Raw genomic sequence first — 42,906 nt, forward strand, 5'->3', positions numbered from 1 at the left:
GCCGGAGAGGAATTGTGCTTTTGCCGCGGAGCGGTAAAGCTCTTCGTTGCGCTTATCAAATTCCTCCGTCATAGCTTCTGTGCGGCCGAAGACGATGGCAAGGTCATGGCCGGAGAAGGATTCTTCTACCTGGCCATTGAGCTGGCCGGTAGAGCGCCATTGCGTTTTGAATTGGCGCTGTGAGCGGCCGCCGATGACCCCGATGACTAGGGCGGTAAGCGGCAGAGCTAGGAGAGCAACCAGCGCGAGCTGCCAAGAAACGCTAAACATCATGATGGTGATGCCGATGACCAACAGAGCGTCATAAAACAGCTGCGAGAGTGCTTGCTGCAGTGCCTGCTGCACGTTGTCGATGTCATTGGTGGTGCGTGAGAGGATATCGCCGCGCTGCTGGGAATCAAAGTAATTCAACGGCAGCGCATTAATCTTGGCCTCTACCCGCTCACGCAGGTCAAATACGGTATCCATGCTCACCTTGTTGAGAATGGCGCCCTGCCACCATTGGAAGCCGGAAGAGACGATGTACATCGCGATTACGGTGATGATGAGCGTGCCCAAGCGGTTAAAGTTAATGCCTTCGCCAGGGATGAAATCCATGGCGGAAGCCATGTCCGCGAAGCGGTCCTGTCCTTGAGCGCGCATGCCATCGATGGCTTGTTGGGCGGTTATATCGGTGGGAAGGTTACGGGAAATAACTCCGGCGAAGATGACGTCCATGGCCTTGCCCATGATTTTTGGAGCCACAACGGCTAAGAAAATGCAGACAACATTCATAGCTGCCACGGCCCATAGGCTGCGCTTAAATGGAGCAAGCAAGGAAAAGAGGCGTTTGATGGAGGGCCAAAAATTCTTGGCTTGGCGGGGTGCAGATTCCCCCATGACGTCAGGAGCGTTATCCGTGGGCTCGGCGGTGGAGGCGGTATTTTCAGCCATTAGTTCTCGCCTCCTGCAGCAGCGGCGGTTTCTTGGGAATCAACAATTTCTTGGTACACCGCGCAGCGATCGAGAAGTTCTTCGTGCGTGCCACGGTCAACAATGCGTCCGGCATCGAGTACCAGGATTTGGTCGGCATAGCGGATAGAGGCCACGCGCTGGGCGACGATTATGCTGGTCACCGGTTGCTCACGCTGTGCGAAGGAAGCCTGCATTGCGGCGCGCACCTTGGCATCGGTAGCCACATCAAGGGCAGAGAAGGAATCGTCGAAGAGATAGACCAGCGGGCGGGCGACCAGCATGCGCGCGATGGATAGGCGTTGGCGTTGGCCGCCGGAGACATTGGTGCCACCTTGAGCGATAGGCATGTCTAGGTCCTCCACGAAATCAGCCTGGGCTACGCGCAGCGCCTCCCAGAGCTCCTCATCGGTAGCTTCTGGGCGACCAAGACGCAGGTTGGAGGCCACCGTGCCGCTAAATAGGTAGGCCTTTTGTGGAACGATGGACACGCGCTGGACGATGTCCTGGCGGGCCAGGGAGGTGGTAGGGGTGGCGTCGATAAGCACTTGGCCCTCGGTTGGGACATAAAGGCGCGGGATAAGGGAAATGAGGGTGGTCTTGCCCGCGCCGGTCGAACCGATGATGGCCGTCGTGGTGCCGGGCTGGGCGGTAAAGGAAATATCCTCTAGCACCGGTGCCTCTGCGCCGCTATAAGAAAAGCTGACATTGCGGAATTCCACTGTGCCGGCGGACGTCGCCGGTGTTGTGGTGGACTCCGGTGGGGTAATGGACGGCTCATGGTTGAGAACCTCAGTGATGCGGCGGGCGCAAATGATAGCGCGCGGAAGCATCATAGCCATGAATGTTCCCATCATTACCGCAGCGAGAATCTGCAGTAAGTACTGCAAGAATGCGGTTAGCGAGCCGACATTGACTAGGCCGTCATCCACGCGGTGACCGCCAAACCACAGCACCGCGCCCGTGGCCACGTTGAGGATCACCGTAATGAGCGGAAACATCACCACGAAAAGCCGGCCGATGTTCAAGGACAGGCGGGTAATGTTCTTATTTTCCTCGGTGAAGCGCTCGGTTTCATAAGCCTCACGCACGAAGGCGCGCACCACGCGAATGCCGGTAATTTGCTCGCGCAGCGTGCCATTGATGGCGTCCAGCTTGTCTTGCATGGAGCGAAAGAGTGGCATGAGGCGGGCAATGATGACGGAAATCGTGCCGAGCAATACCGCCACGGACACCCACACCAGCCAGGACAGCCCGGCGTCTTCGCGCACGGCCATGATGATGCCGCCGATGGACATGATGGGTGCGGTCACCATGAAGTTCAGCATCATCATGTAGACCATTTGCACCTGTTGGACGTCATTGGTGCCGCGGGTAATAAGCGTAGGTGTGCCAAAACGGCTCATGTCCTCAGTGGACAGGGAATTAACGTGGCGAAAGACTTGGCTGCGCACATCCCGGCCCACCCCCATAGCGGTGCGACTGCCGCACCAAACTGCGCCGATGGCGGTGATGACTTGGGCAAAGGCTACGGCCAGCATGATGCCGCCGGTGCGCCAGATGAAGTCCACATCGCCCTGAGACACACCTTCATCAATGATCTTGGCATTTAGCGATGGGAGGTACAGCGTGGCGGCCGTGGATAGAGCCTGAAACACTAGAACCGCTATGACATATGGTGCATACGGCGCGGACCGTGTCCAAAGGATGCGAAGCAAATCCATAAACTTGCGACTCTTTCATACTGAAGCTATCTAGCTGTGCAAGTTTATATCTGCTTTGCGCGGCGGCGCTAGGGCTGGGCGGGGCTTAAATTCCCACATGCGCCAGCTGCGCGCGGGTGATGACGCTGTGCCAATCCTCGAAGTTTTCGAGGGGAGCGCACAGCCCTTCCCAAGTGGTAACGGCGATGCCCCGGGCCTTGAGCTCTAGCAGGAGCAGTTCGCGGTCGCCAGAAGAGGCCAGGCGGTGGATCTCGTTATGGGTGATATCGCCGTCGGCGCCTACATGCACGTTTCCTATCAGGCGGAGCCGGGGAGTGGTGCCGGGGCCGCAGTGGGATCCTGAGACGGCGTCGGCAAGCACGCCTGCGAGGCCGGCAAAGCGTCGAAGTAGACCGAATGGTGCGGTACGTTGAGTAATGAGGTCCACACACATGCCAGCGCTGATAAGCTTTTCGGCGGTGGATAGGGCGGCCGGTCCTTCCCCGATGATGGCTATACGCTGCATGGAAGTGCCTCCTTGTGTGGGGCGTGGACACCCCGCAATAGACTGTCTTGTCTGTAAATCTAGTCCGCTTGGTACGGATTGGAAACTTTTTATTCGCAGCTCCCGCCAAGCTCAGCGGCTTTTCGCGCATAATCTCCTGCACCGCCTTGGGGTTTTGCCTAATGTGTGACGGCATGAACCCAACAACGAACCTGCTGGACGGTGGCAAGAACTACCGTGACCCCAGCATCTCCCCGGAAGGCACGCGGGATACCGCGCCGCTGGACGCCGAGGTAGCCGCGCGCAACCAGCAATTGGTAGACCAGTGGGCGGATAAGCTGCACGATGCCTCTGCCGAAACCATCACCGAATGGGCCGCCGAGCACGCTCCCGGCCGCCTTGCGGTGACCATGTCCATGGAAAATACGGTCTTGGCCGAGCTCGCCCACCGCGCCGGGCTCGATGCGGATCTGCTTTTCATCGATACTGGCTGGCACTTCCCGGAAACCCTCCAGGTGGCCGATGAGGTAGAAAAGCGCTACCGGGACCTGCCCCTAGTGCGGGTGCTGCCGCTATTGAGCCCAGAAGAACAAGACGAGGTCTACGGCCCGCGCCTGTATGCCCGCGATACCGCGGCCTATAACCGCATGCGCAAGGTGGAACCGCTAAATATGGCGATGGACCCGTATGCCGGCTGGGTTACCGGCCTGCGCCGCGCCGATTCCGAGCACCGCGCCACCGCCCCGGCGCTGAGCTTGGATCGCACCGGACGATTGAAGATATCGCCCATCATCACCTGGGATTTAGACGATACGGACCGCTATATCGAGGACAACGACCTCATCATCCACCCACTCACCCTGCAGGGATACCGCTCCATCGGCTGCGCCCCGCTGACCTTCCCAGTTGGCGAAGGCGAAGATGCCCGATCCGGGCGCGTATTTGCAGACGGCAAGACAGAATGCGGGTTACACGAATAATGAGCACACTTTCCCCACACCTCAAAGACCTTGAAAACGAGTCCATTCACATCCTGCGTGAGGTGGCCGGCCAATTCGACAAGGTAGGCATCCTTTTTTCGGGAGGCAAGGACTCCGTCGTTGTCTTCGAGCTGGCCCGCCGCGCCTTCGCTCCGGCCACGGTTCCGTTCGAGCTCCTCCACGTCGATACCGGGCATAACTTCCCCGAGGTCATCGACTTCCGCGACCGCCTCGTGGAAGAATCCGGTGCCCGCCTGCACGTCGCCCGCGTCCAGGATTGGATCGACCGCGGTGACCTGCAGGAGCGCCCCGATGGCACCCGCAACCCGCTGCAGTCGGTGCCGTTGGTAGAGACCATCGCCGAGCGCGAGTATGACGCCGTATGCGGTGGCGCCCGCCGCGATGAGGAGCGCGCCCGCGCCAAGGAGCGCATCTTCTCCATCCGTGATTCCTTCGGCGGCTGGGACCCCCGCCGCCAGCGCCCCGAGCTCTGGGACCTGTACAACGGCGGCAAGATGGCCGGCGAAAACGTCCGCGTCTTCCCCATTTCCAACTGGACCGAGTCCGATATTTGGGAATACATCGGCGCCCGCGAACTGGAGCTGCCCTCCATCTACTACTCCCACGAGCGCGAGGTATTCAAGCGCAATGGCATGTGGCTAGCCCCTGGTGAATGGGGTGGCCCGGCCGAGGGCGAGGAGCTAGAAACCCGCACCGTGCGCTACCGCACCGTGGGCGATATGTCCTGCACCGGTGCCGTGGAATCCACGGCATCGACGCCGGATGAGGTGCTCGCGGAGATTTCCATTTCCACCCTCTCCGAGCGCGGTGCCACCCGCGCCGATGACAAACTCTCCGAGTCCGCTATGGAGGACCGCAAGAAGGAAGGCTACTTCTGATGACCACCACCCTCGCGCCGAATGTCGGCGCCCTCAAGCAGCGCGATACCCTGCGCCTGTGCACCGCCGGCTCCGTTGATGACGGCAAGTCCACCTTCGTCGGCCGCCTGCTCTATGACACCAAGTCCGTGCTTGCAGACCAGGTGGAGTCCATGGAGCGCACCTCCACCGACCGCGGCTTCGACGGCATGGACCTCTCTTTGCTTGTCGACGGCCTGCGTGCCGAGCGCGAGCAGGGCATTACCATCGACGTGGCTTATCGCTACTTCGCCACGGATAAGCGCACCTTCATCCTCGCCGATACCCCGGGGCACGTGCAGTACACCCGCAATACGGTCACCGGCATGTCTACCTCCCAGGTAGTGGTGCTTCTTATCGACGCCCGCCATGGCGTCGTCGAACAAACCCGCCGCCACCTCAACGTCGCCGCCCTCCTTGGTGTGCGCCACGTGGTCCTCGCGGTGAACAAGATTGACCTCGTGGACTATGACGAGCAGGTCTTTCGCGATATTGAGTCCGAGTTCAACCAGATCGCCGCGCGCTTAGACATCACCGATACCACCGTGGTGCCGATTTCCGCGCTCAAGGGCGATAACGTGGTCGAGCGTTCCTCTAATATGCCCTGGTACACCGGACCGACTGTCCTCGAGGTGCTCGAGACCGTCCCCGTGGCCACTGGCCGCGCCGATGAGCTGGACTTCCGTTTCCCCATTCAGTACGTCATCCGCGAGCACGCCTCCGATTACCGCGGCTACGCCGGCCGCGTGAAGGCAGGCTCCATCTCCGTGGGCGATGAGGTTGGCCTTCCCGAAGGCCGCACCAGCACCGTCACCCAGATTGACACTGCCGACGGCCCCGCCGACTCCGCCACCACCGGCGACTCCGTGACGCTCCTGCTTGCCGACGACATCGATCTCGCCCGCGGCGATCTCATCGCCGGGTCCCAACGCCCCGCGGCCACCCGCGAATTCGATGCCACAGTCGTTGGCCTGACCGAAAAGGACATCAAGCCCGGACAGATGCTCAAGCTGCGCTACGGATCCTCCCTGGTCAAAGCCCGCATCGCCGCCATCACTCGCACCCTGGACCTCGATGGCGTTTCCGATGTTGAGAACCCCGAGTCCGTCGCTATGAACGACATCGCCCACATCACCATCCAGACCCAAGCCGAGCTCCCCGTCGAGGACTACGCCGCCCGCGGCGCGGTGGGCAACTTCCTGCTCATCGACCAATCTTCCGGCAACACCCTCGCCGCCGGATTCGTGGGCCACCGCCTGCGCTAGTTGTTCTTCGTGCCGCTGCTGCTCTCACTTCTGTCACCGCGCATCATAATGATGCCCGTGACTCCGAGCAGTAGCGGCGTGGAGATACCGAACACCGTAGGCCCTACTACGGTTAAGTTCACGCTCAGCAGGACAACCGCCGCCACCAGAGCGAAAGCTCCGAACTTCTGCTGAAACGTCTTCTCGCTCATTACTATCTCTCCTTCGGCTACGCTTTGGCCACGATAACCTGCTCCTAGTTCCCCGCGAAAGCCTAGAACGCGGCCACTTTTGGCTGCCGCGCCCCTCTAGGCTTTTGGTACTTATGGGAAGAATACTTCTCCCACAGCGGGGCCTAGCTCTGAGAAAAATTCTGGAGTGTTGCCGGCGACCTTTCCCTGCCATTGGATTTTGTCATCTTCGTTGTAGTCCAATGCGCTGGCCAGCGTATCTCCGGCTAATCGGTCTAACCAGCCTTCTATAGCGGTTTCTTCTTCCGACATGGCAGAACCAAGTCCCGGAAGAACCGTCATTTCCACTCCCACATACGCAATCCCTCTCGGTTTCGAGACTGTGAAAATGGCGTATGCGAGTCCTGCAGTTCTCCACACCGCCCGAAGCTCTACTGAAGCCGGAGAAAGCCCATTGTCTCCTGCGTAGTATCGCTTTAGTAGGCAGTTCATCTTCTCCGCGAATTCTGTTGAATTCCAGCCATCAGTCACCTTCATTATTCCTCTGGGGATAAGGTCTTGATATTCACGGCGGCGATTAACTGTTTAAAGAGCCCAGATTCTTTTCTAATTTTCTGCATTCCAGAGCTTGCTGTATTCGTCCGCAATCAAGGGCCACATAAAAGAGCATGCTTCGTCGTAGGAGCGTACATCGGTAATGGCATGGCCGCTGATAACTAGGTCGTGGTAAATCAAGCGACCTGATTCATCATGGCGTTCCTCTGGATCTGGAAACCTTAATGCCAAGTGTCCATTGCAGCGCTCAAACACGTGGCGGGAGTTTTCAAAGCCCGAAAATGCCTCAAGATATGGCGGCAATGGGTCCTTATAGCCGCCATCGAGTAAGAACTTATGGCCCCAGTGTTTGCCTCGCGTAGCCCAGATTATTTCCATCGCGGCGACCTTTCGAGAATGTCGTTGTCGATGCTCTCGCGCAATTTCATGACGAAATCTGTAAGCAACAATTCCTTAAATGCATGCTTTTCCACCGCATTCTTTCGAGCCTCGGCAATCACCGGAATGGCTGCAGACATGAGCGGGTCAACCAGACCAGCGATACCTTGAGCCTTGGCCAGGAAATTAAATGGCATCTTGTTTACTTTGCCAAGCATCGCAAAAGCCGATTGTGCTATACCAAGTCCCCTTTTCACCATCTTTTCGTCCGCTAGGCCAGCCGGGAGAAGGCGCAATACATTCCACCGCTGGTAGCGCTGGATAGGCAAAATCGTAGATAACGGAAGCAAGGCGTCGACGCCTTTGTGCTTTTCTAAATCAATTGTGCCGTTCTTGAATTCAGCTGAAGAGATGACGATGTAGTCCTCTCCGACGGATAGAGCCTCGTCGCCGTTGACGAAATCTGCCAGAACTTTGCGCAGCGCGTTCAGTTCATCAGCGGCATGAAGAACGACGAGCTCATGGAGCCTGTGCGCATCCAACTCCGGCATGAGGTCGGCTTTAGAAAGCGCGATAACCCAGATGCGGGGAAACTGCTCCAGCCGTTCATTGTCAGCAATGATGTCGGATTTAATGCCCAGCAATGTGTTCCGGAAGGTGCCGAATAGTGACTTGAGGTAGCGATCTTCGTCGCCTTCGTGGTCGAGCAGCTTTTGTGCGTCAACCAAAACCAGAGCGACATCTGATTGGATCAGCTGGCGGAAAGTATGAGCCCGATCATTTCGTTCGCTTTCAGAGCTGACCTCTGACTCGAACCATTCGCCTGGATAGTCATGCCAAGTAATGCCAATGTGCGAAGTCTTCTTCTTCGCGTCCAAGGGCTGTGACTCTGGTACGAATTTAAAACCGAATGGAGAGGAAACAAACTTATCCTGCATCGGAGCTTGGGCTTGCTCCTTCATTCCCAAGTATTTTTGGAGCAGTTTATTTCCGCGCGCAGAATCGTCCGCTAAGAATCTGTACCCGTTCTTATGGATAGTCGATGGCTCGTGGAAGCGGCCAAAGAGTGAGGAAAGAAGGACTGTCTTTCCGCTTCCAGCCTGACCAAAAACTGCGATGTGCTGGTGAATTTGTTGTTTGCTCATAGTGCGAAAATACATCAGCTGAAAACATCATTCCTGACGCCTGCGAGAAATTCTTCAGAGGCCAAGGGGTGGGTAAAAGCGGTGGATTGATTACGCCTTTAGCTGCCTACAGATGTTGGCGGTACGTCGCCGGACATGATGACCTTTTTCTGGCCTTCATCCCAGCGGAAGCCAGCGTCAGTCGTACCGGAGCGGTTCGCGTTGCCTTCGCCTTCGCGCGGCCAGTGGTAGGTTACCGCGATCTCGGAGTCACTGACGCGCTCAATAGTGGGGGCGAATCCATAGGGCTTTGCCGTTGCGGTGCCTAAATATTCGCCATGGTTAAACAACATAATGTGGAAGGGTGAAGAACTAGTTCCTCCCTCAACCATCAGCGTTTCCCACGATAGAGATGCACAGGGATCGTAGCCTGAGGAATCGAAAAGCTGCCATCCGATGGTGCCCCACGGAGCTACTTGGGATACGCCCTCGGAGAAAGCAGCTTGGGCATCTGCCGCGCCACACGACGAAGTGGTGTCGGCTTCTGGGCTCGGCTGCTCGTCATCCATCATCACGTTCGGTGGCACCGGCCGAGTAGGTTCTTCTTCCGCCGCAGCAGAGTCAGTGGACGATTCTTCCGGCTTGGCATCGCTACTTTCTTCCGTAACGGACATTGACGCCGACTCAACCGAAAACTCCTGTGCGGTTGTATCCGACGTTTCGTCATCGCAGGAAGCCAAGGAGAAACTAATAAGGGCGGCGCTCGCTGCAATGCTTATACGGCTTATTCGGCCTAGGTGGGCAGATGATTTAGGCATAAGATATTGCTTTCAAATTGAGGCGGTAGATGAAAAGTCAAAGGGGTGCACGCTGCGTTGTAGCGGGTGTAGGGAGACAACGCAGCAGAAGGGGAGTGACAGGGAATCGAACGCGGAATCGGGGTTAGCAGGGGTCAGAGAAATCCGCGTCATTATTGAGGGATCGGGCATTGCCGCCGTATTTAGCCTTGAGCTCGCAAACCTTTTCCACGCTGTGGCCGGCTTCATAGATGATGGCATAGACAGAGCCGCTCTCAGTACGGCTGCGCAGGGAACTACATGCGCCGCCCCGGATTATCTTGGAACCTGGGTACTTTTTGTGCACTCGGTAGGGCTCGGAAATCGGATCAGTTGCCGGCGGGATGATGACCGATTCCGCGATGAGTACGTAGCTGCCATCGCATTCGCCGTACCAATAATCTTCTGGCGGAAACTCCTCCTCGGCGGTAATGGGCCTGTCGCGAACCTTTGGAGTTTGCGTTTGCTGTGCATCGCAGAGTTGGAGCTGGTTGGTCAGCTGCTTCGGGGCGCCAGCCGTGTCCAACTTGCCCTTGTCGTAGCACTGATTGACGGAGTCTCCAGTCGTATTGTCAGACCGATACAACTTCCACTCATTATCGGTCCAGTAGAACAGTCCATAATTTGAGGATTGCTTTTGGGCCATGTAAAGCCAGGTGCCATCGCAAAACAGCTGAAGCGTGCCAATTGGAACGTCCATTAGGTCATCGGCTAGCGTTCCACACTTCTCCTCTGCGGAAGGTCCAGTGCTAGCGCTCTTAGCTTGTGTAGACGCAGCTTTCTTTTCAAGAGTGGATTCTTCTTCAGAAGCCGCTCCTTCGGTAGTTTCCTCGCTGCTGTTTTCTTGAGAATGAAAATTCGGTTCAGCGCTGCTCGAACCATCAGAATCCTTGTTTCCCGTTAGCGCCCAGGCGCCACCGCCAATAAGCGCAATGATGGCGAGAGCGGCAACGACAATAATGGCGGTGCGCGTGCCTTTGCTTGAAGATTCAGTGCTTGTTCCTGTGCCGGGGTCCTGCATAGAGGAGGCAGGCCCGTTCGAATCTGAAAGTGGGGTTGAGTCTGGTGGACCCCAAGAATTCTTGTCGTTCAAAGGTAAGGCTCCTTTGTGCGCTGTCCAGAAAGAGAAATGCGAAAGAAAGAGAATGATTAAGAATCATTCCGCGTCATACTATAGGCATAAGAGTTGCAAAGATTCTCTCGAATGGGACTATGAAAGGGGTATTTGCAACGTGCCACTTTTCTATTATGTAACTCGTAGGGATTAAGTACGTCATAATCTGTCTGACTGAAAAACCAACAGCGACCAAGCTGAGAAGTCCCAAAACCTCCTAGAAGGGCTTCATCTGATGCCTGCTTTCCGAGACAAGACCCAAATGAAGGAAACCGGGGAGGCCAATGTCCGGCTTAAGTCCAAGCATGACCAAAAATTATTTCCCCAATGAGGGGGAGAAAGGAGCCCTCGTGGGGCTGGACCGCAATCTCAACGCCGCGGAATTGCACGCAACTCGCAACCGGGTGAGTGTGTCCCCGGATCTCATCCGTCGCTTGGGTAGTGCCCTAGGCTATGACGCTATCGAGGCCTTCGGCTCCGAAGCACAGTCGGAATTGAACCAGGTCTTTGATTTGGGAGACATCATCGATCTGATGCTGCTTAGCCAGCTGTCGGACATGGAAGTCGCGCCGGGAATGGAGCAGCAGGTGGAGGGGGACGTCGCCAAGCAGCTGCTGCGGCGCATCAGTGCTGGTGATTACTTGACGCGCCGACAGGTGCATGACCGCCTGCCACGGGCGACGGTGATGCTCTACCGCATGGGGCATCCGCGGCTGTGGGCTTTTGCTGCGCGCCAGCGCCTGCCCCAGGACGCACACAAGGCAATTCCGGGGTCCTTTCACCGCGATATCACCGGGCCGTATACGACGCCGGAAGAGGCATGGCTGGGCATGTACGTGGCAGATGCTACGCGCCTGGGTGAGCTAAATACGCAGGTAGAAGATGCGGGGCTAGACGAGGACAGACAACAGCGCCTGCGGCTGGGTATGAGCCTGGCTGATACCTACCGCCAAGTCTGGAGCTCCGCGCGCGGTCATTGGCGCGTTAGCCCTCAGACGCGTTATATCGTGCCTTCGCGTTTTGGTTATTGCCCCTTTGTTTTCCGTGTGGCCGAGGGCGGGTGGCGCCGCGATTCCTTCGATGGGAGCCACGATCGCTTTATGGCCACTGAAGGCTATTGGATTGACGTGGAGCGCGAGCGGCTCATTCACCTTGGCGCGCCTGATCCGCACGACGCCTGGCTACCCACGGCACAGGTGGCCGCCGAAGCCCCCACGGAGGCCGACCTGGCGGTCGCGCGCGTGCTCAGCGGGAAAATTATCGCACTCGGTGCTGGCCAGAAGAATATTACGATTCGCCTGCGCCAGAAGAACCGCACGTTGAACTTCGATTAGGGAGGGCAGGTATTCTCACAGGCATGGAGAATCTCAACGGACGTACCCTTTTCGTCGCCGCTGTCGATGCGGAGGCCGCGCACATTCCGGAGGGCGAGCCCCTGCTCATTACTGGAATCGGCACGGTTCCAGCGGCCATTGCCTTAACGGAGGCTCTTGCCGACGCCCGCGCTAATGGCGCCCTTCCCGAGCGCGTGGTCAATATCGGCACGGCCGGCGCGCTTGTCGACGGCATGGCTGGCGTCTTCGAAGTAGGCAAGGTCACCAAACACGACTTCAAGCTCGAGGTGCTTACCGATATCAACCGCTACCTGCTGCCAGAGGTCATCGAGCTGGAAACCTCCGGCCGCTTGCCGGTTCGTGGGCTGGCCACGGGCGATATGTTTGTCTCCGATACTGCCCTGCGCACTGAGCTGGCCCAAAAATCCCAGCTCTGCGACATGGAAGGCTATTCCATTGCCGCAGTATGCCAGCGCTTCGACGTGCCCTGCACCCTGCTCAAGCAGGTCTCCGATTCCGCGAATGAGGAGTCCAAGGGCACGTGGGCCAACGTCCTCGACCGAGGCGCGCGCCAGCTCGCCTCGGCCGCTACGGATCTAGGCTTTCTGCGCTAAATACTAAAGCGCGCCGGCGGAGGGCCGGCGCGCTGCTTGTGGTCGCTGAGTCTTAGCTCAGCGGGCTCATGGACTGGTAGAGCTGCTCTACCATATCGCGTGGAGTCTCGTCATGTTCGTAGGTGACGTCGCTGAAGTCTTCAGGATCATCCTTGGAGCCGGTGATGATGTCTATATCTGAAGGCTCGACTTCCCCGGAGCGCAGCGCAGCCATTTCGGCGTGGTAGCGCACGACAACGGCAATGGTTGCGGCCACGGGGACGGCGAGGAACGCGCCAACAATGCCGGCCAGGGTGGAGCCAACGGTCACAGAGAGTAGGACGACCGTGGCGTGCAGGCCCATGGCCTTGGACTGCAGCAATGGTTGGAGGACGTTGCCTTCTACTTGCTGAACGATGATGATAACTGCCAAAGCAAGAAGCGCGTTGGTTAGTCCATTGGATACCAGAGCGATAATAACTGCCAAAGCACCGGCGGTTACGGCACCGATGATGGGGATGAAGCTGGCGAAGAAGGTCACCACGGCGATGACGAGTGCTAACGGAACTTGCAGAGCCCACAGGCCAAGGCCGATAAGTATAGCGTCCACCATGGCCACAGCTGCCTGCGCTTGGATGAAGCCGGACAAGGTCTTCCAGATGCGCGCGCCCAGCTCGGTAACGTGCCAGCCGGTGGAATTGCCGGTGTACTTGCGCAGCCAGGGCAGGAATTTGTCGCCGTCTTTGATGATGAAGAAGGTGACAAAGAGCATGATCAGCGCGGCCACGACGATGGAGCTGGCCATGGAGAAGCCGGAGATAACGCCGGTGGCGATAGTGGAGGCTTGGCCCTTGGCAAACTTGACCACGTCTTGGAGCACGGATTGCAGCTGGTCACTTTGGATATCGATGGGGGATTTTTCCACCATCTCTGTCAGCTGGTTAATGCCATCTTCGGCTTGGTCAATGAGCGTCTGGCTCTGGCTGGTGACAACCGGGGCCATGGCGGCAAAGACGCCGCAGAAGATGATGATGAGGCCGAGCAAGGTGCTCACGGCCGCGAGTGAGCGCGGGAATCCCTTGCCGCGCAGCCAGGCGCTGACTGGGTAAAGCACCGTGGAGACAAGGATGGCGAGCAGGACAGGGAGCAGGCCTACCCAGATGAACTTGAGCAAATAGCCCGCCAGGGCCAGGCCGGCGACGATGAGGATAAAGACCACCGAGACCTTGGTCATGGTGCGGAAGTCCTTGGCCAGGATGGCAGACTTATCATCGCACTCGGCGGGGTGCTCGCTGGCGGCTTCTGCACCGAGATGCGCATCATCATAAGCGACGAGGGTATGCGAATCTTCCTCGCCTGGCTTCTGAATCTGCGTTGCGGTGCCTTTTTCCTGCGCAGACGGGCGCTGGGCCTCGTCGCGGGAAGATGAATTATGTGACGTAGACATTGCTTACCACTATGCCACATAAAACGCGCAGCGCATATATGAAAAAGGAGGTAGCGGCCCACGGGCGGGACGCTACCTCCTGGGAGTGCCTTTAATGCGGCGGGAGATTACTCCTCGCGCAGGTTGCCTACGTTGCGGATGATGCCGAAGCGGTGCATGGTTACAGAGACTGCCTGCTCAAGGAGGTAAGGGATGAGCTCACGGCGGCCGTCGGCAAGCACCGGCTGGTCCAGCACCACGGAGTTGGAACGCACCGCGGCCTCGTAGATGGAATCCGGCACGGTGCCCAAGGCGCGCACGCGGGAGGAGGGGTCGTTGGCCACGTCGGTGGCAAAAGCCTCGTCGGTAATGGCCTTGACATCGAAACCGAGGTCCTGCAGCTGGGTAGCAACCTCCGGGGTGGCGGAGATTTCCGTTGCGGTACCGGTGATGGCGGCGGCCAGCACCTGGCGAGCAACCTCGCGCAGCGCATAGCCCTCGCCCACACGCACGCGCAGTTTGGTCAGCAGCGGACGGTAGCGGAAGATATTGGCCTCAGAGACCAACCCGGTGCGGTCGTGATTGCGGCCGAACTCTTCCTGCCAAGCCAACTGGTCCAGCTCAGCGGCGCGCCACAGCCAGGTGATGTCGTCCTCGGTGAGCTTGCCGGAGAGGTTATCACGCAGGCGGTGAAGAACAGCAAGGCTGGCTGGGGCGATATCTACGTTGCGCGGCTTGAGCTCGCCATCAGCCCACTCACCCATTTGCGCCACGTAGTTCGGGCCGCCGGCCTTAGCACCCGGGCCCATGACGGACTTCTTCCAACCGCCGAAGGACTGGCGCTGCACAATCGCACCGGTAATGCCGCGGTTGACGTAGGCGTTGCCCACCTCAACGTTGTCGATCCAGTACTCAATCTCGGCGTCGTCAAGCGAGTGGATGCCACCGGTCAAGCCGTAGCCGGTGTCGTTTTGCCAGGCAATAGCCTCTTCCAAAGTATCGGCATACATGATGCCGAGGATGGGGCCGAAGCACTCATTCTTGTGGTACCAGGAGCCCGGCTGCACATTATCGCGAATGCCCGGGGACCACAGGGTGCCTTCCTGGTTGAGCTTTTCCGGCTTGAGCAGCCACTTCTCACCCGGCTCGAGCTGGGTTAGGCCGCGTAGGAGCTTCTCGCTCGGCTCCTCGGCCAAGCCGTTCATGGTGGTGGTGATATCAAAGCCCGGGCCCGGCTTAAGGGTCTTGACAGCATCCAAAAGCTGGGTGCGCAGACGCTCGGACTTGCCTGCCGCGCCGACGAAGATAACCAGGGAGGCCGCCGAGCACTTCTGTCCGGAGTGGCCGAAGGCAGAGTTATAGAGGTCATCGATGGCTAAGTCGGGGTCTGCCGCTGGGGTGATGATGAGCGCGTTCTTGCCGGAAGTCTCTGCCATGATGTTCATCTTGGGCTTCCAGGAACGGAAGAGCGCACCGGTATCGGACGCACCGGTGAGGATGACATTGTCTACATCATCGTGGGAAAGCAGCGCCTTGCCGGCCTCGGCTTCATCAGTAAGCACCAGCTGCACCAGATCCGGATCCAGGCCCTGCGCCTCGAGGGCGGTGCGGAAGGCTTCCACCACGAGCTTGCCACAGTGAACCACCTGCGGGGCTGGCTTGACGATGACCGCCGAGCCGGCCGCCAAGGATGCCGCAATGCCGCCGGTGGGAATGGCGATGGGGAAGTTCCATGGCGGAGTTACCACGGTGACGGTGTGCGGGGTGAACTGGGAGTAAGACTCCTCCAGCAGGCGCGCGGACTGGCCGTAGTAGGTGCAGAAATCAATCGCCTCAGAGACCTCAGGGTCGGTCTGAGTAACGGTCTTATTGGCCTCATATGCGGCCACGGAGATGAACTTGCCGCGCTGGGAAGCAATCTCGTCCGCGACTGCCTCGAGGGCCGCGGCGCGCTCGGCGGCAGGACGCTTACCCCACTCGGTGCCGAGCTCCTTGGCGCGGGCGATGTGGCTTTCTACCGCGGCTGGGTCGGTGACCTCTGTGATGCCGTGTTCGCCCGGGTTGCGCTTGAGCGCTTCCTGCGCCCACTGGCGGTTCGGGGCGAGAGCCGGGTCAGTATCAGCCTCGTTGGTAAAGCGGCCGGTGCGCGGTGCCTGGCGGCCATCCTCCTCGAGGCGGTTCTGGGTGCGGCGGGCGCCAGCGAAGGTGTCCCAGCGCTTGGCGACGGCCCGACGGAACGTCTCTTCCTGGTCCGCAAGCGGCTCCTCGCCTGGGGCAAAGAGTGCGTAGAGGAAGTTCTGCGGTGCGGAGTTCTCTTCCAAGCGGCGTACCAGGTAGGACACGGCGACATCGAAGTCTTCTGCGTGGACAACCGGGGTATAGAGGATCTGGCGGCCGTCAAAGACCTTGCGCACCGCTGCCTGCTGCGCTGGGGACATGCCCTGCAGCATCTCCGAATCCATCATGTGCAGCACGCCGCGCTTCTTGCCCAGCTCATAGGCCATTGCTGCGGTGTAGAGGTTGTGGGTTGCTACACCGATGCGGACGCTATCGGCGTACTCTTCGCGCAGGATGAAATCCAATAGGCGGTAGTAGTTGGCGTCTACGTCGAGCTTGTTGGTGTAGGTAGCCAGTGGCCAATCGTGGACCTCGCCCTGCACGGTTTCCATGGATAGGTTCGCGCCCTTTACAATGCGCACCTTGACCTTGCCGCCGCCCTTAGCCACGCGCTCCTTGGCAAAGTCAGCGACATCCTTGAGCGCATCGAAGGTATCTGGCAGGTAAGCCTGCAGCACGATGCCGGCATCTAGGGTGAGGAACTCCGGCTCGCTGAGCAGCTCCTTGAACAGGCGGATGGTCAGGTGGAGATCGTGGTACTCCTCCATGTCCATGTTGATAAAGACCTTGTCGGTACGGTCCGCCGCAGCCTGGTACAGCGGACGCAGGCGCTCCTTGAGGCGCTCTACCGAGCCATCGATATCCCAGTGATTGAGCTGGGCCACCATGGAGGAAGCCTTGACCGAAACGTAGGTTACGCGTGGGTTCTGGATGAGCTTGAGGGTGCGCTGCGCGCGGGACTTAGCCTCTTCCTCACCGAGCACGGCCTCACCCAGCAGGTTGAGGTTGAGCTGTTCGCCGGATTCGGCGGCCTTGTCCAGAATCTTGTTGAGTGCATCAGACTCGGCGTCCAGAACGAGGTGGCCAACCATCTTGCGCATGTATAGGCGGGCCACCGGCATGACCAGGTTGGGCAGGATTGGGCCGAAGAAGCCACCGGCGCCAACGAGCGCACCATTGATGCTGCCTAGGAACGACGGGTCATAGTGGGAGGAAATATCCTTCAGCGCGTGTGCGGCAACCTTGTCATCTTCTGGGCGCATGACGCGGTCGACGAAGTCCATGGTGAACTTCACGCCGTCGTCATCGCGCAGCAGGTCCGCGAGCTGTTCGGTGGCCTTATCTTCTTCGTCCGCAGTGGACTTCAACCAGTCGTGGGCGCGGCTAATCGCTGCGGGCAGGACTGCTTCCACATCATCAGAGATGGGCAAGCGGGTATTTGCAGGAGAAGTCATATGGGTTCTACCTCTATTTCAAACGGGTCACATCCTAGACACCACCCTTCACGCGGGAGTGAAGGTAGATGTATCTGCGCCGGTCTGGGACTGCCGGGCGATACGGCGTCTGGATGGTGAGCGGTGAGCTATGTGGTGCTGCAGGGTGCAGCTGGGTGAGGAGCGAACACGCGGGTGCGCGCGACGCAATGTGAGGGTCGCAGAGATTCGTGGTGAAATGCGATGTTCAGCGGGCCTTTATGCGGGCCGAATGCGGACGGGAGGCCTATCGCTGCTGCGACGAACGCGCGCCAGGTTGGTGTTCAACACTCACCTGCTTTCTATGACGTGACTATAGGGGCAGAGGAAGAAACGTGAGCGGTATAGCGCTCTGACGTGCGGCAACCCTGCAGGTTCAGGTTCTATTGTTGCCTAGGAAATACTATGAAGTTTGGTGTTGCCGTAATTATAGGGAAGCGACAAACGTGATGCTAGTCTCCTTTGGGAAATGACGGACGGGGGTAGAAAAACAAAAAATAAACCCCAGCATGTGGGGTTTAGAAGGGGTATTGACACATCCGGGGGTATTCCACCCCCGGATTGTCCAACAATCGGGGGCTAAGAACCGTAGCCGGCCTTGAGCGCCTTCACCGCCAGTTCGAGGCGGGACTTGGCATGGAATTCACTGAGCAGGGTAGATACATATTTCTTCACCGTGCCCGGTGCGTAGTGTGTGCTCTTGGCAATTTCTTCATTGGACTTGCCTTGGCAGACCAGGTCCAGAACCTGCTCTAAAGCAGGCGAGATATGGTGGTTGTCCTTAATTCTTGCGGTTGCGGCGGCCACATCAGCATCGCTTCCCTCAGTGTTCCAATCGGGAAGTTGCTCAAATAAGCGGGTGAGGGATTGCGGGGTGACAACCGTGCCGCCGCGTACAGCCTCGCGCACGGTATCCAAGATGTAGACCGGCTTGGAGCTTTTCAAAATATAGGCTGCAGCCTTATTGGACATGACCTCTTTGAGGGTCTCATCATTGTCCATCGCGGTCATCGCGACAAAGACCGGCGGGGCTTCCATCTTGTTGACCTCGCGCAAGAGGGTAGTGCCATCCATCTCGGGCATATGGATGTCCGCGACAATGACGTCAAAGTCTTGCTCTTGCAATATATCGAGGGCGACCTTGCCATTTTCTGCGGTGGCGCGCACCTCCATGTCCTCGGCCGAGGCGAAGTAACGCCCCAATGCTTCGAGGACAAGTGGGTCGTCATCGACGACCAAAAGGGAAGTTTTTACTTCGGGCACCACGGCGACGGGCAACCAAAGACCATATCGACCGGCGATTGATATTCAGTGGTGGGTGAAAGATCGCCCGGCGTTAGTCCTCCCAAAAGAGAAGAGGACAGCAAAAATGGAGCGAGAAAACTAGCAAGTGCGGCCTGCATATGCGGAATCCTTTAATAAAGTCTGCTTTAGTCAGAAACAAGCGATAGCTTAGTGTACGCCATCTAGGTTTGCTAGGCGACGTGTCGAAGCTAACCAGCCTTTTGGGTAGAGGGTGGAAGGAAAAGCGAAAGCTCCCATTGATTGTGCTCAAGCTTAGCATCGACACGAGCGTCAATTGTCGCCGCAATACGCGACATTGATGCCATGCCGATACCCGAAGACATGTCAGCGTTAGTGCTTGTGGGCTTAGATACTGGGTTAGTGATTGTTATGACGGTCCAACCGAGGTGAGGTCGCACCGAGATTACGATTTCAGCGCCTGCGGGTGAGTACTTCACGGCATTCAAGCAGGCTTCCGTGGTGATGGCAGCGATGGAGTCCAGTGTTTTCGGAGGAAAATGCGGGGCAAAATCCTCGGCGCTTACCTCCACAAGTGGCTTTCGATTGAGCCTTGAAAGGCGGGTTTCTTCCTGGGAAAGAAGCTGGGCAAAGCTATCAGGTTTGGTGGTGGAACCGAAGCTTATTCCGTCGGAAACGCCTTCGATATTGTTTCGGAGAACCTTAGTTAGTGCGCGCACTTCGGACATTGATGAGCGCATGGAATCGCTAAGCTCATCTAAGCGTTTAGCGAGTTTCGGGTCTTTGGAATATTCGAGGCTTAGGGCTTCTAGCTGCATCGTGTTAACAGTAAGGCTCGAGACCACGGAGTTATGGAGAGTTTCGGCGAGATCTGATTGTCGCCGTTGTACATCGGCGTTCCACTCGACCATGGCTGTTTTGTATCGCTGCGCAGAGTGCGCGAAAGTCGCGCCAATTACTGCACCGACTCCAATAAACATTGCCCAAGCAAAAGCGGCAGCAGGATTAACGCTGATCTTTGCGGTGCCGGGATCGATAAGGCCGACCGCCCAAAAGACAGCACCGACTGCAAAGGTTTGCCAATTTTTGCCGTGATAAGCGATGACGGCAATGAAAATTGGGGTTAAAAAAATATAGCAGAGGTAAGGAGTGCCCACAGCGAATGTCGAGCTCATCCATACGGCAACAAAGACTACTGACATCGTGATTGGGCGGCGGAAAGCTAAGGTGGTAACGACAGTTAGAACCAAGCCAAAGATGGCAGCAGATAACTGGTGCTCGGTGGGAGTAAAGAAAGCGCCGAGTAACGTCAACGTCACACAAATCACTGCAGTTAACGCGGCGGTTCGCTGCAGAGTCATGGCCGCGCGGATGCGCTGGTAGATGGGTGGCTGTGAAGATTTCGGCACGATGCGGTCCACGCTTCCTGGTTGCTAAGGCTCAACGGGGTTTATCTCCCTAGTCTATGTACAGCGGTGCGGGTGCAGCGAACGTAGAGCAGCGATTGAAAACAGCGAAACCCCCGCACCTTCGTGCGCGGTTCCTTGTGGTGGGTTCCGTGCGGAGGTAGAAGGTGAGGGGGTTTAGCTGGTCTTCATGAAGGAGTGCAGAGTGCTAATTACTTAGCTTCTGCAGCAGCCTCTGCGTCATCCTTGGAGGACAGGCCCTCGAATACGGAGGACAGGCCCTCGGAGTCGGTGTTGGACTCGGAGGAAGCCTCGACGAGGCCCTTGATGCCCTTGACGAGTGCCTCGAAGTCGATGGCGGAGCTGAGGTCTACTAGGGAATCGAACATATACATTCCTTTCGGATAGGCGGAGTAAAACTACAATCTCTCTCTGGGGTAGCAGCTCTTAACTGCTGTGATTCCTAGTATGCGGCAGTGGGGGCGCGCCGCCAATCCTCTTTTGGATCCTTTCTGAGGTAACTTTTGGATCCTCTTAGAGATGTTTAAGGATCTCCGTTTGGGTATGAGGCTGTGTGGGGGAGGGGGTTAATGGGCAGGGGTGGGAAAGTGGGCGTCGGAAAGAGCGGCGGTGAGCTGGTAAAAGTGGGATATTTGAGAAAAAGTTGAGTCTTGGGGAATAACTTTTGTAGGCTGCTCGTTGTAGAGATTGAGTGACATAGGCTCAAGGTTGTGTGACTGGGTGTGAAAGTTCTGTTACAGTAGCGCTCGGACACAACGAGAAGTTGAGTCACTGACAATCAACTTTATTAATTACCCCAAGATAAAAGGAGAAGAAATCATGGGACGCGCAGTAGGTATTGACCTTGGTACGACGAACTCCGTCGTTTCCGTACTGGAAGGTGGCGAGTCCACCGTTATCGCTAACTCCGAGGGCTCTCGCACCACGCCTTCCGTCGTTGCCTTTGCAAAGAACGGCGAAATTCTGGTTGGCCAGTCCGCTAAGAACCAGGCGGTAACCAACGTTGACCGCACCATTCGCTCCGTCAAGCGCCACATCGGCACTGACTGGAAGATCAACATTGATGACAAGGACTACACCTCCCAGGAGATTTCTGCTCGCACGCTGATGAAGCTGAAGCGCGATGCAGAGGCTTACCTTGGCGAGGATGTTACTGACGCCGTTATCACCGTTCCTGCATACTTCGAGGACGCACAGCGCCAGGCCACCAAGGAAGCTGGCCAGATTGCAGGCCTGAACGTGCTCCGTATTGTCAACGAGCCAACCGCAGCCGCTTTGGCTTATGGCCTGGAAAAGGGCGAGCAGGAGCAGACCATCCTGGTATTTGACCTGGGCGGCGGCACCTTCGACGTCTCCTTGCTGGAAATCGGCGATGGCGTGGTTGAGGTTATGGCAACCGCCGGCGATAACGAGCTGGGTGGCGATGACTGGGATCAGCGCATCGTTGACTGGCTGGTAGACCGCTTCAAGACCTCCCAGGGCGTTGACCTGACCAAGGATAAGCGCGCCGTGCAGCGTCTGCGCGAGGCTGCAGAGAAGGCAAAGATTGAGCTGTCCTCCTCCCAGCAGGCCAATATCAACCTGCCGTACATCACGGTTGACTCCGATAAGAACCCACTGTTCTTGGACGAGACCCTGACCCGCACCGAGTTCCAGAAGATCACCCAGGATCTGCTGGATCGCACCAAGGCTCCGTTCAACCAGGTCATCAAGGATGCTGACCTTTCCGTCGGCGATATTGACCACGTTGTTCTCGTTGGTGGCTCCACCCGTATGCCGGCCGTATCGGACCTGGTCAAGGAACTCACCGGTAAGGATGCCAACAAGGGCGTTAACCCGGACGAGGTTGTTGCCGTAGGCGCTGCCCTGCAGGCAGGCGTTCTGCGCGGCGAGGTCAAGGACGTGCTGCTTCTTGACGTTACCCCGTTGTCCCTCGGCATTGAGACCAAGGGTGGCGTGATGACCAAGCTCATCGAGCGCAACACCACCATTCCGACCAAGAAGTCCGAGACCTTTACCACCGCAGAAGACAACCAGCCCTCCGTGCAGATTCAGGTCTTCCAGGGTGAGCGCGAGATGGCCACTGCCAATAAACTCCTCGGCTCCTTCGAGCTCGGCGGTATTGCTCCGGCACCGCGCGGTGTTCCGCAGATTGAGGTCACCTTCGATATCGATGCCAACGGCATCGTCCACGTGACTGCAAAGGACAAGGGCACCGGCAAGGAAAACACTATCAAGATTCAGGATGGTTCCGGCCTGTCCCAGGAAGAAATCGACCGCATGGTCAAGGATGCTGAGCAGCACGCCGAAGAGGACAAGAAGCGCCGCGAGGAGCAGGAGCTGCGCAATAACGCAGAGTCCACCTCCTACCAGACCCGCAAGTTCTTGGACGACAATGCTGACAAGGTATCCGAGGATGTTAAGACCAAGGTTACCGAGGCTGCTGACGCCGTTGATGAGGCTCTGAAGGGCGATGACCTCGAGGCCATCAAGTCCGCAGTGGAGAAGCTGTCCACCGAATCTCAGGAGATGGGCAAGCAGATCTACGAAGCACAGGCTGCTGAGGCTGGTGCTGAGGGCGCGGCTGATGCTGGCGCTGCTCAGGGTGACCCGAACGTCGTCGACGCTGAGGTAGTTGACGAGGATGAGAATAAGGATGGCAATAAGTAATGACTCAGGACAGCGGAATGCCGCATAACCCAGGTGACCCGGAAAACACGGATCCGGAGGCTACCTCGGCTGACCGCGCTGAGGCTGCTGCCGAGCAGGCTGAGGAGGCCCAGGCCGCGAAGGAAGCGCAGGCTGATGCCACCGAAGAAGCCGAGCTGGATCCCACTCTCGATGCTGACCTTGAAGAAGCGCTGGCAGACGTCAACGCTGATGAAGTAGAGGCCGAGGCCGCGGGTGAAGAGCCCGCTGGCAACGGCGTCAGCGATGTGGAAGCACAGTTGGCAGAACGCACGGAAGACCTACAGCGTCTGAATGCGGAATACACCAACTACCGCCGCCGCACCGAGCGCGACCGCCAAGCCGTAATCGAGACCGCCAAGGCCAAGGTCATCGCAGATTTTCTGCCTGTCCTTGATGACCTGGAACTGGCCGATGAACACGGTGACTTGGAAGGCCCGCTCAAGGCTTTTGCGGATAAGCTCCACAGCACGCTGGAAAAGCACGAGCTTGCCGCCTTTGGCGAAGAAGGCGACGCCTTCGACCCGGAGGTTCACGAGGCCGTGCAGGACTTGTCTTCAGGCGATGAGCAGGTGCTGGGCACCGTGCTGCGCAAGGGCTACCGTGTGGGCGACAGGCTCGTCCGCAATGCCCTGGTCATCATCGCGGACCCCAGCGATGAGTCCAGCGGCTCGGAAGATTCCGAGTAAATAACATAAAGGGCGCCCTGGGAACTGACGATTGACCTTCCCGCGGCGCCCTTTTACTTAACTTTATCGATTCTCTTTGAAAGGAGGAGATGCCCAGTGAGCGCTAAACCCGAATGGGCAGACAAAGATTATTATGCGGATCTGGGGGTCTCCTCGTCCGCAGAACAGAATGAAATTAAGCGTGCCTACCGCAAGCTAGCACGCGAAAACCACCCCGATACCCACCCCGACGACCCCGCAGCAGCGGAAAGGTTCAAAAAGGTGGCGGAAGCCTACGACGTGCTTTCCGACGCCTCTGAGCGCAAGGAATACGACCAGTTCAAGGCCATGCTCCGTAACGGTGGGGGCTTTGGACGGATGGGAGGCGCCGGATTTCCCGGCGGGTTTCGATCCACGCGCATGGGTGGACAAGGTGCGCAAGAATTCGACCTCTCGGACCTCTTCGGAGGATCCGCTGGAGGAGCGGCTCAAGGCGGCGGTGTTGGGGATATCTTCGGTAGCGTTTTCAACCGCGGCGGTGGTGCTGGCCACTCAGCTAAACCGTCGCGGGGGGCCGACGTCGAAACGGAAATAACCCTCGAGTTCCGCGAGGCCGCCAAGGGAACCACCATCCCCCTAGCGCTGAGCGGAAATGCTCCGTGTACCACGTGCCACGGCTCGGGTTCTGCATCCGGCAAGACCTCTACCTGTGGCACCTGCAGTGGCACCGGTTTTACCTCTGAAAACCGCGGCGCCTTCGGCTTTTCCGCCCCCTGCAAGGATTGCGATGGCACCGGCCGCCGCATCACGGACCCGTGCAAGGACTGCCACGGTACCGGCACGGTTCATCGCACCCGCAATATCACCGTGCGCATCCCTGCCGGCGTCATTGACGGCCAAAAGGTTCGCCTTGCTGGTCAGGGCGAAGCCGGACCGAACGGCACTCCAGCCGGTGACCTCTTCGTGGCGGTAACCGTCAAACCGGACAAGGTCTTCACTCGAGAAGGCGATGACCTGCACGTTACCGTCCCGGTCTCCTTCACGGAGCTGGCCTTGGGCGATACCATCGCGGTTCCTACCTTGGATAACCCGGTACGCGTGAAGATCCCCGCCGGCACGCCGGACGGGCGAACGCTGAGGGTGCGTGGAAGGGGCATCGCCAAGCGCGGGGGCAACTCCGGTGACCTTTTGGTTACCGTTCAGGTCACCGTGCCCACCAAACTCGATGCCGCCGCCTCCAGCGCCCTGCGTACCTATGCTCAAGCGGAAAAGGACTCCGGTTTCAACCCGCGTGCGGGTTGGGCCGACGCCGAGAAGGCTTAGGGTAGGAGGTGTGTTAAGGCATGAGCACTGGAAAGGCAGAAGATTCCGGCACCGCGGTATATGTGATTTCCGTGGCCGCGGAACTATCCGGAATGCACGCCCAGACCTTGCGAACCTATGACCGCATGGGCTTGGTTTCCCCGGCTCGTACCCGTGGCGGTGGCCGCCGCTATTCCGACCGCGACATCGAGCTGTTGCGCAAGATTCAAGCGCTGTCCCAAGATGATGGCGTCAATCTTGCCGGAATCAAGTCCATCATCGAGCTGACCGAGGAACGCGATCGCCTTGAAGCCGAGCGCGACGCCCTAGCTGAAGAGGTTCGGACCCTGCGCGAACAGGCCGCCGGGCGCCGCCCGCAGCGCAGCGGCGAACTTGTCCATGTCCCTCGGTCTACCTCCGTGGTGATGTGGAGTCCGCGTACCGCGAGCGAGCGTAAACGCGCCCGCGGCCGTGGTAACGGTCAGGACTAATTCTTACTCTGCAGACGAGTACATCCCGCCCCGCAACCAGCGTCGCCGCTGGCTGCGGGGTTTTCTTCTGCCTGCACAGTGACGGTGTGATGTTAAGGCTTGCAAAGGGGATAGCTGCAATCAGTGCGCGTTGCAAAGTTTGGGGTTAGTATATTCAACACAAAGGTGACCTATGGCACATAAACAATAACGAGTGTCATGTACCACCGATGATCCTCGTATTCTCCAGGAAAGGACACGCACCATGACCCTGTACGCAGCTCCGGGAACCGAAGGCTCCATCGTCGATTACCGCGAACGCTATGACAACTACATTGGCGGCCAGTGGGTAGCACCCGTCGACGGCGAATATATGGACAACATCAGTCCGGTCAACGGCGAGGTATTCTGCCAGGTAGCTCGCGGCAAAGAAGCCGATATCAACCTGGCTATCGACGCCGCGGAAAAAGCCTTCGAGACCTTCGGCAAAACCACTCCAGCCGAGCGCGCATTGCTCCTGCACCGCATAGCGGACCGCATCGAGGAAAATCTGGAAAAGATCGCGGTCGCTGAAACCTGGGAGAACGGTAAGGCTGTGCGCGAAACCCTTGCCGCCGATATTCCGCTCGCCGTAGATCACTTCCGCTACTTCGCCGGCGCCATCCGCGCCCAAGAAGGCCGCCTATCCCAGCTCAACCAGGACACCGTGGCCTACCACTACCATGAGCCGCTCGGAGTAGTGGGCCAGATTATCCCGTGGAACTTCCCGCTGCTCATGGCCGCTTGGAAGATCGCGCCCGCACTGGCTGCAGGTAACTGCATTGTTATGAAGCCAGCGGAGCAAACCCCTGCCTCAATCCTGCTTCTCATGGATATTATCGGTGACCTCCTCCCTGCTGGCGTGCTCAATATCGTCAACGGACTAGGTGAGGAGGCAGGCGCGGCACTCTCCGGCTCGGACCGCATTGCCAAGATTGCCTTCACCGGCTCTACTCCAGTGGGCAAGATCATCAACAAAGCCGCCGCAGACAAGGTCATCCCCGTCACCCTGGAACTGGGTGGTAAATCCCCATCTATCTTCTTCAAAGACATCATGGATGAAGATGATTCCTACCTGGAAAGGTGCGTTGAAGGCTTCGTTATGTTCGCCCTCAACCAAGGTGAGGTCTGCACCTGTCCATCCCGCGCCCTGGTACACGAGGACATTGCGGATAAATTCTTGGAGCTGGCCATTGAGCGCGTGAAGAAGATCAAGATTGGCCACCCACTTGATACGGAAACCATGATGGGCGCGCAGGCTTCCGAGGAGCAGATGGACAAGATTAAGCAATACCTGGAGATCGGCCCGCAGGAAGGCGCGGAAACCCTCATCGGTGGCCACGTGAACAAGGTAGAAGGCTTGGAAAAGGGCTACTACATTGAGCCCACCGTGTTTAAGGGCAATAATGACATGCGCATCTTCCAGGAGGAGATCTTCGGCCCAGTACTCTCTGTAGCTACGTTCAAAGATTATGACGAGGCGATTGCCATCGCTAACGCTACTAACTTTGGCCTCGGTGCAGGCGTATGGTCGCGTAGCCAAAACATTTGCTACCGCGCCGGCCGCGATATTCAGGCAGGCCGCGTATGGGTAAACCACTACCATGACTACCCGGCGCACAGCGCCTTTGGCGGCTACAAGGAATCCGGCCTTGGCCGTGAGAACCACTTGATGATGCTGGGCCACTATCAGGAGACTAAGAATATGTTGGTCTCCTACTCGGCTCAGCCGGCCGGCCTGTTCTAAAACACCTCCCGCGGGTAAAACTGTGCAGGCGGTTCCACAATGTCGTGCGGCCTAGCGCGCCCGTGCCACTTGGCCTAGGCCGCGCAGGAACCGTGGGTCCTCCCAATAGGTGCCGTGGTCACCAGGGAGGCCATCTGCGCCGGGAAGGGGAGTGGCACCAAAGGCATCCGTGGTGGGATCGGGGCCATGGATGCCGCCGTGCGGCCCCGTCGCAATGGCGATGGGGTCGTGCGCGTTGGTAGCTGCCCAGATGCGGCCATGGAGTTCTGAGGAGTGGCTAGCGCCGGTTCCGGGGCTGCCGACGAGCACTACGTCATCAGCAATCTTGTCCTCCTTAGCGGCGTGCCCGGTGACTACTGAACCATAGGAATATCCCACTACGGTGCGCTTGGCCTGCGGATAACGCGCACCAAGCGCGCGCTGAAACCGGACGAGCTCCGAGCCGGCGGTGCGCGCGGGATCAGCATGAATCGCCCGAGGCAGGGAAGATGGCGCCTGGTAGCCTAACCACACCACGGCCGGCCCACCGCTGGCTTTAGCTAAGTTGCGGCCCCGGTCCACCGCGCGCTGCCAGGTTTCTGGATCGGAGGAGTGAACTCCTTCGACAAATGTGGTGAGCGATGCCGGCGTGGTCCGGAATTCGCCTGGATCCACCATGGCAACCAGCCGTCCGTCACTTGCTTCTAATACCTTCATATCTGGGTTTTTCGTGGCCAGCTGAGCCACGTGCTCGTTGGCTTGGGCTAGGTTAATCTCGTGAATGGTGTCCACAGGTAGATCGGAAAATTCTTCAAACCGCACGGGAGGAGAAACACCAGCAGGCGTACACAGGGCATCAATTTCTTGGGAACAGAGCCAATCGAGGGAATCGCCCAATGCTCGTACCTGATTTAATAGGAGCCCAGCGGCGCGGGCCGCCGCGACATTGCGCTCGTCTATCTGGCCTAGGAATGCGATGATGCGGTCTTCTAGTTCCTCACGGCGGGCCTGCAGGTTGGCGTGGCGGTCAAGGGTGGCGGCAACATGCTCCATCTGATGCAACGACGGTGCCAGCCAGTCGGTATAGCCTGCCAAGCTGGTCCGAGCGGCGTCGCCAGCAGGCCCTCCCGGCGATAGATCAAGCCAATCAGGGTGTGAATCTATAAAACGAAGATTCAGTTCAGAGCGTTCTGTGCGCAGTTGGCTAGCGCTATTTCTTAAAGCCGCAGAAAGGGTCATCGAGCAGCTCCTAGGGTTTGGCCTAGCCGGGAATCCACCCCGGCGGCGGTGCTGAGGAAGTCCGCGACAGAGCGCAATTGCTCGGCCGTGGCATCCTCAGTTGCGGACACGGCGCTGGACCAAGCAGACCGGGCTCGCCCCAGCGCGTCCGCGGTTCTGCAGGCGGTATCGAGCGCGGCCGTCGGCGATGGCAGCGGAGGCCGTGAGAGCAGGGAACGGACATAATCGGGTAAGTGCGTGGGAATTTCTACATAGTTCATGCCCTTTAGCCTGATGGACATCGCAGTTCGGCGCTATGGGCACAGAGGCAGCCTGTGGATAACTCGGTTCCGCTTCATTACTTTGGGAGGCATGAAGGTAGCAGCAGTGCAGTTAACATCCACCGGAAATATCACCGAAAACCAAGAGATAGCCCTAACTAAGATCCGTGAAGCCGCTGGAAATGGGGCGCGACTTATCGTGCTGCCAGAGGCCACGTCACAGAATTTCCGCTCCGGGCGTCTTGATGAGCAGGCGCAATCACTCGAAGGTCCGTTTGCCACGGCAATCCAAGCTCTGGCGGAAGAACTCGAGGTTACCGTCGTAGCCGGCATGTTTTGCCCCGCCGATACCGTTGAGCGCGATGGCAAGACCATCAATCGAGTTAGCAATACAGCGCTTATTGCAGGGCCTGGCGTGTTAGGTGGGTACGACAAGATTCATACCTATGACGCCTTCGATTACCGCGAATCGGATACTGTCTTGGCCGGCGAATCGCTGGTTGCCTTTGATGTTGATGACCTTGTAGTGGGCGCGGCCACCTGCTATGACATTCGCTTCCCGGAGCAGTTCAAGGAGCTAGCTAGCCAGGGCGCACAACTTATTGTGGTGCCTACCAGCTGGGCAGACGGCCCTGGCAAGCTGGAGCAGTGGCGCCTGCTTACGGCCGCGCGTGCCTTGGATTCCACCAGCTACATTGTGGCGGCCGGCCAATCGCGCCCAGGCGGTGACGCAGAAGCGGGCAATCCCTCCGGCCCGACGGGCATTGGTCATTCCACCATCGTTGATCCGAACGGGGTGCGCGTGGCCGAGGCTGGCTACGAAGATGACATCCACTATGCCGAGATCGATCCGAATGAGGTAGCGAAAACCCGTCGCACCTTGCCGGTCGTGACCCCTGCGGACTAGGCGAGTGCTGCGTAATCTTCCGGCTGCCAGCGCCCGTCGCGGCCCCAGCTAAGGACATCGATCTGCTGCTTGTTCAAGCCCTTCTTAACCAACTCTTGTTTACCTTCCGCAACCTCTTCGGCGGGGCCGACGAGCAGGAAGCGCGGGGGAGTGCCTGTGGATAACTCCACCTCGTTGACTACTACATCGGTCGGCTCTCCGGAGACCACATAATCGGCACCGGGGGCCAATTCGCGGGCGTTGAGCAACCACGGGTCCCTTTCTTCCCGCACGATGCGGCGCACTCGGACTCCTAGCGCTGCCAGATTTTGCTGGAAGTAGGTGTCATAGTGGGCACCGGGGCTGCCCGCTACGGCAAAGATGCGCGGTACGTGATTGTGGTCGCCGTCGTCCAGCGCGGCGAGCGCCGCGCAGCGGGCCGTGGCCCATCCGGTGCCGTAGGCAATGATGATTAGCTCTTCTGCGCCCGCGTTGTGGAGGCTTATTCCACCAGCGGGCTGGCCAAGGGTCCACCAATCACCGGGCTGCGCGTGCGCGAGGGACCGAGAGGCCTCACCCGCGGTGGAGACGTGGAAGACTAACTGGCCGGTTCCGTCGCTAGGCTGTGCGGGAGTAAGCATGCGCCATTGACCGGGCAAGTACTGCGTGGTCACGGGAAAGTGCTGTCCCGGTTGATAGGGCACGGCTAAGCCGGCTTCCACGCGAATAATAGAAGTATCACGGGTGGGATGGTCCACAGCCACCACTTGCGCCGAGTGCGCCGGTGCTTCGCCGGCGGCATCAGATTCTCCGGCAACCTGGGCCATCGTCGTGCATATGCGGTGGATGACATCGCGGGCGAAATCGTACTGATACTGCGTCAGTGCCAGGACTCGCAGGCCCGCTATCAGGGCGTGTTCAAAACGAGAATAAATCTCGGCCGGAAACCCATGCCGGCGGTGATCGCGGGCGAGTTGGGTGAGCTTTGCAGAGACTTCGGAAAGCAGGGGCTGTCCCGGCTCCGTACGTTCAATCACCCACGCCAGCGCGGGGACCAGAGAGGTATGGGTATCGCGCATAGACAGGGCGAATATTTGCCGGGATTCGGGCACCGCGTTAAAGAAATGCTCGTGCACCGCATCGCGGTACTCGTTTGCGTAATTTCGAAAATGCTCGCCCAATTCCCACATGTCTCATCATCCTAATAGTCGGTGCCGCACCGGAGGTCGAGCTACATACTGAAAGCTGTAGTGGGGGTGAAAACGGGAGCCTATGTTGTGGATCACTTAGTGGAAGGTATTGTATTCCCTATCCGTCTGCCCTCTAACGGGGCAAGCCGCCATAATTGCACAGCTAGAAAGGGTCTCCATGGAAGATTTTTCCGCTTATACGCTCATGCTGGATGTGGGCTGGATTTCTTTGCTCATGGTCATCGGCAATGTCCTGCGTCACCAAGTGAAGTTCATCTTCCAGGACCTGTTGCTACCTGCCCCGATTACCGCCGGCCTCATCGGCTTGCTGGTTGGTCCAAACGTGCTGGGTTGGATTAACTTCTCCGATAACTTGGGTGACTACACCTCCATCCTCATCGCGGTGGTCTTTGCGTCTATGGCCTACTCCATGGAAGTAGGCGGAAATATGGGCAAGGGTGCGCGCAATATGTGGGGCTACTCCACCATGATGTTTACCGGCCAGTGGGGCCTGTTCATCGTGCTGGGTCTTTTCCTCTTTGCGCCGCTATTTGATACCCCAAATTGGTTCGGCATGATGCTGCCCGTTGGCTTTACCGGCGGCTTTGGTACCGCCGCGGCCGTGGGTGGCGCGCTCGAAGGTGTAGGCGCTGATGCGGCATCCTCGCTGGGCTTTACCTCGGCGACCGTCGGCACGCTGGCCGCAATCATTGGCGGCGTTATCGCCGGCAACTGGGGCATCCGCAAGGGCAAGGTTTCCCACGTGCCCAAGGAGCTGCCGGAAGAGCTGCGCCGCGGCTACATCAAAAACATTGATGATCGTCCGTCGCTCGGCCGCGCTACCACCAATCCCTCGTCCATCGAGCCGCTCGCACTGCACTTCGGCTTCATCATCTTGACCGTGATGACTGCCTACGGCATCAACCAGGGTTTGAGCAGCATCTGGGAGAATGTCTCCGTGCCGCTCTTTGCCATGTCCATGGTGGTGGGACTATTCTTCCGCGCGCTTATGAACTTCGTGGGCGCCGAGGACTACCTAGATAAGGACTCCATTTCCTCCATCTCCGGAGCAGCCACGGACTACCTCATTGCCTTCGGCGTGGCCGCCATCGTTCCGGCCGCCATTGCTTCCTACTGGCAGGCGCTTCTTCTCCTCTTTATCCTCGGCACCATCTTCTGTGTGTTCTTCTTGCTGTGGTTCCCGGCCGAGTTCTTTGGTGAGCGCTGGATTGAGCGCGGCATCTTTGGCTGGGGTTGGGCCACCGCCACCGTGGCGACCGGCATTGCCATCCTGAAGATCGTGGATCCCAAGCTCAAGTCCGGCACCCTGTCTGAATATGGCATGGCCTATATCGGCTTCGGACCCTTTGAAATCTCGTGGACCATCATCGCGCCAATGGCCGTCATGTACGGGTTTACCGGCATTTTCGGCGCCATTTCCTTGGCGATTTCCATCGGCGTCTATATCGCCTTTAAATCCATGCGTCTTATGCCACCGCGCGGCACCATCTTCCAAGAGGGTATTGGCCATGTAGGACAAAGGCAGGAATAGCCGCGCTTGCCGACGTCCCCCCTCCCGCATCGCTACCTTAAAAAACTATGAGATTGGGCGCACCAAAACTTAGAAAATGGTTCCCAGTGCGAGGCGGGTGGACGCGGCTGCGGTCGCGACCATGGACTATCGGCCCCGCTACCACCGTCAACATCGGTGAGGGTAAAAATACTTGAAAAGTGCAATCGATTGGGACTATCCCTAAACCTTAAAATTTGTTAGAATCAGCTGGTGTCAATCTCTGGCGTGATGAGGAAATAGATGTACCAGTTGGATGGGGCTTCCAGGCGGGTGATTATCCTGGAAGCCGCTGTTTATGTAGCGGGTTGCGAAGGCGAGCAGGCCGTTACCGTGGAATCTGTGGCAGACCAGGCTGGCCTCTCGCCGGAGGCGGTTTCTGAGGAATTTAGCAGCGGTGCTGCCATGCTTGCGGAAATCCCAGATTTTTTGGATTGCCGCATGTCTGAATACATGGTGGAGGCTGCACGTCACCTGCCAGAGGGTAACTCTGGCGGCGATGTCCTCATGCAGTTGGCGGAGGCCTACTTTGCCTACGCGCAAGACGAGCCCGACATCTACCACTACCTTTTCGAACGGTACGATGCCATGGATGAGGAGCGGGTCTGCCAATTTGCCAAGGGGGAAAAGTCGGGCACGCCGGGTGCGGACATGGCGCTGAACGTCGTCAAGCGCTTTGCCGAAGAGCAGGGTGCCGTCGTAGCGGCAGACGGAGATATCTCGCCCCTGGAAATCGGCCGCATTACTTTGGCCCTCTGGTCGCTCATCCATGGCATGGGCCACCTGAGTGTGGTGGGCATCTTGCGCCTGCAGCATGCCGTTATTCGCGCCGCTAACCTGAAGCAGGTGGATCGCCTCGTGGTTGATGCCCTGCAATATTGGTTTAAAAATAAGCAGATCCCGCAGCGCCGCCCCATTATGAACGATGCCCGCGGCATTGTAGAAAAGGTCATGGGCAGCGAACGTGAAAAGCCCTTCATGGCCCCGGATAACCTCGAGCAAATGGACCCGGAGGAAGCCAAGAAGGTCATTATTGAGGCCGCGCTGCGCGTTGCTGGTCGCAACGGCGTCGACCGTCGCTTCTTTGACCACGTGGCCGAAAAGCTTGGTACCTCCAAAGACTTCCTGACCACCATTGTGGACAATGACTTCGCGCTGCGTGAGGTGGCAGAAACTCTCACCACCACAGAGATGGCGGAGATCTTTGAGGCCTGCCTCGCCGAGCTTCCGGATGACACCCCCACGGTAGACCGCCTGCAGATTGTTGCGGCCGCCTACTTTAACTACGCGATGATGTACCCAGAGCGTTTCAGCTCCATTATTGCGCTGGCCAGCGGTTCTGTAGTTCCGCACAATGGTGATGGTAGCTCGCATGAGGGCATGACCAAGAACTTCGCCATCATGATGGATCTGCTCCGCAAGTTTGTCATCGAGATGGGAATTACTCCCACCGACCAGCTGGTTTATATCAGCACTTTGGCCGTGTGGGCAGGGGCCAATGGCATTGCCCATCTGTGTAGCATCGGCGATTTCAAGAGCTTTAATGAAGATCTCAAGTGGGCGCTTTTTATCCAGGTGGTAACCGTGTCCTTCTTTGCCATCGCCCATGGCTTGCAGATTCTTGGCCATGAAAACGAGGAGTTCAAGCAGGTTTAATCACCCTGTGCAAAGTTGAGCGACCTACGCTCAAAAATATTTAGGTTGAGTGGAATAGGCTCAACTCTGGGTGCGTTGTACTAAGTGAAGCCCTACAGTGGGTGAATAAATCTTAGAAGGAGCAACGCACACATGAACTCATTTAACCCCACCACTAAAACACAAGAGGCCTTGCAGGACGCCCTGCAAACCGCCTCTTCTAATGGAAACCCGGATATCCGCCCGGCTCACCTGCTGGCGGCAATTCTCAGCCAGGACGGCGGAATCGCCGCTCCGGTTCTTAAGGCCACCGGCGTAGATCCGGATACTGTGCTCAAGGAAGCCCGCGAGCTTGTTGATTCTTATCCCAAGGCCGAGGGTGCCAATATGGCCAACCCGCAATTTAACCGCGACGGCCTCAACGTCCTAACGCAGTCGCAGGAACTGGCCGGTGAGCTTGGTGATGAATTCGTTTCCACCGAGGTTCTGCTGGCTGCCATCGCCGCCTCCAAGACCGATGCCGCCGAGCTGCTTACTGGCCGCGGTGCTACTTATGACGCCATCAAGGGCGCTTTCCCTTCCGTGCGCGGTGCTGCCAAGGTAACCTCCGAGAATCCGGAGGACCAATTCCAGGCCTTGGAAAAGTACGCCACTGACCTCACTGCTCGCGCCCGCGAAGGCAAGATCGACCCGGTCATCGGCCGTGATCAGGAAATTCGCCGCGTGGTCCAGGTGCTCAGCCGGCGCACGAAGAATAACCCGGTACTCATTGGCGAGCCCGGCGTGGGCAAGACCGCCATCGTGGAAGGCTTGGCCCGCCGCATCGTGGCTGGCGATGTCCCCGAGTCTCTCAAGGGCAAGACCCTCATCAGCCTGGACTTGGGTTCCATGGTCGCTGGCGCTAAGTACCGCGGTGAATTCGAGGAGCGCTTAAAGGCCGTGCTCGATGAGATTAAGTCCTCTGAGGGCGAGATCATCACCTTCATCGACGAGCTGCACACCATCGTCGGCGCCGGTGCTACCGGTGACGGCTCTATGGACGCCGGCAATATGATCAAACCCATGCTGGCCCGTGGCGAGCTGCGCCTCGTAGGCGCCACTACCTTGGACGAGTACCGCAAGTACATCGAAAAGGACGCCGCTCTGGAGCGCCGCTTCCAGCAGGTCTATGCTGCCGAGCCCTCCGTGGAGGACACCATCGGTATTCTGCGTGGCCTGAAGGAGCGCTACGAGGTGCATCACGGCGTGCGCATTATGGACTCCGCGTTGGTTTCGGCCGCCGAGCTGTCCAATCGCTACATCACCAACCGCTTCCTGCCGGATAAGGCCATTGACCTTGTCGACGAAGCAGGTTCCCGCCTGCGCATGGAGATCGATTCCTCCCCGCAGGAAATCGACGAGCTCGAGCGCATCGTCCGCCGCATGGAGATTGAAGAGCTCGCGCTGAAGAAGGAATCGGACGCTGCTTCTCAAGACCGCCTGGCCACCCTGCAAGGTGAGCTTGCGGACCAGCGCGAGAAGCTCGGCGAGCTCAAGGCCCGCTGGGCTAATGAGAAGAAGGCCATCGATGATGTGCAAAACATCAAGGAAGAACTCGATGACCTGCGCCGACAAGCAGAAATCGCCGAGCGTGATGGCGACCTCGCACTCGCCTCTGAGATTAACTACGGCAAGATTCCGCCGCTGGAAAAGGATCTTGCGGCCGCCGAAGTTAAGGCCACCGAGCAGCGCAATACCATGCTCGATGAGGAAGTAAGCCCAGACACCATCGCTGAGGTCGTCTCCGCTTGGACCGGCATTCCGGCCGGCAAGATGCTGCAGGGCGAGACAGAAAAGCTGCTCAATATGGAATCCGTGCTGGGCAAGCGCGTGGTGGGCCAGAAGGAAGCCGTTACCGCGGTATCGGATGCTGTGCGCCGTTCCCGTGCGGGAGTGGCCGATCCGAACCGCCCCACCGGTTCTTTCCTCTTCCTCGGTCCTACCGGCGTGGGCAAGACCGAGCTTGCGAAGGCCCTGGCGGACTTCCTCTTCGACGATGAATCCGCGATGGTTCGCATCGATATGTCCGAGTACGGGGAGAAGCACTCCGTTTCCCGCCTCGTTGGTGCTCCTCCGGGATACGTCGGCCACGAGGCCGGCGGACAGCTCACCGAGGCCGTGCGCCGTCGCCCCTACACGCTCGTGCTTTTCGACGAGGTAGAAAAGGCCCACCCCGATGTCTTCGACGTCCTCCTACAGGTCTTGGATGAGGGACGGCTTACCGACGGCCAGGGACGCACCGTCGACTTCCGCAATACCGTCATCATCTTGACCTCCAACTTGGGCGCCGGCGGCACCCGGGAGGAAACCATGGATGCGGTGAAGAAGGCCTTCAAGCCTGAATTCATCAACCGTCTCGATGACGTGGTTATGTTTGAGCCCCTTTCTGAGGAGCTCTTACGCGGCATTGTCGATATCCAGCTGCGTGGCTTGGCCGAGCGCCTCGACGCCCGCCGCCTGACCTTGCAAGTCTCGGATTCTGCCAAGTCCTGGCTGGCCGAGCGCGGCTACGACCCAGCCTATGGTGCCCGCCCGCTGCGCCGTACCATCCAGCAGGCCATTGGTGACAAGCTCGCCAAGAAGCTGTTGGCCGGCGATATCGTCGATGGCGACACTGTCCACGTGGACGTCGCAGATGGCGGTGCCGAGCTAGACATCGCCGCCCGCTAGTCGGCCGCGTACCGCCCGCCGCGCCAAATCCTGCTCATGCCCCTAGACTCGGGGCATGAGCATTTTGGTCTCCCCACAAGAACTCCGCGAATCCATTTATCACGGCGAACGATTTACCCTCTTGGCCACCCACTGGCAGCCACAGCTGCGTCAGAGCTATAACCAGTTCACTTCCTTGCATATTCCTACGGCACTGTTTAGCGATACCGCTAATTCCTTCGCCGGTCTCCCCGGTTCACAGGTAGGCCGCAACCCGCTGCCGGATCCGGATAAGCTGCAGGAGCACTTCCGCCAGTGGGGAATCCGTGAGGACCGCCCCGTCGTGGTCTACGACGAGGGGCGCGGCCTATTCGCCGGCCGCGCGTGGTGGACCTTGCGCTGGGCCGGCTTGGACAACGTCCGCATCCTCGACGGCGGCTTGGCCAATTGGCGCCACCTGGGCTATACGACGCTGACCGGCCCCGGCAACTTCGCCGTGGGCGCCAGCGCCACGGTAAACCCCGGCCAGATGCCGGTGGCCACCATCGATGACGTGCGCAGTCACGATGGCCTGCTCATCGATACCCGCACCCGCAACCGCTTTGCCGGCCGCCGCGAAAACCTCGACCTTAAGGCCGGTCATATCCCCGGCGCCGTCAATGTGCCGGAGCGCCTCTTCCACAACGACGGCCTGCGCACCTGGAAGTCTGCGGGTGAAATCCGCGAAGTTCTTTTCGACGCCGGACTAACCCCCGACAATGTCCAAGGCGCCATCATCTACTCCGGCTCTGGCAACCACTCCGCCCTCGCCCTCGCCGCCATGCACGACGCCGGCTTCACCGGCCTGCGCCACTATGTCGGCGGCTGGTCGCAGTGGTCCGCTAACCCTAAGAACCCTGTCGAGCGCGGCGACCGCCTTACCGTCAACGGCTAATCGCCCACGCTCACCCCTCGCCCTCAGCCTCCCGCCTCCGCGCGCCGAGCGCTGAGGGCTTGTTTGTTCCTACTACTATCGTGGGGTGATGGCTTTTCTAATCCTTGCTTTGGCGCTACTTCTCGGCATTGTCGGCGGTGCCTTGCTGCTTTACGACGGCAAACAGCGCACCTCCGCCCCTACACTCTCCGCCGACACGGACCCGACGCCCGCTGACGCCACGCCTGCAGACACCGCGCCCGCGGACACCGCTCCTGCAGACACCACTCCCGCAGACGCCGCGCCTGTCGACGCCGCTTCCCCCGAGCCTGAGCCCAAGACCGAGTCCACCGAGTCCGCCGAGCCTGCTTCTTCCGATACCGCTCCCGTTGACTCGACCTCTAGCGATGCCCCCGCTGTCGACCCAGCCCACCTAGCGTCTTCGCCAGCTGCCCCAGCTCCCGAGTCCCATGCCGAAGCCGCACCAGAGTCCGCACCGGAGTCTGAAACCCAGCAAGACCCTGAGCCAACCCCTGAGCGCGGACCAGACCAGGAGCCGAGCAACGAGCCGAAGCACGAGCGAAGCCACAATCCGAGCCAGGAGACCGCGAGCGAGAACCGCGCGCCCTCCAAGCCGCACACCCGCCATCGGCCGATTCTGCCGGGAACGTTGCGTCGCGAGCGCCGCAGTTGGGCAGAAGCAAAAGGCTTCGAATTTATGAAGTCCGATCCTTACCTCGTAGATGAATGGACGAGGGGAGTGGCCTCTACCGGTGCGGCGCCAAAAGACATTGTCGCGGGAAACGTGTATGGCCACGAGATGCTGTTGATGGATATTGATGGCGTCAACGTCATGGCGATGCGCACCGGAGCGGCCTCAGACATGGTGGTGGACTTCCGTCGCTTCGACCGCGAAGACACGAAGGCCTCCGAGGATCTGCATTTAGCCATGACTCTTGAGGGGTTTGATGTGTATTCCTCGGATAGTGCTGTTACCGAGCGCATGGTAGACGAGCGTGTTCACGTCGCCCTGCAGCAAATGCCCGAAGCGGTCACCGCACTGTGGATGGAAACTGAGTGGGTGCTAGCACAGACTACGAAGCAGGCGCGCTCCGCGGAATGGGAAGCGATGCTACCGCCGCTTGCGTTATTGGCAGACGCCGCCCGTGTCTTGCCACCGCGCTCCTCGGCCACTCACGTGGTGCGACTAGAGGAATTGGATCCAGCTCGCGAGATTCCCGCCCAGCCCATCGCGGAAGCTGTCGGCGGTGCGCCGGCTGCCGGTGCGCCCGTGTTTGAGCGTCCCGTCATCCAGCGGCCGGAAGAGCCTTTGCACATGCCGTCCCGGGCGTACTCCGAAACCCGCGGCCCGGTCGAACACAGCGCGCTAGGCGGCGACGAAGTAGACGCTATTGCCGACGGCCGCGAGCGCCCCACCCCCGATTCTCATACCGCCCGCCTGCCGCGCCAGCAGTTCCGCGCTGCCTCCATCTTCGACGGCCCCTCCGAAGATTCCACTAGTGGGCCCGCCCCCGGCGCGGCCGATTCCCGTGCAGCCGAGGAATCGGACCCGCGCCGGGAAGAGTAGCCTAGAGACCGATACTGGCGGCCTGCCACCACGCGCGAACCGCCGCGCACGAACCACGACAAGGAGCAGATGACTGTGGATTCTCACAACACCAATGCGCACACCGCGAATGCCCAGAACCTGGATGCCGAGAAGAAAGCCCGCCTTGCCGAGCTAGTCAAGGAACTGGCCGTAGTCCACGGCAAGGTGACCCTGTCCTCGGGCAAGGAAGCTAACTACTACGTGGATCTGCGCCGCGCTACCTTGCACCACGAGGCCTCCCGCCTCATCGGTGCGCTGCTTCGCGAGTTGACCGCCGATTGGGATTTCGCGGCCGTCGGTGGCCTAACGCTCGGCGCTGACCCTGTTGCTACTTCCATCATGCATGCCGACGGCCGCGATATCGACGCCTTCGTCGTGCGCAAAGAAGCCAAGAAGCACGGCATGCAGCGCCGCATCGAGGGCACGGACGTGGAAGGAAAGAAGGTCCTTGTCGTAGAAGACACCACGACCACCGGTAACTCCCCGCTGACCGCCGTGGCTGCGCTGCGCGAGGCTGGCGCCGAGGTCGTTGGCGTGGCGACCGTCGTGGACCGCGAGACTGGTGCCGGCGACGTCATCGCCGCAGAAGGCCTTGAATACCGCTCCCTGTTGGGCCTGGGCGATCTTGACCTTGCCTAACGCAGACGAGGCCAAGGGCCCGACCGAGTGGAACGAGGGCCGCCATGGCGTAGGACCGTGGGAAGGTCCGCTGCCGCAAGGGCCAGAGGCTGAGAAATACGACCCAGAGCTGCTCGCTGAAGGCGACCGTCGCAACGTCGTCGATGCCTACCGCTACTGGAGCAGGGAAGCGATCAAAAGGGACATCGATAAGCGCCGGCATAGCCTGCACATCGCTATCGAGAACTTTGAAAACGATGCCAATATTGGCACCGTCGTGCGTACCGCCAACGCCTTCGCCGTCGATACAGTGCACATCGTCGGCCGCCGGCGGTGGAATCGGCGTGGGGCAATGGTGACGGATAGGTACCAGCACTTGATGCACCATGAGAGCGTCGAGAAGCTTATTGCGTGGGCGGCCGAGGAGGGGCTGACCGTCGTCGCCATCGACAACACCCCCGGTTGCGTGCCCCTGGAAACGGCCGAGCTGCCCGAGCACAGCCTTCTACTTTTCGGCCAGGAAGGTCCCGGCGTGACACAAGCGGCCCAGGACGCCGCCGTGATGACCTGCTCCATCGCCCAGTTCGGCTCCACCCGTTCCATCAACGCAGGCGTCGCGGCCGGAATCGCCATGCACACCTGGATTCGCCAGCACGCTGATCTAGCCGATTCTTGGTAGGAAGATCGTTACACTAGCTATATCTACCCGCGTAACTGGAGTGATAGAGGAATCGTGGAAGAAAAATGGGCCCACCGCGCCGAACTCGCAGAAGCCGCCATCAATGAGCGCCACGCGCACCCTGTGTGGGGCCTGCCGCGCACCAATCTTGCGGTGGTGAGCTGGCCGCCTACCACGAAAGAAAAACTCTTCATCCATTGGCACTATTGGTGGCAGGCCCATTATTTGGATTGCCTCATTGACGCGGCGCTGCGCAATAACACCAAGGTGCGCCGACAGCGCATCTTCGACACCATGCGGGGTATTCGTATCCGCAACCTGACGCAGCTGACGAAGAATAAATACTACGATGACAAGGGGTGGCTCGCCTTGGCCTTCGGCCGCGTGGAGGAGCTAAAGAAGGCGAAGACGCCGAAGCGTTTGGCGGAGCTGCAGCGCAATATCCACGAAGGCCTCGATGAATCGCTCGGCGTGCTGCCGTGGCGCCTCGGCGAGAATTTCATGAACGTGCCCTCCAATGGCCCGGGCGCCATCATGTTGGCGCGGATGGGGCGCATTGAGGAAGCGCGGCGCATCATTGACTGGATCTACGATCACCTGCTTGACGACGACGGCTACATCATGGACGGCGTCCGCATGCGCATGGACGGCCCTGAGGTGGTAAAAAACATCCACCCCTACTGCCAAGGCGTGGTCCTAGGTGCGTGCTTGGAAATTGTGCTGGCGCTGCGGGAAAAGGCCGGTATCGGTGATTTGGAGCAAATCGACAGCGTACACGAGGCCGAGCTGGCTTCCGAGATGATGGACTACATAATCCGCATCCGCGGCCTAGTGCAGACCGTGGCTTCGGGTATGGCTACCCCCTCGGGCGTGGTGGACTGGGAGACCGGCGATGGTGACGGTGGCCTGTTTAAGGGCATTTTGATGCGCTACCTTGCCGACGTCGCCGTACGCCTGCCCGGCGATTCTCCCGCCAACCGTGCGACGAAGAAGCTGGCCGCGCGCATGGTGATGGCCTCGGCCGAGTCGGTGTGGGAGCACCGCTTAGAGGTTGATGGTCTGCCGATCTTCGGCTCTGATTGGTTGTCCGATGCGCGCCTGCCGCATAACTACGGCTTCGGCCGGCGCACCATGAGTGAGAAGGTAGGCATCATCCGCGTGGACGAGCGCGATTTGTCCGTGCAACTTTCCGGATGGATGCTGATGGAGGCCTGCGCTCGCGTGACGCGGCATCTATCTAAATAGTCCGCAGGGGCGGGCCAGTTGTGCGGCGCGCATAGATGGGTTGAAAATGTCACAGAGTTTTTGCGGCAGAAATTCCGTGAAACGGGCATACTTGGGTGCTGGAACGTGTTTGACCACAAACCCACTTTTAAGGATGGAAATTCATGCCAATTGCAACCCCTGAGGTCTATAACGAGATGCTGGATACCGCGAAGAAGAATGGCTTCGCGTTCCCCGCTATCAACTGCACCTCTTCTGAGACCATTAACGCAGCTCTGAAGGGCTTTGCGGAGGCCGAGTCCGACGGCATCATCCAGTTCTCTACCGGCGGTGCAGCCTTCGGTTCCGGCCTGGCACTGAAGGACAAGGTCAAGGGTGCTCAGGCATTGGCCGCATTCGCTCATGAGGCCGCGAAGCACTACGGCGTCAATATCGCGCTGCACACCGACCACTGCCAGAAGGAGGTACTCGATGAGTACGTCCGCCCGTTGCTGGCTATCTCTCAGGAGCGCGTCGACCGCGGCGAGAACCCGCTGTTCCAGTCCCACATGTGGGACGGCTCCGCTATTCCAATCGATGAGAACCTGGTCATCGCACAGGAGCTGCTGGAAAAGGCTAAGAACGCGCACGTCATCCTCGAGGCTGAGATCGGCGTCGTCGGCGGCGAAGAGGACGGCGTTCAGGCTAAGGCAGGCGCTAACCTGTACACCTCCCCGGAGGACTTTGAAAAGACCATCGATGCCCTGGGCACCGGTGAGAAGGGCCGCTACATGCTGGCCGCTACCTTCGGCAACGTTCACGGCGTCTACAAGCCAGGCAACGTGAAGCTGCGCCCAGAGGTCCTGCTTGAGGGCCAGAAGGTTGCACAGAAGAAGCTCGGCCTGGGTGAGGACGAGTACGCCTTCGACTTCGTATTCCACGGTGGCTCCGGCTCCGAGAAGGAAAAGATTGAAGAGGCACTTCGCTACGGCGTCATCAAGATGAACGTGGATACCGATACCCAGTATGCCTTTACCAACCCGGTTGCTCGCCACATGATGGAAAACTACGATGGCGTCTTCAAGATTGACGGCGAGGTTGGCAACAAGAAGGTTTATGACCCACGCTCCTACCTGAAGAAGGCAGAGCAGGGCATGTCCGAGCGCGTCATCGAGTCTTGCCAGGACCTGCACTCTGTGGGCAAGTCCCTCTCCAAGTAAAGTTTCTAAGCTGCGGCAGCCCCTTAAGTAGGCACGCCGAACTGGCCGCTTCCCCCGCGTGGGAGGCGGCTTTTTCATGTCTTCGGCCAGGGTCGGGATTTCGCGGGCGGCGCTGGCGGGCGCCGTTGGTAGGAGCCGCTGGCGGGCGGCGCTGGCGGGTGGTGGGGCCGGG

The 42,906-nt window shown here is 59.0% G+C and carries 38 protein-coding genes (1 of these 38 running past the window's edge); 20 read left to right on the forward strand and 18 right to left on the reverse strand.

Annotated elements, in window-relative coordinates:
- The 3 genes from MHK04_RS05675 to MHK04_RS05685 all read right to left on the reverse strand — a co-directional run.
- Nucleotides 1-933 carry the start of an ABC transporter ATP-binding protein gene (locus MHK04_RS05675; RefSeq protein WP_275434444.1) on the reverse strand. Its footprint begins 1,005 nt before the window's first position, so 933 of the gene's 1,938 nt are visible here — the first part of the coding sequence; its start codon is at nt 931-933; its stop codon lies beyond the left edge, outside the window.
- Nucleotides 933-2,675 (reverse strand): ABC transporter ATP-binding protein, encoded by a 1,743-nt coding sequence (locus MHK04_RS05680; protein ID WP_239208688.1) that lies wholly within the window; start codon nt 2,673-2,675, stop codon nt 933-935. The genes MHK04_RS05675 and MHK04_RS05680 overlap by 1 nt, the downstream gene beginning before the upstream one ends.
- 85 nt (nt 2,676-2,760) lie before the next feature.
- The gene (locus MHK04_RS05685) at nt 2,761-3,180 is read right to left on the reverse strand and encodes a methylenetetrahydrofolate--tRNA-(uracil-5-)-methyltransferase (RefSeq protein ID WP_239208686.1); all 420 of its coding nucleotides are present in this window, start codon (nt 3,178-3,180) and stop codon (nt 2,761-2,763) included.
- A 173-nt stretch (nt 3,181-3,353) separates the two neighbouring features.
- Between MHK04_RS05685 and MHK04_RS05690 the strand changes: the two genes are divergently transcribed.
- Genes MHK04_RS05690 through cysN form a run of 3 tightly spaced genes read left to right on the forward strand, consistent with a single transcriptional unit; the run spans nt 3,354 to nt 6,321 of the window.
- Complete coding sequence (locus tag MHK04_RS05690; RefSeq protein ID WP_200288572.1) at nt 3,354-4,139, forward strand: phosphoadenylyl-sulfate reductase; 786 nt, start codon at nt 3,354-3,356, stop codon at nt 4,137-4,139.
- Nucleotides 4,139-5,038, forward strand: a complete 900-nt coding sequence (gene cysD / locus MHK04_RS05695) for a sulfate adenylyltransferase subunit CysD (RefSeq protein ID WP_086588811.1) — start codon at nt 4,139-4,141, stop codon at nt 5,036-5,038. The genes MHK04_RS05690 and cysD overlap by 1 nt, the downstream gene beginning before the upstream one ends.
- A complete protein-coding gene (cysN, locus tag MHK04_RS05700) occupies nt 5,038-6,321 on the forward strand; it encodes a sulfate adenylyltransferase subunit CysN (RefSeq protein WP_239208684.1) in 1,284 nt (427 codons plus the stop codon). Before cysD ends, cysN begins: the two co-directional genes overlap by 1 nt.
- Here cysN and MHK04_RS05705 read toward each other — a convergent pair.
- From MHK04_RS05705 to MHK04_RS05730, 6 genes are all read right to left on the reverse strand, one after another.
- Nucleotides 6,318-6,512 carry a hypothetical protein gene (locus MHK04_RS05705; protein ID WP_200288575.1) on the reverse strand — a complete coding sequence of 65 codons (195 nt, stop codon included), beginning with the start codon at nt 6,510-6,512 and terminating at the stop codon, nt 6,318-6,320. The genes cysN and MHK04_RS05705 overlap by 4 nt on opposite strands.
- Before the next feature lie 111 nt (nt 6,513-6,623).
- Nucleotides 6,624-7,028, reverse strand: a complete 405-nt coding sequence (locus MHK04_RS05710; protein ID WP_239208682.1) for a hypothetical protein — start codon at nt 7,026-7,028, stop codon at nt 6,624-6,626.
- Between the two features lie 69 nt (nt 7,029-7,097).
- On the reverse strand, nt 7,098-7,424 hold the full coding sequence (locus tag MHK04_RS05715; RefSeq protein WP_086588807.1) for a hypothetical protein: 327 nt from the start codon (nt 7,422-7,424) through the stop codon (nt 7,098-7,100).
- Nucleotides 7,415-8,569, reverse strand: a complete 1,155-nt coding sequence (locus MHK04_RS05720; RefSeq protein ID WP_200288577.1) for a TRAFAC clade GTPase domain-containing protein — start codon at nt 8,567-8,569, stop codon at nt 7,415-7,417. Before MHK04_RS05720 ends, MHK04_RS05715 begins: the two co-directional genes overlap by 10 nt.
- Nucleotides 8,570-8,667: 98 nt before the next feature.
- Entirely contained in the window at nt 8,668-9,366 is a 699-nt protein-coding gene (locus tag MHK04_RS05725) for an LppP/LprE family lipoprotein (RefSeq protein WP_239227011.1), read from the reverse strand.
- A gap of 124 nt (nt 9,367-9,490) precedes the next feature.
- Nucleotides 9,491-10,477 carry a hypothetical protein gene (locus MHK04_RS05730; protein WP_239208680.1) on the reverse strand — a complete coding sequence of 329 codons (987 nt, stop codon included), beginning with the start codon at nt 10,475-10,477 and terminating at the stop codon, nt 9,491-9,493.
- A gap of 326 nt (nt 10,478-10,803) precedes the next feature.
- Between MHK04_RS05730 and MHK04_RS05735 the strand changes: the two genes are divergently transcribed.
- Nucleotides 10,804-11,832: a hypothetical protein gene (locus MHK04_RS05735; protein WP_234288154.1), complete on the forward strand. Its 1,029-nt coding sequence runs from the start codon at nt 10,804-10,806 to the stop codon at nt 11,830-11,832.
- A 23-nt stretch (nt 11,833-11,855) separates the two neighbouring features.
- Nucleotides 11,856-12,446 (forward strand): nucleosidase, encoded by a 591-nt coding sequence (locus MHK04_RS05740; RefSeq protein WP_200288580.1) that lies wholly within the window; start codon nt 11,856-11,858, stop codon nt 12,444-12,446.
- Nucleotides 12,447-12,498: 52 nt separating this feature from the next.
- Here the strand turns inward: MHK04_RS05740 and MHK04_RS05745 are convergent, their stop codons facing one another.
- The 6 genes from MHK04_RS05745 to MHK04_RS05770 form a co-directional block, all read right to left on the reverse strand.
- Nucleotides 12,499-13,872, reverse strand: a complete 1,374-nt coding sequence (locus MHK04_RS05745; protein WP_239208678.1) for an AI-2E family transporter — start codon at nt 13,870-13,872, stop codon at nt 12,499-12,501.
- A 107-nt stretch (nt 13,873-13,979) separates the two neighbouring features.
- Complete coding sequence (locus tag MHK04_RS05750) at nt 13,980-17,423, reverse strand: bifunctional proline dehydrogenase/L-glutamate gamma-semialdehyde dehydrogenase (protein WP_239227013.1); 3,444 nt, start codon at nt 17,421-17,423, stop codon at nt 13,980-13,982.
- Nucleotides 17,424-18,020: 597 nt separating this feature from the next.
- The gene (locus tag MHK04_RS05755) at nt 18,021-18,704 is read right to left on the reverse strand and encodes a response regulator (protein WP_239227015.1); all 684 of its coding nucleotides are present in this window, start codon (nt 18,702-18,704) and stop codon (nt 18,021-18,023) included.
- Entirely contained in the window at nt 18,692-18,844 is a 153-nt protein-coding gene (locus MHK04_RS05760; protein WP_239227017.1) for a hypothetical protein, read from the reverse strand. The genes MHK04_RS05755 and MHK04_RS05760 overlap by 13 nt, the downstream gene beginning before the upstream one ends.
- 90 nt (nt 18,845-18,934) lie before the next feature.
- Nucleotides 18,935-20,125 (reverse strand): sensor histidine kinase, encoded by a 1,191-nt coding sequence (locus MHK04_RS05765; RefSeq protein WP_239208674.1) that lies wholly within the window; start codon nt 20,123-20,125, stop codon nt 18,935-18,937.
- Between the two features lie 197 nt (nt 20,126-20,322).
- Nucleotides 20,323-20,499 carry a hypothetical protein gene (locus tag MHK04_RS05770; RefSeq protein ID WP_239206754.1) on the reverse strand — a complete coding sequence of 59 codons (177 nt, stop codon included), beginning with the start codon at nt 20,497-20,499 and terminating at the stop codon, nt 20,323-20,325.
- A 451-nt stretch (nt 20,500-20,950) separates the two neighbouring features.
- Here MHK04_RS05770 and dnaK point away from each other — a divergent pair, with 451 nt between their 5' ends.
- The 5 genes from dnaK (at nt 20,951) to exaC (ending at nt 27,045) form a co-directional block, all read left to right on the forward strand.
- Entirely contained in the window at nt 20,951-22,801 is a 1,851-nt protein-coding gene (dnaK, locus tag MHK04_RS05775) for a molecular chaperone DnaK (RefSeq protein WP_005325523.1), read from the forward strand.
- A complete protein-coding gene (grpE, locus tag MHK04_RS05780; protein ID WP_239208672.1) occupies nt 22,801-23,508 on the forward strand; it encodes a nucleotide exchange factor GrpE in 708 nt (235 codons plus the stop codon). The genes dnaK and grpE overlap by 1 nt, the downstream gene beginning before the upstream one ends.
- 96 nt (nt 23,509-23,604) lie before the next feature.
- The gene (dnaJ, locus tag MHK04_RS05785) at nt 23,605-24,810 is read left to right on the forward strand and encodes a molecular chaperone DnaJ (protein ID WP_239208670.1); all 1,206 of its coding nucleotides are present in this window, start codon (nt 23,605-23,607) and stop codon (nt 24,808-24,810) included.
- 20 nt (nt 24,811-24,830) lie between these two features.
- Nucleotides 24,831-25,280: a heat shock protein transcriptional repressor HspR gene (locus MHK04_RS05790; RefSeq protein ID WP_239208668.1), complete on the forward strand. Its 450-nt coding sequence runs from the start codon at nt 24,831-24,833 to the stop codon at nt 25,278-25,280.
- Nucleotides 25,281-25,524: 244 nt separating this feature from the next.
- The gene (exaC, locus tag MHK04_RS05795; protein ID WP_239208666.1) at nt 25,525-27,045 is read left to right on the forward strand and encodes an acetaldehyde dehydrogenase ExaC; all 1,521 of its coding nucleotides are present in this window, start codon (nt 25,525-25,527) and stop codon (nt 27,043-27,045) included.
- A gap of 51 nt (nt 27,046-27,096) precedes the next feature.
- On the opposite strand, the gene MHK04_RS05800 is transcribed toward exaC, so the two are convergent.
- Nucleotides 27,097-28,263, reverse strand: a complete 1,167-nt coding sequence (locus MHK04_RS05800; RefSeq protein WP_239208664.1) for an alpha/beta hydrolase — start codon at nt 28,261-28,263, stop codon at nt 27,097-27,099.
- Nucleotides 28,260-28,523 carry a hypothetical protein gene (locus MHK04_RS05805; protein WP_034656015.1) on the reverse strand — a complete coding sequence of 88 codons (264 nt, stop codon included), beginning with the start codon at nt 28,521-28,523 and terminating at the stop codon, nt 28,260-28,262. Before MHK04_RS05805 ends, MHK04_RS05800 begins: the two co-directional genes overlap by 4 nt.
- A gap of 91 nt (nt 28,524-28,614) precedes the next feature.
- Here MHK04_RS05805 and MHK04_RS05810 point away from each other — a divergent pair, with 91 nt between their 5' ends.
- Nucleotides 28,615-29,430 carry a carbon-nitrogen hydrolase family protein gene (locus tag MHK04_RS05810; protein ID WP_239208662.1) on the forward strand — a complete coding sequence of 272 codons (816 nt, stop codon included), beginning with the start codon at nt 28,615-28,617 and terminating at the stop codon, nt 29,428-29,430.
- On the opposite strand, the gene MHK04_RS05815 is transcribed toward MHK04_RS05810, so the two are convergent.
- Nucleotides 29,427-30,599 (reverse strand): FAD-binding oxidoreductase, encoded by a 1,173-nt coding sequence (locus MHK04_RS05815; protein ID WP_200288588.1) that lies wholly within the window; start codon nt 30,597-30,599, stop codon nt 29,427-29,429. The genes MHK04_RS05810 and MHK04_RS05815 overlap by 4 nt on opposite strands.
- Nucleotides 30,600-30,777: 178 nt before the next feature.
- Between MHK04_RS05815 and MHK04_RS05820 the strand changes: the two genes are divergently transcribed.
- The 9 genes from MHK04_RS05820 to fbaA all read left to right on the forward strand — a co-directional run bounded on the left by MHK04_RS05820 (nt 30,778) and on the right by fbaA (nt 42,734).
- Complete coding sequence (locus MHK04_RS05820; RefSeq protein ID WP_023019999.1) at nt 30,778-32,151, forward strand: sodium/glutamate symporter; 1,374 nt, start codon at nt 30,778-30,780, stop codon at nt 32,149-32,151.
- A 291-nt stretch (nt 32,152-32,442) separates the two neighbouring features.
- Entirely contained in the window at nt 32,443-33,825 is a 1,383-nt protein-coding gene (locus tag MHK04_RS05825) for a TetR/AcrR family transcriptional regulator (RefSeq protein ID WP_239208660.1), read from the forward strand.
- 132 nt (nt 33,826-33,957) lie between these two features.
- Nucleotides 33,958-36,513, forward strand: a complete 2,556-nt coding sequence (clpB, locus tag MHK04_RS05830; protein ID WP_239208658.1) for an ATP-dependent chaperone ClpB — start codon at nt 33,958-33,960, stop codon at nt 36,511-36,513.
- Nucleotides 36,514-36,568: 55 nt separating this feature from the next.
- Nucleotides 36,569-37,426 carry a sulfurtransferase gene (locus MHK04_RS05835; RefSeq protein ID WP_023019996.1) on the forward strand — a complete coding sequence of 286 codons (858 nt, stop codon included), beginning with the start codon at nt 36,569-36,571 and terminating at the stop codon, nt 37,424-37,426.
- 88 nt (nt 37,427-37,514) lie between these two features.
- Nucleotides 37,515-38,993 (forward strand): TtfA family protein, encoded by a 1,479-nt coding sequence (locus MHK04_RS05840; protein WP_239208656.1) that lies wholly within the window; start codon nt 37,515-37,517, stop codon nt 38,991-38,993.
- 69 nt (nt 38,994-39,062) lie between these two features.
- The gene (gene pyrE, locus MHK04_RS05845; protein ID WP_051138304.1) at nt 39,063-39,653 is read left to right on the forward strand and encodes an orotate phosphoribosyltransferase; all 591 of its coding nucleotides are present in this window, start codon (nt 39,063-39,065) and stop codon (nt 39,651-39,653) included.
- The gene (locus MHK04_RS05850) at nt 39,640-40,311 is read left to right on the forward strand and encodes a TrmH family RNA methyltransferase (RefSeq protein ID WP_411350908.1); all 672 of its coding nucleotides are present in this window, start codon (nt 39,640-39,642) and stop codon (nt 40,309-40,311) included. Before pyrE ends, MHK04_RS05850 begins: the two co-directional genes overlap by 14 nt.
- 54 nt (nt 40,312-40,365) lie before the next feature.
- Nucleotides 40,366-41,556 (forward strand): glycoside hydrolase family 76 protein, encoded by a 1,191-nt coding sequence (locus MHK04_RS05855; RefSeq protein WP_239208652.1) that lies wholly within the window; start codon nt 40,366-40,368, stop codon nt 41,554-41,556.
- Between the two features lie 143 nt (nt 41,557-41,699).
- Nucleotides 41,700-42,734 carry a class II fructose-bisphosphate aldolase gene (fbaA, locus tag MHK04_RS05860; RefSeq protein WP_023019991.1) on the forward strand — a complete coding sequence of 345 codons (1,035 nt, stop codon included), beginning with the start codon at nt 41,700-41,702 and terminating at the stop codon, nt 42,732-42,734.
- The last annotated feature ends 172 nt before the right edge of the window (nt 42,735-42,906 follow it).

Origin of the sequence: Corynebacterium nasorum (assembly GCF_022345765.1) — a bacterium.
In the GTDB taxonomy this organism is placed as follows: Bacteria; Actinomycetota; Actinomycetes; order Mycobacteriales; family Mycobacteriaceae; genus Corynebacterium; species Corynebacterium kefirresidentii.

Coding starts and splice junctions, on each gene's coding strand:
- MHK04_RS05680 (WP_239208688.1), bottom strand. CDS start 2,675: ATGGATTTGCTTCGCATCCTTTGGACACGGTCCGCGCCGTATGCACCA.
- MHK04_RS05685 (WP_239208686.1), bottom strand. CDS start 3,180: ATGCAGCGTATAGCCATCATCGGGGAAGGACCGGCCGCCCTATCCACC.
- MHK04_RS05690 (WP_200288572.1), top strand. CDS start 3,354: ATGAACCCAACAACGAACCTGCTGGACGGTGGCAAGAACTACCGTGAC.
- cysD (WP_086588811.1), top strand. CDS start 4,139: ATGAGCACACTTTCCCCACACCTCAAAGACCTTGAAAACGAGTCCATT.
- cysN (WP_239208684.1), top strand. CDS start 5,038: ATGACCACCACCCTCGCGCCGAATGTCGGCGCCCTCAAGCAGCGCGAT.
- MHK04_RS05705 (WP_200288575.1), bottom strand. CDS start 6,512: ATGAGCGAGAAGACGTTTCAGCAGAAGTTCGGAGCTTTCGCTCTGGTG.
- MHK04_RS05710 (WP_239208682.1), bottom strand. CDS start 7,028: ATGAAGGTGACTGATGGCTGGAATTCAACAGAATTCGCGGAGAAGATG.
- MHK04_RS05715 (WP_086588807.1), bottom strand. CDS start 7,424: ATGGAAATAATCTGGGCTACGCGAGGCAAACACTGGGGCCATAAGTTC.
- MHK04_RS05720 (WP_200288577.1), bottom strand. CDS start 8,569: ATGAGCAAACAACAAATTCACCAGCACATCGCAGTTTTTGGTCAGGCT.
- MHK04_RS05725 (WP_239227011.1), bottom strand. CDS start 9,366: ATGCCTAAATCATCTGCCCACCTAGGCCGAATAAGCCGTATAAGCATT.
- MHK04_RS05735 (WP_234288154.1), top strand. CDS start 10,804: ATGACCAAAAATTATTTCCCCAATGAGGGGGAGAAAGGAGCCCTCGTG.
- MHK04_RS05740 (WP_200288580.1), top strand. CDS start 11,856: ATGGAGAATCTCAACGGACGTACCCTTTTCGTCGCCGCTGTCGATGCG.
- MHK04_RS05745 (WP_239208678.1), bottom strand. CDS start 13,872: ATGTCTACGTCACATAATTCATCTTCCCGCGACGAGGCCCAGCGCCCG.
- MHK04_RS05750 (WP_239227013.1), bottom strand. CDS start 17,423: ATGACTTCTCCTGCAAATACCCGCTTGCCCATCTCTGATGATGTGGAA.
- MHK04_RS05760 (WP_239227017.1), bottom strand. CDS start 18,844: ATGCAGGCCGCACTTGCTAGTTTTCTCGCTCCATTTTTGCTGTCCTCT.
- MHK04_RS05770 (WP_239206754.1), bottom strand. CDS start 20,499: ATGTTCGATTCCCTAGTAGACCTCAGCTCCGCCATCGACTTCGAGGCA.
- dnaK (WP_005325523.1), top strand. CDS start 20,951: ATGGGACGCGCAGTAGGTATTGACCTTGGTACGACGAACTCCGTCGTT.
- grpE (WP_239208672.1), top strand. CDS start 22,801: ATGACTCAGGACAGCGGAATGCCGCATAACCCAGGTGACCCGGAAAAC.
- MHK04_RS05790 (WP_239208668.1), top strand. CDS start 24,831: ATGAGCACTGGAAAGGCAGAAGATTCCGGCACCGCGGTATATGTGATT.
- exaC (WP_239208666.1), top strand. CDS start 25,525: ATGACCCTGTACGCAGCTCCGGGAACCGAAGGCTCCATCGTCGATTAC.
- MHK04_RS05800 (WP_239208664.1), bottom strand. CDS start 28,263: ATGACCCTTTCTGCGGCTTTAAGAAATAGCGCTAGCCAACTGCGCACA.
- MHK04_RS05805 (WP_034656015.1), bottom strand. CDS start 28,523: ATGAACTATGTAGAAATTCCCACGCACTTACCCGATTATGTCCGTTCC.
- MHK04_RS05810 (WP_239208662.1), top strand. CDS start 28,615: ATGAAGGTAGCAGCAGTGCAGTTAACATCCACCGGAAATATCACCGAA.
- MHK04_RS05815 (WP_200288588.1), bottom strand. CDS start 30,599: ATGTGGGAATTGGGCGAGCATTTTCGAAATTACGCAAACGAGTACCGC.
- MHK04_RS05820 (WP_023019999.1), top strand. CDS start 30,778: ATGGAAGATTTTTCCGCTTATACGCTCATGCTGGATGTGGGCTGGATT.
- clpB (WP_239208658.1), top strand. CDS start 33,958: ATGAACTCATTTAACCCCACCACTAAAACACAAGAGGCCTTGCAGGAC.
- MHK04_RS05835 (WP_023019996.1), top strand. CDS start 36,569: ATGAGCATTTTGGTCTCCCCACAAGAACTCCGCGAATCCATTTATCAC.
- MHK04_RS05840 (WP_239208656.1), top strand. CDS start 37,515: ATGGCTTTTCTAATCCTTGCTTTGGCGCTACTTCTCGGCATTGTCGGC.
- pyrE (WP_051138304.1), top strand. CDS start 39,063: ATGACTGTGGATTCTCACAACACCAATGCGCACACCGCGAATGCCCAG.
- fbaA (WP_023019991.1), top strand. CDS start 41,700: ATGCCAATTGCAACCCCTGAGGTCTATAACGAGATGCTGGATACCGCG.